The sequence below is a fragment of the Dysgonomonas termitidis genome (genome assembly GCF_042654545.1).
Taxonomy (GTDB): domain Bacteria; phylum Bacteroidota; class Bacteroidia; order Bacteroidales; family Dysgonomonadaceae; genus Dysgonomonas; species Dysgonomonas termitidis.
Window position 1 is genome coordinate 1 of the sequence record NZ_JBHSGN010000164.1, and the last position, 57671, is coordinate 57671.

Sequence of the window (57671 nt, forward strand, 5' to 3'; positions counted from 1 at the left end):
CTGTTTAATGGCGAGGCTTCATAGACGGGATAGGAATAAGGCTTCTGGTCGCTGGCATTAGAGGTTATGGCGTTTGTCTTTACGGTTTCGGGCGTCACATAAGCACCATTGTTACCGGAAACAACGGCAGGAAGCCATGCTTTATCTTCCCGCCCGAAAGCGTCGTATTCCTGCAAGCTAATGAGGTCTTTCCTTGCCGATACATCCGTTCCCGGTGTGATGGCTTTCTGTACTGTTTGCACAGGACGTCCCAGGCCATCGAAGTATTGTACCTGGTCGAGGTAAGTAGTCCCCGCTTCATCGGTATAGGTGCGGGTATGGATGTAGTTCCGGTCGGTAGAACCTACACCCATGCCGACAACCGGGACTATGCCTTGTATGGCGGTCGTTATATTCCCGTTCTGGCTGTAGCCTTCCGAGACTACATAATAGGTTCCCGGTGCAAGGTTCGTCATTTTCAGGAAGGACTGTGTCGTAGTCGAACATTTACCCTCCCCACTATAGTCGTCATTGTAGGCAATCCGGGTTCCCGAAGCGTCCAGAAGGTGTACATAGGTATCGGATAAAGCCGAGCCGCAATGCGAGATAACTACATCCATTACAACGGTGGTTGTGAACTTATAAAATACATCGTTGGAGGATTGCCCCGTATAACTGTTCGGGCAACTGGCTGTATTCTGCGTATGGGTATAGGTAAACGAGCCGCTTTTACTACCCAGGTCGTATTCAACCTTTTGGACCGTTCCCTGTATCGTGGTTGTGATATTCCCGTTCTGGCTGTAACCTTCCGAAACCACATAATAGGTCCCTGCCGCAAGGTTCGTCATTTTCAGGTAGGACTGTGTCGTGGTCGAACATTTACCTTCCCCGCTATAGTCGTCATTGGAAGCTAAAAGTCCCCCGGAAGAGTTCAGCAGGTAGACATAGGTGTCGCTGACAGCCGAGCCGCAATGCGAGATAACCACATCCATCGCTGTGGTGGTAGTGAATTTATAATATACATCACTGGTCGAACGTCCTGTGTAATTATTCGTATAGCTGCTTGTGTTCTTCGTATCGGTATAGGTGAACGAACCGCTTTTAGTGCCTAAATCCACAGGGCTGGACATCGTGTTTTGCCCGGACAATGTTCCAACACATAGTATGAGGAACAGGATGATATAAATATATTTTGTATTCATAGCTGTATCTGGTTACTGGTTCTGGTAATGGTAGTCGTATTTCTGGACAGTCTGCTTATTGCCCGAGGCGTCCTTGATATAGGTTTCTTCCAGCCGCCCGAAAGCATCATATTCATAGTAAGTAGTTACACCCGACGGGCCGGTAGCCGTAAGCATCCCTACCAAAGGTTTGTATGTGTAGGTGGTGACAAGGGCGTTAGCCAAAGCTCTTTGCAGGCTACCGTCTTTAAGTTTGGCCTCATTCGGTGTTAATTGCGCGGACAAGGCATCGGTATTGGCTACTGAAAATACCGTTTTTGCTGCAACCTCCACTTCTGTGAATGTGGCATTCTTGATTTCAGCTATCGGGTACTGGCCGCTGTAACTCCAGACCAATATTGTGATAACGCCGTCTTTTGTTATATGCTCAAGGATATTGCCTGATTTATCATATCTTGTGAAGGTATTTTCTGCTATAAAATCATTTCCATTGTACTTGTTCTCAATTGAGGCTATTTCTATATTCTTATTATCATTGAAAAAACTATAGTTATATCTGTTTGTTTCAGCATTAATATTATTCACTTTATTTATCTTTTCAACGGGCTTGTTAATGATATTCAGTTCTTTCATCTTTATATATACAGCATCCGATTTATCATAAGGGTATTTCATTTCTTGTTTTACTTCATTATTTCTACTATCAGTTTGTACTATGTCCGATGGTTGTAAATAGAATGAATTATTATATGAATAGTTCTGAACTACCGTTATTGAATTACCCGTTTTATCCGTTGTTTTAATACTTTTCTTTGCTAAGTATGAAGCTCCGGAAACCAGTTTGTATGCGGAATATTTAAAATCGACTCTTTGGTCATTTAAATTTCTACATTGCGAGTCATACTCCACATATTTTTTCTCTACATGATACGCGGTAATCTTCTTTATGGGCAGAGGTGTATAGTCATTATACTCTTCCCTGACTGAAATGAAAGAATTGTCCCGCTTTTCGTAATCTTTTCTACTTACCAGGAATCCGTATTGATAGTTATCTTCACTCTGGCGATAGGCTTCAAGATAACCTAAAACAGAATGAGCTATGCCAAAGAGGTATTCCGTATACTGTTTTACTTTATATTTATATTCGGAACGAAGGACCGGCTTTGAGTCCTCCATTTTATCAACAATTATATTCTCATATTGTACTACAGGATATGTAACATTTCTTACACTTTGCTCAGATATACCTTCATATACATTATAACAGGAATACATGGGACTAGCAACAACGTCAACGCCAAACAATGGGTCCATGCATTTTATATAAGTCCTGTCAATTTTAAAGTAAGGCCCCGGAGCATCCACCCCTGATGAATTTCCATTTGAATCGGCATATGAGAATTTTTCTTCACTCAATCTCTTCCCATCTGCATCATAATTTTCGATTTTTGCTATTCGGAGTCCTCCCAGCCATTGTTCCAAACTGCTTCCTATTCTTTCCAGCCCTGTATAATTAACAGTGAGAGATGTTCCAACCATGAAATTCACAGGCTTCAAACCGCTAACAGTTATAGTGTAGTTATAAGTGCCGGGTTCCAGTTCGAGTTCATATACACCCGTCATAATCATGTTGCTGTAACTATCTTTCGAGGCGGTACAGTTTCCTTCATTTTGGCATCTGATAAAATCATTTCCATTTCCATCCCAGGTTACTACAGGCTTTCCGTCTTTACGAACTTCTATCTTTGAAGTGTAAAGTCCTACCTCATGGAATGCATATTTATAATTAAATGCAACCCATTGTTTTCTGTCAATAATAAATGATTTGGTAGTGGTTCCGTAACTATCAAGAGCATTAGAAGAGGATAGCTTTTTCTCACCTATCAAATAGTCGGCATTTTCCCTTGCTTTGGCAATATTATTTTCATGGGAAAAAACCGTATATCCTTTTGTCGGGTAAATTATCTTTTTAAGGGTTCCTGTCATTGCTTTTTCTGTCGGTCTACGGTCTGCCGCTTTATAAGCAATAGACAGGTCATAACTGGAATAGCGGGGAAACTTCGTAGTATTGGTCATAATGCCGTTATAATATCCCCAGATATCAACAGCGTTTGAACCACGTGGAGGGAATGTGCCTTTATCATAATATTCAAATTGTCTGTAATCTATTGATGAGTTATCCTTTCCTGAATATTTTATCTTGTCAAGAAAATGTTTATTGTAAAATGAATACTCAAAGGAGTAACTGCTCACTTTATTATTGCTTTTATCAGAAAGCTCAATTGTGCCAAGCAATTGTGCAGTTGTAGATACGCCGTCTCTCCTGTTCATTCCTCCTGAGAATGTGATTCTCCCCTGTTTGGGAATGTCTATAGCTGTTAAATTACTACAGCCTGTAAGATCTACGGTTTTTCCTCCGGTATACTCAATTGTAGGTTCTTTCGTGTATAAGCAATCTGTATGTTTAAGTTTTAATATCGTTGTATATGAAGTGGTGGTATATGATACTTCCCGGGAAGTATTATAAGAGAAGCTGGCCAGCAATTCTCCGCTGGAAGAATAGATACTGCTAAGATACCATGAAACGGGAACTTCCCATCCATAATATTTTATTATATCAATTCCGGCTGTCGGCGAATCCCCGAAAACATACCTGGTGCCTGATTCATCGACAAGTTCCCAGCTACCCGTTGCTAACCTGTTTCCCAGGGGATGTTTCACAATTTTAATATTAGAATGAGGCAACATTCTGAATTCCCCGGTATTGTCTACAAAAAACTTACCTGTCTGCCCGTTAAAATTGAAGGTAAATATATCCGGTTCCGTGTCAAACCCGGCATTAGTAATTTTGTTTAAGAATGCATAATCGTTATCGCTGCTATGTGGCATCAAAGGGGCTTCCGGAAATACATGCCCCTTATTTTTAATGGAATAAGAATAGAATCCGCTTCCTGCTTCATCCCTATATCCCCTTTGTTCTCTATTGATTACGCCTCCTGCTGATAATGCCCATCCTGCACCGATCCAGCTTGTTATTTCGTCTACCTTAATACCGGATGCATGATAATCTAACTGTACATTCAAGGTTACATCTTCGTTCAACTTAATGCTATATAGGGAAATAGAAATATTTACTAATCCATTGTGGTGGCTTACCGGATAATCTCCAAATTTTTGGAGCGATGCGGCATTCGGTGATAAAAAATAGTGAGAATAGTCATTAACGTCCTGTGATTGTATAGTTAGAGCTAAAACCAGCATATATACCAATACAATATATCTTTTCATAGCATTATCTTTTTACTTTTTAATAATTACTTCATTCACAAACACCCCATTCGCCGTAATCCTGAGTACATAATTCTTCGGATGCAGGTTCGAACAGTCTACCGTCTCATAATAAGTGCCCGCCGTTTTGCTTTTAGCTGCTATCTTTTTTACCGGTAGTCCCTCAATAGAGTATAACTCAAACGATACCCTGGCATCCTCTTTGAGTTCATACTCGATGTTCAGCATCGATTCTACCGGATTAGGATATAGCTTACAGCTCATTATATCATCCAGTGTAACTGTTTTTACCGTTGGATCATCTGTCTGATTATTGTTTTCCGTCTCTTTCCATAATTCATCCAGTAAGGCTAAATTTTCGGGGTCGGTTTCCAGGTACAGATGGTCTTGCGGGGGGAAGAAGAAAGCTGTCGAGAAGATTTCGGTACTGTCATTCAGGTTGATATTACGAATTGTCTCAAATACCGGATAACGGTAGCCTTTGCTATACCAGCGGCAGGTCTCAAGGGATTTGCCTTTGCTGTCAGCCTCATTTACCGTGAAACTTCCTTCTGCGGGTATATCATAAATTGTCTGGACGGTCTTTACCCTCAACACAGGGCTGAGCGTATCCCCCGATGGCAGTATCATTCTCCCGTAGGCATCGGCTGTAGTGGTCATAGTTCCCTGTGTGCGGATATCCACCGTGCCCGAATACAGACCTTCCGACTTATAAACAGATGAAACAGTTTGACCATAATTCAATGGGAATTGCATCAGTGTCATTGGAGTAATATATGCCAGCTTGACAGAGGGGTTCTCATGGCCCTGCTGTAGCAGAGAATCATTGGAAAGACGGTAGTAATACATGGTATTATGCTCTGTACCTACTATCAGTTCATTATCCGATACTTTCTTCTTGTTGTAGCGGATATTACCCAGTATATAGACCGAGTCACCTTCCAGCGGTGGCAAGCCATAGGTGAGGGTATATTCATCGTTAACGGTTTTGAGTTTACTAAAGTCCCAAATCCGGTTCACTCCGGCTTTTCCCGGATCTACAAATTCGACCTGTTGTTTTATTAACACATCACCGGGACGGTAATAATTGTGCGAAGTGTTAAGTTGACCGAGGACAGGCAATGCCACCCACAGGGACAGCAAGAAGAAAATTTGAGCAGGCTTCATAGTTAAGATATTAATTATTAATCTTTAAATTACGATTACAAGCAATATTGTATAAAAAGAAATATATCTCTTTCCATCATAGTGATAAATGTCTTCTTCATATTTCACCAACAAAGCATAAAAATAACATAATTTAATTAATATTAAATATATGATAACAGGTTTTAAAACATAAAATTCATATAAAAAAAATGATATGTGCCGGCTACGCCTGGAACTACAAGGATTTAATAGATAAATATTACATCAAGCTCCAAGAGAAAGCTAAAGCGCGTAGAAATCTTCGTCGGTTGTTTCCAGAATCTGCCTTTCACCGCTCTCTTCCGAGTTGATGAAAGCGACAAGCTATAATTATCAGGATCACTGTCGAAATCTACCTTTGTCGGAGATATAAAGTATCCGCCAATGGCAATTTTAAGCCTATCAGGGTTCGGTGTGTATGTTTTAGAGACTTTCATACAAATAATAGGACTGCGCTGTATAATCCGTCAATACGGCCGAATTATAAGCTGATACGGTCCAGTATAAATAATCCTGCTCCTATCTGGCTGAACCGTATCAATACTGAGCGTCATACAAGTACCTAAAACAATAGGCGTGTAAACCATTGATTTACACGCCTATTCATATTTATTTTGTGACCACGGCAGGATTCAAACCTGCAACCTTCTGATCCGTAGTCAGATGCTCTATTCAGTTGAGCTACGTAGCCATTGCTTAATTGCGATGCAAAGGTAAAATAGTTTTATATATTCTCCAAATCTGAAAGGCAGTTTTTCGCAAAAAAATTACCTAAACCTTGATCAGCACTTGATATTCAACTCTATAAGAACATTCCTTATTTGTTCATATGTGGTAATACGCGTTGGCACAAGAGGCAAGCGTAACCTATTTTCAATATATCCCATCATATTCAGCATACATTTCACTCCTGCCGGGTTACCATCCACAAAAAGCAGATTGAATAATTCGTTAAAGCTATGATGTATCGTTAGAGCACTACTATAGTCACCCTCAAGAGCCAGACGTGTCATCCGGCTAAATTCTTTGGGAAAAGCATTCCCTATAACGGAAATAACCCCTATAGCCCCTAAGGTTATCAAAGGGAAGGTAACTCCGTCATCTCCCGATATGACATCAAAATTTTCGGGCTTACGCTTGATGATTTCATCCATCTGGCTCATATTACCCGAAGCCTCTTTCACCGCAACTATATTCGGAAAATCATTAGCGATACGCAATGTCGTATCAGCAGTCATATTTACCCCCGTCCGTCCCGGTACATTATATGATATAACAGGCAGGGACGAAGCCTCTGAAATCGCCTTATAATGCTGATAAATACCTTCCTGCGAAGGTTTATTATAGTATGGCACAACGGAAAGAATACCATCGATACCTGCATAGTCGTTCTTTTTTAGTTTCTCTACGATGGCACGTGTATTATTACCACCTTCACCCAGAATAACAGGAATCCGGCCATTCACACGGCTCACTACCAGTTCCACAATCTGTTTCTTTTCATCTTCGGTCAATGTAGGGGTTTCGGCTGTAGTTCCCAGCACAACGAGATAATCAGTACCATTTTGCAGTTGGTAATCTACAAGACGAAGCAGTGCATCGTAATCTACGCTTTCATCGTCTTTAAAAGGAGTTATCAAAGCAACCCCCATTCCTCTGAGATTTATTCTAGGCATAAAAATAGTTCAAGACATTTATCTTTTCTTCCAAAAAGACTTTCTGCATTTTGTTTGTGCAAAATTAAGAATTAATTTATTCCTCAACGTATATTGTTCAGGTAAAATTTTATCTGCTTATATGTTTCAAGAAGATTTGAATCCTCTTCTTTAAGGATAATAAGGTCGTAAACTTTAAAATCCTGCTCCCTGATGCCGATACAGAATTCAGCAGAATTATTGGCCAGCAGATACAGCAAAGACTTATCGTTCTTTGTCGTCAGGTCCAACAATGTATCATACGACAGTTTTCTGAATTCGTCAATAACCCGGGAAGACAATCCCAACCATTTAGAAATATCTTTCTGACCGATAACCCTTACATCCGGAGGATATGTCAGGCTATCCCCATTTTTCCCCAACTGAACCGTCCATAATATGATATCCTTGCCTTTATCTTTTAAATCCCGGCTGATCTGAAGCACTTCATTCCAGTCTTCACCGGTAAATAGTATAAGGATTTTTTTCATATCGTCCAGTTTATGAAAGATATGTGTACGTTCGTTGCTCTTAAGAGCAGCATGTATCTTCTTTTTAACCTTAAAGCCAAACATATGATTGAATATATGGTTGAAATATTATTTTTATTATTGCATAGTTTGTTGTATTTGTGTTTCAAATCCCCCCGTCTAATACGAACGGGGGGACCCTAAATATTAGTATGTATCAAAAGCCATGAATTTTAATCCATCTAAAATCCGGCCTGATTATTAAAGTTTTCTAGCACCGTCTTTGATTACGACATCGTAGACTTTAGGTTTGATTTTAAACTTTTGTTCATAAGCTTCGGTCGCACGCTTGATAAAGCTATCGTGAAGTTCGTTCTTCACAAGGTTGATTGTACAACCTCCAAAACCACCACCCATCACACGTGAACCTGTCACACCGCATTGGCGGGCTACATCGTTCAGGAAGTCAAGTTCGTCGCAGCTTACTTCATATTTACGGCTCAGTCCGATATGGGTTTCATACATCTTCTTACCCACTGTTTCGTAATCACCTTTCTTCAATGCTTCGCAGGCATCCTGCAAACGCTGTATTTCCTCAATTACGAATTCTGCACGCATATAGTCCTCCGCGCTCACTTCATTGGCCACCTCTTTCAGCATATCCAGTGTCGCATCGCGGAGCAGTTCCACTTCCGGATGATATTTGCGGATATAAGAAGCCGCATTCTCGCACGATTCACGGCGCTTGTTATAAGCTGAAGAAGCCAATTCGTGAGCTACACATGTATTCAATAATACCAGACGATATCCTACCGGATCGAATGGCACATATTCGTATTCCAGTGAACGGCAATCGAGACGGATAAGCGAACCTTCTTTACCAAAGCAAGATGCGAACTGATCCATAATACCGCATTTAACACCTACATAATTGTGTTCGGTAGCCTGACCTATCAATGCCAGTTCGAAACGGTCGAAACCTAAGTTATACATATCATTGATAGCGAAGCCAAAGCAGCTTTCCAAAGCAGCGGAAGAAGACATGCCTGCTCCCAGCGGCACATCACCCGCAAATACACAGTCGAATCCTTCAACTTTCTTTCCGCGTTTGATCATCTCGTTGCATACTCCGAATATGTATTTACCCCACTGCTTGATTGGAATATCGTCCAATCCGAATTCGTCCATTTCCGACAAGTCCATAGCATATGCCCTGATACGGTCCGGTGTACCGTTCGGCTTAATCACGCAATACATAGCTTTATCTATTGCTCCGGGTAGTACGAAACCACCATTGTAGTCTGTATGTTCTCCGATAAGGTTGATACGTCCGGGCGATGTATATGTTACACCATCAGTCCCGTAAAGTGATTTAAATTTTTCTTGGATTGGTTTCAATTCCATGGTTGTTTTTTATTTAGGTTTATAAAAAATAAGTTTCTATTTATTAGAGATACAAGATACGGGTAAACGAGTCACGAGTTGCCTGCACCATTCTTAATCATTCACTTTTCATTTATCATTTCCAGAAACGCGTCCTCTGTTATAATAGGCACACCCAGGCTTTCCGCCTTTTCCAACTTAGCCGGGCCCATATTATCACCACCGAGTATATAATTCGTTTTTGAAGAGATAGAACCGCTGTTCTTTCCTCCGTTTTGTTCTATCATGGCTTTATATTCGTCCCGTGAATGTTTTTCAAAGGTACCGCTGATAACAATTGACAGACCTTTCAGCTTTTCGGTTCGCTGAGAAACGATGTCTTCACTAAGTTCAAATTGTATGCCAAACTCCCTTAGTCTATTTACCACCTCCACATTACTGCTTTCACCAAAATATCTGACAATACTTTGCGCTATCCTGTCACCTATTTCGTCCACTTGCACCAGGTCTTCTGCCGGGGCTGCCATAAGCGCATCGATATCAGGAAATGCGAGAGCCAGCTTTTTAGCCACGGTTTCCCCTACATAACGGATACCCAAAGCATAAAGGACACGGGCATAAGGTACCGAGACCGATGCATGGATACTATCCACAAGGTTTTTGGCGCTTTTTTCCGCCCAGCGTTCGAGACGGGATACATCCTGCCATTTCAATGTGTACAGGTCTGCAATATTATGTATAAGACGCGCGTTGTACAGATGCTCTACCGTCTCCGATCCTCCGGCTATATTCATTGCCTTGCGGGTAAGGAAATGTTCTATACGCCCTTTGATCTGCGGCGGGCATGATATATCATTCGGACAATAATAAATAGCTTCCCCTTCGTCCTTCACCAATGGAGTACCGCATTCAGGACAGTTTTTGGTAAATTCTACCTTTTCATCGAATATTCCTCTTTTCGATATATCCACCCCTGTTATTTTGGGTATGATTTCACCGCCTTTTTCCACATATACCTGATCGTTAATATGTAAATCGAGCAGGTTTATATAATCTTCATTATAGAGGGAAGCACGCTTTACTGTCGTACCCGATAGCTTCACAGGCTTCAGATTGGCAACAGGAGTAACAGCCCCTGTCCTACCCACCTGATAAGAGACAGATTCCAAGGTAGTCACCGCCTTTTCGGCCTGAAACTTGAACGCTATCGCCCAACGTGGAAACTTCGAGGTATATCCGAGATTCCGTTGTTGCGTAAGCGAATTTACTTTCAATACAATTCCATCGGTAGCTACAGGAAGATTCTTGCGCTCAATATCCCAGTAATGAATATAGGCAAATATCTCGTCCAGCGTCTTACACTTCTTCGTTGCATCCGAAATTTTGAATCCCCATTCTTTGGCTTTCATCAGGTTTTCGTAGTGCCCATCAGTCGGCAGATTCTCTCCCAGCATAAAATAAAGGTAAGAATCGAGCTTACGGGTAGCCACTATTTTAGGGTCTTGTTGCTTCAATGTGCCCGAACCTGCATTACGCGGATTGGCAAAAAGCGCCTCTTCCTGCTCTGCCCTTTCCTTGTTCAGATCTTCGAATACAGACCAGGGCATAAGTATCTCGCCACGTATTTCAAATTCGGCAGGATAATCATTGCCACGCAAACGTAATGGAATACTGCGGATAGTACGCACATTGGCCGTCACATCATCCCCCTGTACTCCGTCACCGCGGGTTATCGCCTGTGTCAGTTCACCGTTTATATATGTCAGGGATATGGATGTACCGTCATATTTGAGTTCACAGACTATTTCAAATTCATCGTTCAATCCTTTTTGTACACGGTTGTAAAAATCCGTTACTTCGGCTTCGGTATAAGTGTTGCCGAGTGAAAGCATAGGATATTTATGTCTTACCTGCCTGAACGATTTATTAATATCGCTGCCTACACGCTGAGTCGGGGAATTAGCATCGAAATATTCGGGATGCAAAGCTTCCAACTCAGATAATTCCTTTAATTTTTTATCGAATTCGAAATCAGATATTGTGGGTGCAGACAAAACGTAATAATCATAATTATGTTTATTAAGCTCTTCCCTGAGAGCTTCTATCCGTTGTTTTATATGGTCCATTCTTAATGTTAAAAGTGTATATACAAATATAGTGAGAAATAGGTTTATCAAACAAATAATTAGTTATTTTTCAGAATTGATGGATATATGTTAGCAATAAACGGTTATCAGTTAGCAGTAAACAACGGATGCACATTTTTTCATTCAGGCAATTTCCACCTCTGTAATTCATAGCTATTTTCTAAAAACCTGACAAACCTGACATATTTTACACCTTTTTTCATCTGTCGGTTTTTTCCCCATTTTTCGATTTCACCATAACTTCCCGGAGGAAATAAAAACCTGACAAACCTGACACTTATTATATTTTTCCGTTTATCACCTTTCGTTCAATATTTCAATGAATTATAGACTAACAGCTATACTATTATAGATAAATCAATTCTATTTTAATCAACAATAAAGTTCTTACTTTTCATACTTTCTCTTCCTGTATATAAAAGTTCCTCCCATAAGCAAAGTCATAAACAGGATAGGAAACCCGATATTCAATACCATGTATCTATCCCTGTTATCAAAAGCTTCTTTCTTATTTAACAGATAAAGCCTCTGCCGTTTGGTGCGCAACGCCATCAATCCATCCTCATCAGTCAGCCAGTTAACGGCATTCACAATAAAATCACGATTACCATATTGCTGCTGCGATATACGGTCATATCCCATTGGCAATACCCGGGAGTTTTGCCCCTGTCCCTGTACTTCGTTACTGATAATATCGGAAGACGAAACGATTATCATCTTAGTCTCCTTACTCCGGCCTATAGTTTTATCCCCTCCCTCTATGCTATCGGGGATCAACCGGTTTGTAAACGCCGAAGCAAATGTACCTTCGAGGCTTACCGCTACAGGCACAAACGGCTGATTAAAATAATCTGGTATATCCTGTACACGTTCCACATCAAAATCGATTATTTCAGGTACCTGCATCAAATGGGCATTAGCCGAACTTGTCAGCAATATGGTCTTTTTCACAGCAGGCGAATTATTTACCACATCTACCGAACTGGCAAAACCGGCCTTTACGTCCCTTACATTCTTAGTTACAGGATGATCTGGAGAAGGAATCAGCAGGGGTTGAAAAAAACTGGGCAAGAGTGTCCCTGCCTGTATTTTTTCGTCCGTCATCAGATATGTGGATACACATTGCCTGTCCTGTATCAGGTCCGGGTTTATACGCACCCCGTAGGTAAATAACAGGTCGTCAAGGTTCACATTGTTCTTCATTGTAGCCGATTGCCCTGTCGTGGCTAAATCCTTATGCGAATAGTACACGCCGTCTACCAGCCACAACACTTTTCCTCCATTCATTATATACTGGTCGATAATATACTTTTCGGCCTCGGTATATTCCGATAGAGGGCCGGCAATGATAACCGCTGCAAACCCATCCAGTATTCCGGTATTGTTACCTATTTCGCCACGATCGACGGAGTAATATTTGGACAGTAATTCTTCGGCATCATATACATATGTTCTGGGCAATTCATCATGTCCTTCAATGAATGCTATGGTTTTAGGATTCTCCCGGTTTAGCAGCCGTATAGCATCTGTAAATTCGAATTCAAGACTTTCAACGGATGCATTTAAGTTTTCTTCAGCCGTATTGCCTGCCATATTTTTAAGCAACGAGACTATTAACGTATCCCTCCCGTTTGTAATCTGCGCGTAAGGATAGATCATCTTCCGGCTGGCTTTCCCCTCACGGTCTACTTCGTTCAGCATAACACCGGTCATTCCTTTTGTGGAAAAGGATTCGAATGTATCCTCCATTGACTTGCCGCTTTCATATGGATTTATATATCTGATATGAATATTATCATCCGCAAAGCGGTTAAAATCCGAGAGCAGATCTGATGTAGCATCTTTCAATCGCTGAAAGCCATAATTTAAGTCCCCTGTCAAATAAACATCAACCTTTAATAAACTCCCGTCTCCCACCCGCTCAAGTATATCTTTGGAATAATCACTCAATGTATAACGTTTATCCGCGGTGAAGTCCAATCTGGAATTTGGAGCAAAGAAAAATACTATATTTAAGATCAGTACCGCCGACGCCAAAGCAATCAGCAGTCGCGGTTTATTCTGTTTCAAATATAAAACAGCCAACAAAACGAATACTACCAGATAATTAATCACAACCGCTAAATCCTTGATTTCTATTGCCCCGCGCTGCATCAGATTATAATGCCCCGACAATCCGAAAGAAGCTACCGACGCCTGTATTTTCCCCGAAAGGAAGAAGCCCGATAGCATATCGAACCCATAAAAGGAAAATAAACAAAGGAAAACAGATACGATGAGCGCAACCACCTGATTCTTCGTAATCACCGACCCGAACAAACCGATGGAAATAAATACCGAAGCTATTAATACCAGAGAGATATATGAAGCCATTATGCTATCCAAATCGATATTCCCCACAGGATTCGCCAGCTGATATAAAGAGCAGGCATAAACGGCAGTAGGCAGGAGAGTAACCAATACAAAAACAACAGCAGCCAGAAACTTACTGAAATATATTTCCGAAGCCTTCACCGGTCTCGCCTTCAAAATATCGAGTGTCTTGTTTTTCTTTTCCTCGGAGAACAAGCGCATAGTCAGCGCCGGAATCAACACTGCAAATAACACGGGGGCCAGACCGAAGAAACGGTTCAGATCGACATATCCGCCATCGATCAGATTATACCTACCCGAAAAAGCCCAGAGCATCACTCCCGCTGTTAAAAGAAAGGCCAAAGCATAAAAAGCACCTGCAGCGGAGCAAAAAACAGACTTAAGTTCTCTCAATACTAAAGCTTTCATATATCTTTGTAAGAATACATTCTTTTACTTATCTATGACTAAACGGAGGATAAAGATAGTTATTTTATTTGTTCTGATAATCACTATTCTTATTGGCGGATGGCAGATGTACAAAAGATTGAAATACAACAAGCAATCTTTCGATACTGACTTGTACAGCTATGTATCGCCCCAGGCTACGGAAGTAATAAATATAAACAGGGGCTATAATCTGGAAAAGCTGTTTAGTTATGCACCATCCTTGACCGGATTGATAGATATACTGGGAAACAATATCCATTACCCGGTCATAATCTCAAAATATGCCAACGGAAATATGCTCTTAGCGGTAAAGACCAGCCATGAAGAAGAATATGCGATAAGGGAGCATATAGAAAAAGTGGTGTCCCTACCCTTTTCCCCTAAAATAATAAGATATAAAGATGCAGAAATATATATACACGCACTAGCCGATAATCAATTTCTTGTATATTCTTTTTATAAAGGGCTGTTTTTTATAAGCCATCATTACATGCCTGTTGAAAATATTCTGAATTCTGATCCCGAAAACACATTCTTCTCCGGAGAAGAGCATAAAGAGATCATAGAAAAAGTAAGGCTTAGCGCGCCTGTCAGTATGTATATGACATTGCCCGGTAATATGCTGGCTATAGATTACAGTGTACATGACGATACCATATATATGGAAGGATACATACTTAACCATGGTAAGCATGGCTCTTTTACTCCAAACCCGAACCTGATCCCTTTTATGATAAACCTGCCGGATAGCATATGCGTAGAAGACTATATAATATCGGATGAAAATAAACCGGCAGCCATTAAAATTAAATTAAACAAAATATATTAAGTTTGTGTTTTAATTCTAATTGTAGTATTTAACAAACTAAAACATATAAAAATTAATATGGCAGTATTAAAAGAATTGAAGAATTTCATGATGCGCGGCAACGTAGTCGATATGGCAGTCGGTGTCATTGTCGGTGGAGCTTTCGGAAAAATAGTATCATCTCTGGTAAGTGATATTATAATGCCCCCAATAGGGATTATCTTAGGCGGAGTAAATTTTACAGATCTAAAATTCGTGCTTAAAGATGCGGTAGGTGATATTCCGGCAGTGAGCATCAACTATGGTACTTTTATACAGACTATCTTGGACTTTGTAATAATTGCAACAGCTATTTTCTTTGCCATCAAAGGAATAAATGCTTTACAAACAAAAAAAGCGGAAGAACCGGCTGCACCTCCGGCTCCGACTAAAGAAGAGACACTGTTGACAGAAATAAGGGATTTACTGAAAGAACAGAATAATAAATAATTTTAACAGATCAAACTAACAAACTATTATGGTAAAAAAATGTCTCATATTATTCCTCGGCTATACGCTACTATTTACAGGATGCGGAAGTGTTCCGGTAACGGGCCGGAAGCAACTGAACCTGGTTTCGAACAGCGAAGTGCTGACTCTTAGCCTGCAACAATACGGCGAATTCATAAAATCGGCTCCTATATCTACAGACAAGGCCAATACGGCTCTTGTACAGAAAGTAGGCCGCAATATAGCCAACGCTGTAGAAACTTATCTGAATAATAACGGCTATGCCGATCAGGTAAAAGATTACTCATGGGAATTCAACCTGGTAAAGAGTGCTGATGTAAATGCATTCTGTATGCCCGGCGGAAAAATAGTAGTATATGAAGGCATATTGCCTTATACTCAGAACGAAACAGGACTGGCAGTAGTTTTAGGACATGAGGTTGCACATGCCGTTGCAAAACATGCGAACGAACGCATGAGCAACCAGATGGCTACACAGTATGGTACTGCTGCTGTCGGAGCAGCCCTTGGTGGCACATCCGCGGTTACACAACAGGTAGCGGCGGCGGCATTAGGATTGGGGGCACAATATGGAATTCTGTTGCCGTATTCGCGCAAGCAGGAACTTGAGGCTGACCAGCTGGGACTTATATTCATGGCTATGGCCGGATACGACCCCAGTGCCGCATCTGCATTCTGGCAACGTATGGCACAAAAAGGAAGCAGCACGCCAGAGTTTATGAGTACCCACCCTTCGGACGATACCCGTATCAAACAGATACAAAAAGACCTCCCTGCAGCTTTGAAATATTATAAAGGAGGGACAGGCAAAACGGGTGCGGCTAAAACATCGGAGAAATGGAGTTTCTGATAATATACTTCTAATGAAAATAAAAAGCCGGAGATAGTAAATTCTCCGGCTTTTTGTTTTTCCTGTTGGGAAAGAATGCTTATTTCTTTATTCCAAGTATTTTATCGATGGCAGCAACTATATCATTAATATCCATAGTATTGGTATCGACAGCCACACTTCCTTCATTATAAGGCTTATACTTGTCTGCATTTGTAACGGAAAACAATCCCACAACAGGAGTTTGTGCCGCGCTCGCCAAATGCATAATGCCACTATCGGCTCCAATGAAGACTTCCGTATTATTGATAAAAGCAGTTATTTCACGAATGTCTTTGCTATAATACGATGGAGCTTTAAAGTCTATCTGCGAAACATTCTCGACAGGTAAAATTTCCAGAATATTATATTTTTCACCATATTCGGCTTTAAGTCTCTCATAAGTATTGAACCACCAATCCTTTGAGTAACATTTATCTCCTGTAGCATAAGTATAAACAGATATTGTCTTTTTCTCCTTGTCAACCAGACTATCCATTATTTTTTTCCCTGTAGCAATTTCGGAAAGGCTCAGTTTTATGTCCAAAACCGGAATCGGTTTATCAATATCTGTCCCGTTAAATCCTAACCGGATAAGGTTGCCCCGAAAATTATAGACCGGAAATTTCGCTATATGCTCATAATCTTCATACTTCGCCAGAAGATCCTTATCCAGATCATTGAAAAATTTAAAGCGGGCATTCGTAAATTGCGTGGAAAGCCTTCCGGATGAAGAATTATTATCTACATTTATTACAATATCATAATTATGTTTCTTCAATGAAAACCAGACTTTCAAGTATTTAAACAATTCCCTGAAAGGTTTCTTGGGCAACTTAATTATTCGATCAACATTTTTATAGTTCTCGAATAAAATAAAGGAGATATTTCCTCTGACAAACAAATCTATTTTACAATTGGGGAATGTGCCGGAGATTTCCTGTACCAAAGGTGTTATCAACAGTTGGTTTCCCAAACGGCTGTTCGGCCTTGAGATCAAAACTCTTCTGATATCAGAATCAGATATACCGTGGGCGTACTTATTAAACGCGGAACGGCCAATATTTCTGGTCAATCCCCGCATGATGGCCCTTCTTTTGCCATTTACACTGCTCTTAAAACTCATATGTTATTTTACTCAAACTCTATGGCAGCAAATATATGAATAAACACAACAATGTAATTCATTTTTTATCAGAAAAAAAATGACCGGAAGTAATATTTTTTACAAAGGTATTTCCTGCACGTAAACAAGGGCGACCAGAATAATCGCGCATACCCGGATATTGCGCATCGTTACCGCTATCAGGCATTTATAAAAGTCAGGGGCAAGTCCCTTTAAAACCTGCCCCTGACTTGTTATTTAAGTTATCAATCAAGAATTAATACCTCATTTTTCAGGAGTATCTGATCATTCGCCCCCGGTACATAATGCGTCAATAAAATAAAAAAAGGTTCTTAATATTTATTTTCCACATTAAAATATCCGAATACCGCCTTATTATCCTTTCCATTATTTCCGGTAAGCAGGCCTATACGCAATCCGCGTCCCCACTGAGGAAGCCCGGTTATGTCTACCCGCTGGTTACCGGACGGGAATATATGCCACTCCGTTCCGTCCGCCGACCAATAGAAACGGTATAGCCTGGCATTTATGGCTTCGGCTTTTAGCATTACAGATTGATTATCGCCGAACGCGGTCGAATACAATTCTGTTTTCTGCCCTTTCTCCAGTTTGAATAGTTTTACTTCTTTGCCTTCAACACCCCATGCATAGAGATTTTCAAATCCCGCATATATGGTCAATCCTTTAAAGTTGGAACCTGTAGTATTCACCATAGTGGCCATAGTGTAATTACCTGTCTGTACATTTATTCCGCGAAAACCAAGGCCATTTTTGGTATTTGTTATAGTCAGAGAACCATTATTCTTCTCCGTTAATGGTTTGGATAAATACATATCCCATTGCCAGTATTTATCTTTTCCCTCATCTGCAACAGTAAAGTCGTCATAGAAATCTATATTCCTCTTCTGCACTGTACCTTTGAATGGTACCGGAGCCTGAGCCGTAGGAGTATCGCCATATCTGAAATAGGGCCATCCTGTGGTATCGTTCCATACCAACTCGTCTAAAAGCGCCTGACGGCCTACATATTCGAAATCATAAGCGTTGTATGCGTGATAGAGGTAAAAATATCTGTTATCGGGAGTCTGCACAAGCGTACCATGCCCCGAACACCGCCAGTCTTTACCTCCTTGCAGTATCGGGTCAGGCTCATATTGTTCCCATTCGCCCCTGAGGCTTTTTGCACGCGCAACATGTATCCGGTAATCGCAACGGTTGTCGCAACATCCACCGATAGAGTAGAAATGATAATAATAGCCGTTACGTTTCACAATACATTGCCCTTCGTCGCCGCGCCCGATCCAGCCTTTAGTGTGATCGGTCAGTGTAAAATGCTCTCCTTTAAGAGACAAACCGTCAGACGACAACCCGGAAGCCAGTATCTCTATCGGACGCTCATCGAGCCCGTAAGCTTTCCATGTTATATAAAGCTTACCGTCATCATCTTTAAATATATAGGCATCTATCGCTTCCTTACCCCATTCTATAAGCGGGCCATGATCGGTAAATCCTTTTGTAATGTCTTTTGTGGAAGCTACACCTATACACGATATATTATCGCTTTTTTTGCGAGCCGTGTAATAGACAAAATATGTGCCATTGTTGTAATACAATTCCGGAGCCCAGCAGTCACCTTTAATCCAGGCCGGAGGATCATTAAATACCGCGCCTATACGTTCCCAATTGATAAGGTCTTTGGAGTGAAATAAAGGATAACCGGGAACAAACTCGGAAGTTGTCCCTGCCGCATAGTAACTGTCACCTACACGGATAACAGTCGGGTCCGGCAAATCGCCGGCAATAACCGGATTACGGTATGTCTGCTCTATATTCTGGGCAAAAAGAGAGACAGAAATAAAGAATAATAAAAAAGTCAGTTTGTACATAAATCGTTATATTATATAAGTGTTTATTCAGACCAGGACATTTATCCCGTATTAAGACTCCTGCTTCTTACCCGTTCCGTTTGCCGCCTTCTTCCATGGCTTCAAAACCGATATGACAATAAAACCAAGCAATATAGTTGTCTGTACCGTACCCCATATACGTGTCATCTCCAGATTGTGGAAATAGCCGGTACCGGACAGTATGTCCCGGCCCGGCGTCTGTGCAAGTTCTACATTCCCGTTTATCCAGGGACCCAATACAAATGTACCGAACAAGACCTGAACGATAGTCAGTATCCATTTCACAGTCAGCCAGCGGTGTTTGAAAAAGCCCCACTTTGTCCATATACCGTAAACGATACCTATCAGTATATTTCCCATCGCGCCGGGAATAATCAGGTAATCGTCTATAATTTGCAGCATGCGCGAAAACATATACAGTTCATCATCCGTTCCAGGCTTGCCTGTCAAAGCAAGAACCGACATTGCCAGCGCTCCGCCGATCCACATAATAGCCAGGAGAAGATGTAATATTTTCAGGTATTTTATACCTTTGGGGCCTAGTGCTTTCATGATTATACCTTTATTTACCCAAAGATATCAAAATCCCATTCCCAAACCAAACATAAAACGGAAATCATCACCCGAACCGAACCATGAATATTTAGTGGTTATTTTATTGATAATGGTCATCCATGCACCGCCACCATAAGATGCATGCCATTTTTTCGAAGACTCGTGCGGATACCACACCCGCCCGAAATCGAATCCGGCAAACAACCCGTATTTGAGAGGAGTGAACGGGTTCTTTATTTTCCCCATATCCAAACGTAAATCGGAATACTGATAATAGGATTGCCGCCCTATAAACCGGCTGTCACGATATCCCCGCAATTCGGTAGAAGCCGATTGGTAAAACTCGTATTTATCGTTAAATATAGCTTTTCCCTTCATCTTTGTAGCCCAGGTAATCCGGTCTGTAAGTTTCACATTAAGAGACACATCAAACTCTGCATATGGAAAATTCCGTCCGGGATGGAGTATATTCATTTTCCATCCGGCAGTAAGCACTCCCGTAAAAGCGGGAACAATATTGGAAATTTCCTTATCTATTTCATACGACACACTCAAATCTGCAAAATAACGGGTATCGAATATTGAATAATCGTTATTGTAGTATTCATTGATATACCTGCCGTCGACCCGCTTGATTTTAAACATTTCGATTGAGGATGCTAATACGAGCTGATGATCTTTCGCCAATGTATAATGAAAAGATGGCGCTAATGAATACTGCCCCACCTTCACGCGGTTATATACCCTCTTTTCATCTTTAAATCCATCCGTATTGTTCCCAAATCCGAAGAAGTTGGAGAAGTTTGCAGGAGAACCTACAAAAGCATCTAAATAAATACTTTTGCGATCGTCGTACATCGGGAAAATACCTTTATACATAAATCCTTTCAAATAATTATAGCCTATACGGTGCTGGTATGAAAAAGGGGAGCGTTTCAGTCCATAACGGGTATATGTCACAAAACTGCCAAGGCTCAGCCCCCAGTCAGAGTCATACACTCCCCACGGGCTGAATGAAACACTTTTATAACGGGTTTTCTCGTAATCATAATCGTGGATATTAGCATTATCGGTAATTATTACCTTTGCTTTCTTTATGGAGTCTAATGCCTGTTTCTGAGAATTATAACCGAATATTTTTATTTTACTGCCGGGCTGCATATCGAATCTGTTGTCTCCTTTCCCTCCCAGCAGATACAATGGTATTTTATTTTTTCCGTTGCCCCTCACCTCAAAGCTGTCATCTCCACCCATACCATACATCCATATTTCTTTCGAGTTTTTCTTCGTATACCTGTGACTGAATACGAGTTTGTTCGTATTCCGGTTATATACGTCTATCTGTATGCTGTCACGATGGAATTTATCTATTATGAACCTATCGTCATTGTCCGTTCCGGTTATTACCGGATTGAACTGTAATTCTTTATAATATTCCAAAGCTATTTCTACAAGATTATCCCTCCGCTTTTTCAGTTTTTGCTCTATCTCATCTATTTCGCCGCATTGTATCTCTTTAGGCAGACGGGCAAACGCATCATCGATTACACGGTCGGTCAGTTTGCGCTTCAGATATTGCGCCTGCCGGAGCCAATCGGCACGTTTACTTTGGCCGGCTAAGGCTACATCGAGGGTAAATCCCAGCTTATTGAACTTTTTCAGATTGGCAATATGATCCTTGTAATCGGATATAAATCCGAGAGACAATACACTCAGCATTTGTCCTGTCAGCAAACCATCCACTTTCATAAAAGCATGGCTGCGGTCTATTACAATAGGTTTATACAGAACCTTGTCATCCTTGATACTCATCTGCCAGTTCCAGTTCTCTGGCGTCTTGTTCCAGTCGCCGATCAGCATATCAAATAACCGTTCACGTATATAAAGATCCCTGTCTACAACATGAGATTTGTCACCCTGCATATTTTTCAACAGATCAGCCGTACTGATTATATCTTTCCGTGTGGCCAGGTCGGGAACATTCATTATACTTACAAGCTTATCCTGAATCTCCGTACCATCTACTATAGTATCCGACGTAGCATTCTGAGCTATATAGTAAAGGCGGGGATTGTTCGAATTCAGATCCAGAACTTTAGCCATATAGTCGGAAGCAATGAAGGTATAGGGGTTTACGATAGTATAGGCGTCTCCTATAAAGCTATTGATATATGTATCCTTAAAGTCGTTTTTATTATACATTTCCTGAAAAAACTCCGACTGAAGAAAGCTGGAAGAACCGCTTAAAGGCTTCACCAGATAGTTTCGTCCATTCTTATCTACCATATAAAGGCCATGAAATTCTTCTGCCTGACCGGTGACCTCAAGCCTTCCAAAAAGAGATTTTAATGTCGATGAGCCTACCGAAACGGGAATAGTATACAACTCCCTGTAATGTTTACCCCAAACGAAGTCATAGATAGTACTTCTATTTTTCATTTGCTGCGAATAAATAGATTTACGGATCGTATCGCCCGAATATAAAGGTATCGTATCATTATTCGTTCCGCCAGTCTGTGCCAATAGAATTGCAGGCAGCAATAACTGACATATCGAAAAAATAAACAGTATAGTTACATATTTTCTGGTGTACCTTGACAAATTATCCACGATTAAGTACTCTTTTTACACATTATAATTAAATAACCGGCAGCCAAAGTTACGATTATTACAGATTACCTTCTCAGCTACCCTCTTAAAAAAAATGGAGTAACTATCATCTCGCAAATTTTAGACTTCTGATGCAATAATAGTTCTTTATTTTTCAATAAACTAATAAACATAACGTATCAAGAGAACAAAAAGGCGTTATCGCTTGTTCTATTGTTTTAAGTTAATATATCATATTTTTACAAAAGACATATAAACAGATAAAATTATCATATACTATAATCGATCAAACTAATTCGACCCAGGACAGAAATCATATGTTAATGAAAACAAGCCTTAGTTTTATTTATTGATTACTAGCAATTTATTTATATATATTTTTTAACATTTAAGGCTTACTTTTTAGTTGTTTATGCAATCATATGCAAAAAAACATATATCTTTGTAATATCAAAGACTAGAAGAATTATAAAACATTTACAAAAAAGAAGAGTAATGAAGACTAGCAAACAAACACTGGAACACGACTTGGTACTAATGCAAAACAACATGTTAAATTATGCATTGACTCTCACGACGAACCGAGATGAAGCTAAAGATCTTACTCAAGAAACTACACTGAAAGCCTTGAGTAATATAGACAAGTATTACGACAATATAAACTTTAAAGGATGGGTTTTCACTATAATGCACAACCTGTTTATAAATAACTATCGCCGGATTGTACGCATGCAAACAGTTCTGGATAACTCCGACAACTTATATCAATTAAATATGCCTCAGGAATCCGGCTTCGACTCACCGGAAGGTTCTTTCACATATCATGAAATAATGAAAGTGCTGGATACTTTCAATGATGATTATAAAATACCGTTTTCTATGTACTTTACAGGTTTCAAGTATAATGAAATAGCCAAATCTCTGAATTTACCTTTAGGTACGGTAAAAAGCCGGATATTTTTTGCACGCAAAAGATTACAGGAGATCCTGAAAGATTATAAATAATTTCGTAAACAAATAAGTATTGAGGCCTTCCGGATTTACTACCGGAAGGCTTTTTTTGTTATTCTCATAAAGATACAGTTATACATTGACACTCTCTTCTTTCAGCACACAACGCTCTCGCATCAATGCTATGAGAACCGGAATGCAATCAATCTTATAATATGACAGAAAAAAAAATCAGAATAAAATATGGAATCTGCGCTTATCCATATCTATATATAAGCTTATGTTTATATTACGATATACACCGATAAAGCATAAAATAAAACATTTATCGTATATTTGAAGAATCATCAGATACAAACCTATGTCTATGAAAAAGAGAGAAACCGACATCATATACTATTCGAACAAAAGACAGGACTATATTTTCGGTACTATCTTTTTATTTATTACCTGTGCTTTTATAATCTTTTCATACCTCTTTATATCAGACGGGATCAGGGCTGTTCATACCAACCCGGCCGGGGAGGGAATAATAGGCTCCATATCCGGCCTCGTACTTATTTCCTTATTATTTATAATGGCGACAATGCTGTTTGGGATAAGGGCCTATGTCAATCTTTTCAAGAAAATAGAAATAGCCCGCCTGGCCGATGAAGGCCTGTTCTTTTCCGAAATGAAGGGACAGATGCAAATACACAAAAACTATGTAGCATACGCTAATATAGGCCGCGCATACATGAGAAAAAGCAGATTAACTGGCTCAACCGTCGTTATAGAAAGTAACGATGAAATACCCGCGCCATTAGGATATATAAACAGTTTATTATCGCTTGCAAACAAAGAAGCCCTGATAGAAAACCTTAATAACAGACTGTCTAAAAAAACAGAACAAGCTCAACCCGAATAACCCCTACCCTATGGATATACTTACCCACGCCTTGTCCGGTGCAGCCGTGGCAACCAGCGCTTCAACTTTTGTAAAAACTACCCCCCTCCGAAAAGTGAAAATAATACTGACGGGTACTCTCGGCGGCATGCTCCCAGATATAGATGCTATCAGTATGTGGCCGCGCTTCGATGCTACATTTGGTAAATTATTCGGGCTCGCAGATACAGGTAAAATTATTTACAGCAATAAATTCTGGTATTCGCATCACGCATTCTTTCATTCTTTAACGGCCAGTATCCTTTTAGGGATATTACTTATCCTCAGCATGTTCCTCATACGAAAACTATCAAAAAAATCTGATTTGCATATTATTGACTTTACCAGGAGCCACATAATCTATTTCGTTGTGTTTGTTCTGGGCATCTGGGCACATCTGGCCGGAGACCTGCCTACTCCCGCCTCGGCATGGGGAGGCATAGCACTTTGGTGGCCGTCGGAAAACTATACCGGAGGATATGGGAAAATATGGTGGTGGAACAATTACGATATATTCCTGCTTATCACATGCTGTACCATTGCCAATCTTACTATTCCTATGTTCAGAACTTTAAGGGACAATGCAAAGGCCATTACCACCACGATCTTATCTTTTACTATCATATTTATACTTATACAGATCAACACCCGGCAATATGGCTATGCCTACACAAAAAGTACAGCTACAACTTACGCAGAAATGGAACAAAACTCCAAAAAAGAACAGCAACGCATTTTAGGCAAACGACTGTATAAAATAATGGATAGATTTGACCGGACTTTAAGGATTTACTTCTGATTTATCCTCTTTAAAAACACCATACAATGTTAACAGATATTAAATACAAAAATAGGCCGGCCAAATGAACAACTGATTTACAGCGCAATATTAATCCCCGTAAATTTTAACACTGTTAAATCGAAATATACAGCGAACATTTTATCCTGATAGTGGTTTTATGTTTGTGTAGTTTTGTAAAGTTTGTGTTAAGGTTGGGAAAGTCAGCGATGTGATGTTGCGGACTTTTTCGTTTTATATAGATCAATATAATCTTCCTCTCACATTCAGTTTTTCAACAAATTCATCTACTACATGCTCCGGAGTAGCCCATGATGTAATAAAGCGTACAGCCGTTTGTTCTTCGTCCACAATACTCCATACCAAGCATCCGTAATTATCCTGCACATGCTTTAATAATTCGTTTGGTAATATTGGAAATATCTGGTTCGTATCCGAATCAATAAGTAAGGAAAATCCTTTCGCTTTGAATGCCGCGGCCATTTTTGCCGCCATACGGTTGGCATGGCCGGCCAGGTCAAAGATCAAATTATCCCGCAATAGCTGGTCGAACTGTATTCCCATTGCCCGGCCTTTTGCTGTAAGTGCCCCCCGTTGCTTCAGATGAAATTTGAAATCTTTCTTCAATTCAGGATTTGTTATTACGACAGCCTCACCAAGCAATGCCCCGCATTTGGTTCCACCTATATAAAATACATCGGTCAATGCCGCTATGTCCGCCAGGTCCATATCGTTAGAGGGCGCGGTCAAAGCCATCGGCAACCTGGCTCCGTCCATAAATAATATAAGATCGTTAGCCTTGCAAAACGTGAATAAATCAGTCAGTTCCCGTTTTGTATATACTGTCCCCAGCTCTGTGGAATTCGATATATATACGACCCTCGTGCGCACCACATGGTGCCCTCTTATCTTATTCAGGAACGGCTTTATATCTTCCGGGCGCAATTTGCCGTTACTAACCGGAGCCGCTTCCACCTTATGCCCCGCAGCTTCTATAGCCCCGGCTTCATTTACATAAATATGGCCTGTTGTGGCAGCCACCACCGATTCGAATGGGCGAAGTATAGAAGCCAGCACCGTCAGGTTAGCTAAAGTACCTCCCGAGATCATATGGACATCGGCTTCACTATTGGTTAATTCTCTGATCTTCCTTTCGGCATTACGGCTATATTCATCATCACCATATCCGGGTTGCTGAGAATAATTGCTGCTTAACAAAGCCTCTAGTATGGAGGGATGGCACCCTTCTGCATAATCGTTTGCAAAACTGTATATCATGTCTATTTGTAGTTATTAAGGTCGCAGACCTGTTTGTTGATCTATTCCGTCATTAAATACGTTCTTTTACTTAACTGACTACAAATGTAATATCTTAACAGGAAAAAACGGAACGTAAGACATGAAATAAATCATACGTTCAACAAGTGTAATTAAACATTAATACCTTTTTGAGAACCGGCCCTAACAAGCTGCTTTTTATACTTCCGTCCTTTCAGTATGGCATTCAATGCCTCATCCAGATGCTCGAAGGTAAACCGGTAATGCAGGGCGGTAAGATGTTGCGGTATTGCCCGCTGCCCGTCAACTACCATCGTGGCAGCCTCACTCATAACAAGCTTCATTACAAATGCAGGCATGCGAAATATACGCGGACGATACAGTGTTGCAGACAATATATTTGAAAACCGCTTATTTGTTACCGGATTGGGAGCAGTAAGGTTGAATATTCCCCGGGCTTCAGGCATATCCATCAGGTAAACAATCGCATTTACCATATCCTGTATATGTATCCACGATATATACTGGTTACCCTTGCCGAGTGTACATCCCAGGCCCAGGCGGAAAGGGAGGGTCAGAATAGATAACATCCCACCCTCTTTTGAAAGGACGACCCCCGTACGCGATATGCAGACTCTCGTCTTGTCGCTTTGGGCTGCCAATGCCAGGTCCTCCCACTTTTTACACAACTGATGAGTAAATTCATCGTTAAAGCCCGATTGCTCTGTCAGTACACTATTATCCTGCGCACCATAATACCCGACAGCAGAACCGGAAATAAATACTTTAGGGGGTATATCACTGGCTTTTATCAACTCTGTCAACCGGCGGGTAATATTCCACCGGCTATTACACAAACGCTCTTTCTGCTTTTTGGTCCAGCGCTTTCCGATAATAGGCTCTCCCGCGAGATTTATGACAGCTTCATAACCGTCGAGAGACTTCATAGCCTGTAATGAAGTACAAAACTTTGCCTGTTTATCAAGTTTTTTCTCAGCTTTAAGAGGATTACGGCTCAGTACCATAACGTCATGTCCTTGTCTGATGAGTGTCTTAACCAAAGCCGTACCAATCAGCCCTGTGCCTCCGGTAATAAAAATATGCATAGGCGTTTTTTAAAGTAATGAGTTACTTATCTACTATAAAACAGCGATATACATCTTAATGTTTAACGGAGCCCGTTAATGTTTTCTTTCTTTATGCCGGCTCCGATTATTAGTTTCTACTTCCCGTAGACAAAATCTTTCAGTTCGTTCAGTTCATAGGCAATCTGATCTTCCCACTCTTTTTGCTTAACCGGATCACTTGCCGAATTAGTTTCCTGCGTATATTTACTCCTGCGGTCGAGGAACTCCGACATCACCTTCCAGTTTAGTTCATCGGCAACCTTAGTACCCGAAATCAACAGTTTGCGATTTTCTTTTAATGCTTTTCTCAGTTCACGGGCATATATTTCACTCAGGTTGAAAAGTGTCTGCTGGTAAAGCAAATATTGCTGCACATTGCCGGTAGTATCAATCTGTGAAGTCGATTTAACCATATAGTTGCGAACATTCTTATTGAAATTCTTACTTATGAAGTTGAAACGGCTCACATCATAATCGATAGCAAAATCAGCCGAAGTTGCCCCACTTTCCAGATTCCTGGTTTTGATACCGAAATCGTCGACAATCAGTTTTTGCCTGTCATTCCAATATACCCTGTCGTCATCCTTTTTTTGTGAGTAAGCAGCTGCGAAAACGAGAAGAGAGAAAATCAGGGTAAGCAGTCTTTTTGGTTTTAATAGTTCCATAGCGGCATCATTTTATCGTTTAAGTGATAAATGTATGGAAAATGCATCCATTACAAATGGAAAAAGGCGATGATTATCAGCCTGTATAACAAAATAAAACTTATTTTTACATACATTTAATCAAACAGTCCCTTAATCTTTTCGCACAATTTTATCTATATGTAGCTGACAGCCTTTAGCTGTTAGCTGATAGTTCTTTGAAAAATTGATTTAAGATTTAAAGATTCAGGGTTTAATAATTTAAAAATTTAAATACCGTAAAAAGTTGCCAAGTACATGACCCAAGGGGGACCTACAGAGAGGGAAAAAAGTAACAGATAAAAAATAGTGGGAAATGTGTCAAGTTTGTCAGGTTTTATCCATAAGCTATTGGCTGACAGCTATCAGCTAATAGCTAAAAAGGTGTTACTTTTTAATAGTTACGAGTTACTTCGCCCTACGGGCAGTTACAAGTTACGAGTAGACAAGATACGACCTGTCGACTGTTAACTGAAAAAAGTGTTACTTTTGTTACCTTTTTTAATTGAAAGCTGAATTGAAGCGAAACGTAAATCGGCGGAGCCAAAGTTGAAAATTGACAATGACTGTTATAAGAGCAGGAGGATTTTATTGTTAACTGATGACTGTTAACTGTTAACTGATTTCCCGTTACCTTTTAACTGGGTTTAGTTAACAGATATAAAATAGACAATATAAAAACAGTAAATAAAGTGTCAGATATGTCAGATTTTAACACCAAATAGTTAATTAATGTAAAATGACGAAAATATAATTATAACTATCAATTTTCGCCCATTTACCCTAAAAAGATTTGGGATCGGGGTTCGGCTATGTAAAAAAATAAGTACCTTGCATCCCACAAAAAACCGTAAACATATATTCTCAAACGAAACAATATAGATCATGCTGAAAAAGGATACCCTCGATTTCCTCGCCGCACTAAAGGAAAACAACTATCGCGAATGGTTTACCGAAAATAAGAAATGGTATGACCGGGCACGTGCCGACTACGAGAAGCTGGTCGGGCAAACAATACAGGCGATAGCCACATTCGACCCTGAAACAGGATTACTGGAGCCGAAGAAATGTATCTTCCGGATCTACCGGGATGTACGCTTCTCTTCTGATAAGTCGCCGTATAAAACACACTTCGGCGCAGTATTCCGTCCCCGTGGTCTGGATAAATCATCGGGCTATTACCTGCATATCGACCCGGAAGAAAGTTTCATTTCGTGCGGACATTATATGCTGACGCCCGACCAATTGAAAAAAGTGAGACGGGGCATATATGAGGACTTCGAACTGTTTCAGGAAATACTCAACGAGAAGCGTTTCAAAAAGGAAATAGGAGATCTCTTCCGTGACGAAGACGCCTTGCAACGTGTTCCTAATGGATTCGACAAAAATCATCCCGCGGCAGAATACCTGAAGTTGAAACATTTCTATGCGTACAAGCCGATCCCTGCTGAAAAGCTGTTCAGTGACGATCTGGTACCGTATATCAGAGAGATGTATAAATTGATGCAACCATTGAGTGAGTTTCTGAATGATCTGATAATGGAGGATTGATAAGAATCCTCCCTCCTTTTCCTTTAATTTGCAAATATTTCTCTCCGGCATTTGGAAAAAATAGCGATAGCCGATATCTTTACGGTTTCAATAAAGAATATATATGGAAATCGCAATAATTATTGCACTGATACTATTGAATGGTATCTTCTCAATGTCGGAAATAGCCGTCGTATCCGCCCGTAAGTCCAGTCTCAATAACGAAGCCAAACGAGGCAACAAGGCTGCTCAGGCCGCTGTGAATCTGGCAAATCACCCAGACCGTTTTTTGTCGACTGTACAGGTTGGGATCACATTAATAGGAATCCTGACCGGTCTTTATTCGGGAGATGTACTAGCCGATGATTTTGCCAAGATACTGAACAGCACAGGTATTCCGAATCAGTATGTGCTGACCATCGCAAAAGTTAGTATTGTCATTGTAGTTACCTATTTTACGATTGTCTTCGGTGAATTGGTTCCTAAAAGGATTGGCTTAAGCGCGTCTGAAAAGATAGCCAAGTTTATAGCTCGCCCGATGCATTATCTTTCCATCGTTGTATCTCCTTTCGTTTGGATTCTTTCCAAGAGCACTTCTCTCATTTTTAACCTGTTGGGCATCAAAAATTCTGATACCAAGGTAACGGAGGAAGAGATAAAGTCGATGATACAGGAAGGAACCGAAGGAGGTGAAGTACAGGAAGTGGAACAAGATATAGTGGAGCGCGTCTTCACCCTGGGCGACAGGGATCTGGAATCTATTATGACCTACCGGGGCGAAATAGTATGGATAGATACTGATATGACCAATCAGGAAATAATCGGGATTATACAGAATAACCCATTCGACAAATATCCTGTGGGTAATAAGGATTTAGATCATATAGAAGGTATTGTGCACTTGAAGGATATGTTCGGGAAAATAGAAGACCCCGGCTTTGATATCATGCAGGTGGTTCGTCCCGTTCATTACTTTTACGAAAATATGGAAGTCTACAGTGCTTTGGAAGAGATGAAGATGAAGCATATACAGTACGCCCTTGTTTGTGATGAATTCGGTATTGTACGCGGGATCGTCACCCTCAAAGATATTCTGGAAGCATTGGTAGGCACAATACTCGACCCGCATGAAGAGCCCGACATAGTGCAACGGCAGGACGGTAGCTGCCTTGTGGACGGGCAATGTTCATTCTATGATTTCCTTACTTATTTCAAGAAAGGCGATCTGTATTCCAGATATGAATACAACACGCTTAGCGGCCTGATACTCGATCTGCTGGAGCATATACCGAAAACAGGAGAACTGCTAACGTGGAAAGGATTTTCTTTCGAAATTGTGGATATGGATGGTGCACGCATCGACAAAGTACTGGTGAAAAGGCCATAGCAACTGTCTAAAATTAACAGGTAAGCATCAAACGGCCTTCTGCCGTTGAAGGGAACACATTGTCGAAATATTGTCGGTATTAGTTTAAACAAAACTGACTCAGAATGATCCCATATCCATATTATCAATGTGATACCGCCTTCAACCCGACTACCGATGCTATCAATGTGACGATGAAAAATATCCGCATCATATTGGCAGGCTCTTTAAACACAATTATCCCCAAAAGCACAGTTCCGGCTGCGCCTATACCTGTAAATATGGCATATGCAGTCCCCATCGGGATCGTCTGGGTGGCTTTCACCAACAAGCCCATTCCCAATATCAGACATACGCCAAATGCAAGATACCAGTATGTGGATTGCGGCGCGGATACGATTTTTGCTTTTGATATGCAAAATGTGAAACCTACTTCGAAAGCGCTAGCCAATAATAAATAAACCCAACTCATGATAATTTTATTTTAAAAGTATTGCAGTATATATTGAACAGATGTTCAATACAGGTGCAAAAAATATATATTCCTTATTTTAATAATGCGACATAATGGAGCAATGCATTTTCCAGATTCCGTATAATACCTTGTCCGTCCGGCGAAAAAATACCCTGAAACCAGACACCATCCGTGAGTGTAAATAACTGATTCGCTGAAATGTTAATATCTACGTTTTGCCGTATCTCACTTCTCTCTATACTATTACCCAGAGCAAATTCCCATCCTGTGCGCTCTTTTTCAGTGGTTACCCTGTAATTATTCCTGAAGATGGCATCCCGTTGCATTACCTGATAGAACAGAAAATGATAATTAAGCACCGAAATATCTTTTATACTTCCGGTTTCTTCTATGATATCTGATATCGTTTTATTAATCTTGCTAAATCGATCGCACATAAAACGAATAAATTCAGTGACTGTATAATCCTTGGTCTTGCGGATATCAAAATCAAATATCTGAACAAAAAATTTCTCGGTTACCTGTATAAACAGTTCTTCCTTGTTTTTGAAATAATGATAAAGAAGCCCTCGCGATAAACCGGTCGCAGCCTGAATATCGGTAATGGAAGTAGCATCGAAACCCTTTAGCAGTAAAAGTCCGAATGTTTTTTTCAATATAAGTTCTTCTGTATTCATATCATATAATTGAATAATCGTTCAACAAAGATATGCTGTTTTGAATGCACCGCCAAACTTTTATGAATAATATTGAATCCGCTTTACATATCCCACATTTATTAAAAGCTTATCTATATCCTCCTGTTCTCGAATATTAAAGCGTTCATTGAAAGCTGAGTACGTATATAGAGCTTAGGTTAAAAAAATCATCTGAAATAGGTTGTAGTAAAACGGAGTTTTAATCGATTAAAATATGGTTAATTTCACAATACTTATTATGTTTATTTGGTAATATCATATAATATAGATATTTTTATACAGTATTTGTTAATTAACTTTTTATGGCTAAAATTATTATTAATTCCTACGCTGATTTTGAACAGTACGTAGGGAAAGAATTGGGGACTTCCGACTGGCTGAAAATATCTCAGGACCGTATTAATAAATTTGCGGAAGCTACACTCGATTACCAATGGATCCATGTAGATGAAGAAAGAGCGAAGACAGAGAGTCCTTTCAAAAGCACTATTGCACACGGGTATCTGATGGTATCTATTCTGCCTTATCTTTGGGATCAGATAATAGAGGTGAACAACATAAAGATGCTGATAAATTATGGTATCGAAAAATTGAAATTCAACCAGGCTGTCATTGTCGATAATGAAGTTCGCTTACGGGTTACATTGGCATCCCTTGTTAATCTGAGAGGAATAGCCAAAGCTGAATTAAAGGTTGTTTTAGAGATAAAAGACTGTCCGAAAAATGCATTGGAAGAAACAGTCATATTCCTGTACCACTTCAATAGTTAACTCTAAAATTTTATAGACGATATAAAAAAGGGATACCTGAGTGATTTTTCAGATATCCTTTTTTATATATAATAACGTAAGCACTGCCTATTTTTCTTATATCATTGTGTTGTAATTGATACAGGCCTTAACAATAGCTTTCCATCGTATACTTTGTATCGGCACATCTTTCGGATGATATTTTTGATTGTATCCGCTAAGGCAGACATAGTCATCAGCTATCTCAGATTTCTTCAAATATTTAATGGTGAGAAATTCTTCTCCATCGATAATGAGATATATGATATACATTTCGCCCCAATTTATATCATTTGTGTGATTTGCTGTTTTATAACATACGATATCGCCTGGTTTAATCAGTGGATACATACTGTCGGATTTTACAAATCCTGCACCATCGCATGAACTTAGATTGGGTATGGACAAATACCCCTGACATTTGTGTGATCCCTTATGGGAAAATATCGGTATAAATTCCAAAGGAGACTCGGCTTTGAGCAGATTCTTATCTGAGACAGTAGACGGGTCTATGTTCATTACTGCGGCATATTGTTCCCGTACCGACTCCAGATTGTCATACAACCAGAATATTGACGATTTTATCATCTCCCCTTCACCTGAAATAAGCCATTCGAGATTTATTTCAGGATATGCAGTATATATCTTAGCTATTGTGTCACCTGTGACACCGCTTTTCTTGTCCAGAGTACCGTTAGAGACGCCCGTCTGATTATAAAATTTATTTTTACTAATCCCCTGTTTGTCTATAAACTGTATAATTCTGTCCTTTTGAGTTAAGTTTTCGTTCATTGAGTGTAATCAATAATGTATTATAACTATATCCGTTGAGATATAGTCTGCAATATAGTCTGTAAGATTTCTAACAAAAATAACTTTAATTATTGAAATATCAAAAAAGTTAATTTTGGTGTGTATAGAATAAAGATAAAGTAAAAAATGGTTAATGTAGAATTATTTCATTATATTTATTTTTAATTATGAAATATTTCTCTAATTTTGCGGAAATTTTAATATGAAATCACAAAAAATACAACTATGCCGCTTAGTTACTATACACATAAAGATTTGTATTTTAAGAGTTTAACCCATCCTTAGGAATGTTACTATATGAAAGAACTACATATCAAGATACAAACAAAAATAATTTTATCTACATATGAACACTTACACAAGAACAATAAGATTCACTTTGTTAGGGTTTGTTACGCTCGCTCTTCACTCATTTGGACTTCATGCACAGGTTACAATTGGCCTGGGAACAGCCCCTGCCAAGGCAGGATTATTACAACTGAAAGAACAGGAACCTGATGCGAATAATGTAACATGTAAAACAGGAGGCTTTATCTTACCTCGAGTGGCATTAGTGAACCTGAGAACCTTAGAACCATTTGTCAATCCTGCAGAGTCCGGATATGATAGCGAAAAATCAAAAAATATAGGTCTATTAGTATATAATATGACTAAAACAACACCCTTTGTTCCGGGGTTATATTTATGGGACGGGGAAAAGTGGGATATACTGAGAACAGCTTCTGACTCTATTCCCACAAGAGATAATCCAGGCAGTGTCCCTGTAGAACCGAATGCACCATCCAGCATGACAGATCCTGCGGCACTGAAATTATCCAACTCATTCATTGTGGGCTACAACAAAACGATAGATATCCCTGTAATAAAGGCATATGCGGTGTGGAATCAACTATTGAACCTGAATGAGGTAGGATTGCAAGGAACTGTTAGTGTCGAATTGTTATGGGAAGATAAAAAGGATTTAATTAAAGAAGTGACCCTTGCTTCGGGAGACAAAGGGACAGCTTCGATGCTGAGAATTACAACCAATAACAATAGCCTGCAGGGGAACGCACTTGTGGCCGTGAAAATAAATAATGTGATACGTTGGAGCTGGCATATATGGATCACCAATTATGATCCTGAAGTCCTTGCCGGAGAAAAAGTATTTAACAATGCTACATTTATGGACCGTAACCTGGGTGCGATAAATACGATACCGGGTAATATCGGTGCGTTGGGATTACTTTACCAATGGGGAAGAAAAGATCCGTTCCCAGGATCTTCGGCCGTAGACGATAATATAGAGATAACACTTTATAATCTGACCGGGGCAAATGTCTCTATTGAGAAGAGCAAAGTGAATAATAATCTCAATATGCCTAATTCGATTATCAATCCGCATACATTCTATTTTAGCACCGAAGGTAATCAGGACTGGTATAGTAATTCCGGTACAACCAATAACCATTTGTGGAATAATACCGACGATACAAAAGGCACCTATGACCCGTGCCCTAAAGGATGGCGTGTACCTCGGAGCGGATCTGGCAGTAATTCTGCCTGGAACGGCTTAGGCGGTGGTGGACCTGCCTTCGATAAAGGCAAAGGAGAAGAATGGGCTACGGCTGGATATTATCCGGCTGCCGGATATCGCGAACCAACTACCGGAAATTTGACAATGGTGGGGCTGGAAGGGTATAACTGGTCTGCCACAGCCTTCTACAGTACAATATACCGGCTGTTTTTCAAATCTTATTATGTCCAGGTAGACGCAACGGACAACAGGGGTAAAGGAAGTTCGGTACGATGTGTAAAAGAATAATTCGATATAGATAAGATTTATCTACTCTGTGTAGTTTTTTTAATTTGTCTTAAGGTTGGGATGGCATATGCGTGAGCATGTGCCTTTCTGTTTCATAAGAATAATTTTTAGTTGAAAATAATGAGTCCCGCGAATCTCTCGACTCACAGGACCCAACCTTAACACAAACTTTACAAAACTACATATATATTTTTTTGTTCATTCTTATTTATCCATCCGGTATTGTGTAGGAGACAGCCCCGTATGCTTCTTAAAAAACCTACTTAAAGAAGTTTGATTAGAAAAATTAGTCTTTACGGTTATCTCCTGTATATTCAATGCCGGATTCTTCAATAGCGACTTTATCTCCATTATACTATATTCTACAATCCAATCTTTTGCTGACCGGCCACTAACATCCTTTACTACCGATGTCAGGTATTTAGGTGTAATATGGAGCTTTTCGGCATAAAAAGCAATCTCTCTGTTTTCTCTGAAATATTGCATTATCAGGAGAAAGAAATCGTATGCAAGCTTTTCTTTCCGGCTATCAAGATCCCTTATGGCATTTTTAGATAATAGATTGCTCCTATAATTATTATAAAGATCAAGATAGAAAAGCCTCAACAGGTTGACTATATATTCCCTCTGGAACAGATTATCGGCCGACTTCACCCAACTATATACGAGATCGTAATATCCGGAAAACCGGCACACTTCATCTTTCGACAGCTTGTAGTGATACTTTCTTCTCATATGGATAAAGAATAGAGGTGAAAGACGCGCTACTCCGCTAAGGACATCATTTATTAATAGATGCGACACCGTAAAATAGTTGATAGAAAAATCAGCGCTTTTGCTTTTCAGCGAAATGATTTGTCCGGGAAGAATTACCATTAACTCACCTTTCAACAAACGATGCTCCTGCATATATACATCTATTATCGCAGAGCCTTCTATACAAAGCCCCAAGATTCCGACAGGAAGATACGTCTGGGTATATGTAACCGGAAGAGCATTTTCCCCCACACAAATATTAAAATCATACCCAAAAGAATATACAGAATTTTCCTTGTCCTCTGACAGAGATTTTTTTTCTCCGTACATTTTCGCCTTGTCTTCCATCTCAGTCTTGTCTCTCCTCAATATCGGGTGCAAATATATAACATCATTCCTTACAATTTTCATCTAGTGGAAATATGGTATAACATTTAGGAAGTATGGTATCCATTTTATTCGGATTTTCGATAAAAGATATCCTTATTGGCTCGAAAACCGGCCAATCACACTCTGATTACATCCATTTTTTGTCTCTATCCTTAGTGTAAGTTTATCCTGCAAATTTAGCAAAACAAGAGATATAACATATAAATAATAAGATATATTATAAAAATAATATAGATTTTATTTAATACAGAAACCAAATAAAGAGAATTTATACATCTATATCCTTTATATTATACCCGGAGACTGAAGCTATTCAAAACAAAAGCTTATCAGACAAGTCATCTGATAAGCTTCTTTATATAATAGCCCTCAATATTTTTACTTCAGATAAGTATCGAACCAGCGGAAAAACTCCCGTTGGAATAGTATCCCGTTTTGAGGCTGGGCAATCCAATGGTTTTCATTCGGATAAATAAGCATACGTGCCGGAATCCCCCTCAGCTTAGCGGCATTGAATGCCATCATGCCCTGCGAGGCGAGGATGCGGTAATCCAGTTCTCCATGCGAAATCATTATCGGAGTATCCCATTTCTCCACAAATTTGTGAGGAGAGTTAGCATACGAACGCTGTGCGATAGAATTACTCCTGTCCCAGAAAGAGCCGCCCAGATCCCAGTTGGCGAACCACATCTCTTCTGTTTCGAGGTATTGCGCCTCTACATTGAAGATACCGGCATGAGCAAGAAATGCTTTGAAGCGCTTGTTGTGGTTTCCGGCCAACCAATAAACGGAAAATCCGCCATAACTTGCGCCTGTACAACCAAGTTTATCCGCATTTACAAAAGGCTCCTTAGCCATAGCATCTATAGCCGAAAGATAATCTTTCATATTCTGTCCGCCGTAATCTTTGCTGATCTGTTCCAGCCATTCCTGACCAAAACCCGGAAGACCTCTGCGATTAGGGGCAACGACAATATACCCGTTTGCAGCCATCATCTGCAAATTCCAACGGTACGACCAAAACTGGCTCACAGTACTTTGAGGACCACCCTGGCAGTATAAAAGAGCCGGATATTTTTTATTTGGGTCGAAGTTTGGCGGATAGACGATCCATGTCAGCATTTTCTTCCCGTCAGTAGTAGCAATCCAACGCTCTTCCACTTTACCCATTTTTAACTGCCCGAGTATTTCTTTATTTTCAAAGCTCAATTCGGTGGCTTCCCCGTTAGTTGTATTTACAGAATATATTTCATTTGGCGCCGATAACGAATGGCGTATTGCGATAAGTTTATCTCCGGCTATGCCGAATGATTCATAATCGTAATCACCCTTTGTTATCTGATTTATTTCCTTGGTATGCACAAAGGCCTTGAACAGATGCGTCTTAGCCTCTACACATGAAACGAAATAAATACTCTCATTATCGTTCCAGGCCAGATAATCGGTGTTATAATCAAACTTTTCGGTTACATAAATTTTATCGTTAGTGGTCAGATTCATTACAAACATCCGGTTTTTGTCCGATTCGTATCCGTCACGCTCCATACTTTGCCATGCAATATATTTGCCATCAGGAGAGAAAACAGGATTGATGTCATATCCCATCATACCTTCTGTAAGATTTTTCGTCTCTTTTGTATCTATATTATACAGGTATATATCGGAGTTGGTAGACAAGGCATATTCCATCCCTTTTTTCTTCCGGCAGGTGTATGCAATGGATTTACCGTCGGGACTCCAGGCGAGTTGCTCTATTCCGCCGAACGGGAGCATAGGGCATTCGTAAGGTTCATCGCCTAAAATATCTATACCGTCTGTCATTTTTGTACCGTCATAACCGGCTATGAAGCTGTGGGGGATTTCCTCCACCCATTCCGACCAGTGTTTATACATCAAATCATCTATGATGCGGCCCGATGCTTTAGGCAGATCGGGGTATTTATCGGCAGTACGTTCTCCGTACTTTATATTTTTAATGTACAGGATTTTCTTCTCATCAGGCGAATAAGAAAATCCGTTGACACCGCCTTCTATGTCGCTTATCTGCACTCGTTCACTGCCATCAGGATTCATTTCCCAAATTTGCGAAGAGCCGCTTTCGCTACTTAGGAATGCGATCTTGGCACCACCTTTCACCCATACAGCATTGTTTTCGCTTTTGGCAGTTTGGGTTATCTGCTTTTTGTCCGAGCCATCAATATTCATGGTGAATAACTCCCGGTTGGTCTTATTCTGCTCGATGCTCACATAAGTGACTCCATAGAGTACTTTTGATTTATCAGGCGAAACTTGTACGTCGGATACGCGTCCGAAGCTGTAAAGGACTTCGGGGGTCATGATACCGTTTTCTACTTTTACGGTGGCTTTGCCGATCAGGGGGGCATCTTTCTCCGTGTCTTCTATTTTTGCGGAAAATTTACCGCCACACGAAACGACTGATGCGCCGAGTAATAATGCCATAATTGATTTATTCATATAGTTAAATTATATTTTATAGGTTCAAAGATATTTGTTTTTTGCAATACATACAACAAATGTGTCGACGCTCCAATTCAATTAGCAAATCTTTTTTTCGTTATCCCTAACCACACACAAGGTGCATCAACCAGCAACTTATTTTCTAAAAAACTTGACAAACCTGACACATTTTACATTTTTTCCCTGTACCCTTTACGTAAATCTTTGCGCCCTCCGCAGTAAAAAGTTGATTACACTCAAAAAGCGCAGATATACCCTGATTTATTACAACAAACAGTGAACAACCCGTATTTTGTCCTTTGGTAACTATCTTCCAAAAATCTGACAAACTTTACATATTTTCATATAGATATAAAACTTTACAAACCTGACAACTTTTCAGTTAACAGTTAGCAGTCATCAGTTAACAACTCGTATCTTGTATCTTGTTTACTCGTAACTTGTAACTGCCCTAGGGCGAAGTAACTTGTAACTGTTAAAAAGTTACAAAAGTTACACTTTTATCAATTATTTTCTCTCCTCAAAGCCAAGGTTTCTCTCCTCAAAGCTAAGGTGGGGGATTGAGGGGGCTGATTCATTCTTTCAAAGAGCTATGAGCTAGAAGCTAAATATATAGATAAAGTTATTTCACATACATTATATAAATCATTATAAATTTAATTCCATATCTTTGCACTAAGTTCTGGTGTTACAAATCCGCGTGCCGGACGAGTAATTAAAAGGGAATCAGGTGCAAATCCTGAACAGACCCGCTGCTGTAAGCTCTATTCAGTTAACAGTTAACAGTCATCAGTTAACAATGTTTCTGAAAAAAGTTTTTGAACAATACTCAAACCACTGATTGACAGTCATCAGTCATCAGCTATCAGTTAATAATTTTTGTTAACTGTTTACTGCTAACTGTTTACTGAAAATGGGAAGGCCGTTCAAAAATGGAGTAAGTCAGAAAACCTGCCGGAACATTATTAGTTGAAAGCTCGAGGTTTAGGCTTAAATACTATTTACAGACAACACACATACCTGTTCGTCTATTTTAGTCCTATACTAAAGGCATCTGATTCTAACTCTTATAAAATGAATCTTAAAGATGTTTGATCCTGTTACGTTCGTATCCCTCGGTCCCGGAGACCCGGAACTGATAACCTTGAAAGGTTTGAAAACACTGCAAGAAGCAGATTTGATATTTTGTCCGTCAACCGCCCTTCCCGGAGGAAAAAGCTCCTCACGGGCAAAAGATGTCCTATTGCAATTGAGCATCGGCGAATCAAAGCTGAACACATTCAATGTACCTATGAACAAAGACCGTTCTCTGGCCATTGAGAGCTACAAGGCTGTGGCGGAAGAAATATCGGACAGGTATAAATCCGGACATAAAATAGCTGTTACAGCCGAAGGTGATGCCGGATTCTACTCTACCATCTATTACATAAGCGAATATCTTACACAGGAGAATATACCGGTCAGCCGCATCGCGGGCGTACCTGCGTTTATAGCCTGTGGCACTCTGGCCAACATTCATATTGTGAAACAAGAGGAAGAACTCGAAGTTATTCCGGGTATCATAACATCAGCAGATGGTCTGGAAGAAAAGATCAAAACCGGCAAAACCGTTGTACTGATGAAAGCTTCCCAGTGCGAACAAGTAATAAAGGAAGCATTAGAAAATATTCAGGACATCACTTTCCACTATTTTGAAAATGCAGGAATCTCCGGCAAAGAAGTCTATACTCAGAACAGGGAAGAAATACTCAATCGTAAATTCCCTTACTTTTCACTAATAATAATCCGCAAATAAACAAATATGAAATTCCTTGCCCGTTCAATAATCCTGCTTGCTTTTGGCTGCTTCATAGCATGTAACCCGAATAAGAAAGACAGCAACAATATTTCCAGCATGCATGATACATTAAATATCAAATATGCAAAAGGCTTTACCGTATCCGAACATGGAAATTACAAACTGGTGGATATACATGATCCTTCCGGCGAAAGCGATACCAAGTATCAATATGCTTTATTGAAAAGAGGGGAAGATAAAACGGGCATACCTGCCGGATACCAGATTATAGAAGTCCCCGTAAAAAGCGTGGTGTGTATGACCACCCTGCAAATTTCCAATTTTATCAAATTAGACGCTGTAGACAAAATAGCGGGGATAACCAGTACCCGTTTCCTGTTTAATCCTCAGCTAAATGAACAATTGAAAACCGGGAAAACAAGCAAAATCGGTATCGAAGGGGAGTTTGACAACGAAGTGGTTATGGCTATCGATCCCGACATTATCCTTGTTTCGCCCTTCAAGCGCGGAGGTTATGATGCTATCCGCAATCTGGATATTCCTCTGATCAGCTTTTTAGGATATAAAGAATCGTCTCCTCTGGGACAGGCCGAATGGATAAAATTTACAGGGCTTTTATTGGGAATGGAAGAACAGGCAGGTAAACAATTCGATGAAATAGAAAAAAAATATAATAAACTGAAATCATTGGCCGGACCAGTGGCGCATAAGCCGGCAGTGCTTAGCGGGGAACTGCATTCGGGCAATTGGTATGTCGTAGGAGGGAACAGCTATCTGGCGCAACTCTTCCGCGATGCGGGAGCATCCTATTTTATGAAAAACGATGACGAATCGGGCGGATTTTATGTGGATTTCGAAACTGTATATTCTCAGGGCGCGAATGCCGAATACTGGCGTATGGTAAACAGCCACAACGGAACGTTCGGCTATGAAGCGCTGAAACAAAGCGACGCACGTTACACAGATTTCAAAGCATACAAAGATAAAAAACTTATCTATTGCAATCTCAGGGAAAAACCCTTCTATGAAAATACGCCTGTAGAGCCGGAAGTCGTACTGGCCGACCTGATAAAGATATTCCACCCCGAGCTGTTACCGGAACACACACCTGTATATTATGAACTATTGAAATAATGAAACATCATATAGTTTTACTCGCACTTATTTTTGCATCTATCCTGCTGTTTTTCATACTCAATCTTGTATTGGGAACTATCTCCATACCCGTAGGCTCTATCTGGAACATATTATCCGGAACAGGAGATGAACCGCTGATATGGCAGAATATAATCTGGAAATCCCGTTTTCCCCAGACACTGACAGCCTTGGTTGCGGGAGCAGGTTTATCTATAAGCGGGTTGCAGATGCAGACCGTATTCCGTAATCCCCTGGCCGGTCCCTCCGAACTGGGTATCAGTTCGGGCGCAAGCCTCGGTGTAGCTTTCATTATCCTTCTGTCGGGAAGCATTGCAGGAACGGCGTTGAGTACTTTAGGCTTTTTCGGGGAAGTGGCTGTATCTGTGGCGGCTATTGCCGGGGCAATGACTGTGATGGCAATCATAATAGCCATTTCGCAACGGGTAAGGGGAAATGTCATACTCCTTATTATCGGAGTCATGATAGGCTATATAGCGACCGCCATTATCGGCGTCCTTAAATTTTTCAGCAACGATGAAGATGTCAGGGCATATGTAATATGGGGACTGGGCAGTTTCGCGAAAGTATCGGGTAATCAGGTCTATACTTTCGTCTTTATAATGGCCGTACTTATCCCGCTTTCATTCCTGCTTATCAAGACCCTGAACCTTATGCTGCTCGGCGATGGCTATGCCCGTAATTTAGGGCTGAATATAAAACGTGCCCGCCTGTACGTGATTTGCTGTTCGTGCGTTATCACGGCTATTATCACAGCTTATTGCGGACCTATCGTCTTTCTGGGACTGGCCGTACCTCATCTGTGCCGTACAATATTTGTCTCATCCGACCACCGGATACTGATGCCTGCCGTCACACTCACAGGGGCATCCCTTGCCCTGCTGTGCAACCTTATAGCACGCATGCCGGGATTTGAAGGGGCATTACCTATCAACTCGGTGACGGCACTCATAGGTGCGCCGATAGTTATATCGGTATTATTCGGAAAACGTAAGAATGAGATAACGGAATAGGAAGATGAAACAAAAGACAATCGATATACAGCATCTTTCGATAGGATATTCTTCAAAAAAGAATATCATCACTGTCGCCGAAAGTATAACTTCATCCATTTTCAGCGGGGAACTTACCTGCTTGCTCGGAGCCAACGGGATAGGCAAGTCTACCTTGCTGCGGACACTTTCGGCTTTCCAGCCCAAATTGTCGGGCAGTATCTATATACGCGGAAAGGAAATAAAAGAATATAGCGAAAAGGAATTTGCTACCCTCGCCAGTGTAGTCCTGACCGAAAAATTTGATATAAAAAACATGAGCGCCCGCGAACTTATCGGCTTGGGACGCAGCCCATATACAGGATTCTGGGGAAAACTGAATAAAGAAGATAAAGAGATCGTAGATAAGGCCATCGCGATGGTGAAAATAGAAAATCTGGCGCACAGGATGGTTCATACACTAAGTGACGGGGAACGGCAGAAAGTGATGATCGCGAAAGCGCTGGCGCAGGAAACACCGATAATCCTTCTGGATGAGCCTACTGCTTTTCTCGATTTCCCGAGCAAAGTAGAAATCATGCAATTGCTGCACCAACTATCCCGCAAGACGAATAAAACTATTTTTCTTTCCACTCACGATTTGGAACTGGCGCTCCAGATAGCTGATAAAATATGGCTGATGGACAAGCAGAGCGGAATAAAGATAGGGACACCCGAAGATCTGTCCCTGGATGGCAGCCTGAGTAGTTTCTTTGCCAGAAAAGGGATTATTTTCGACCAGGACACCGGACTGTTTAGAATAGAAAATGAATCCGACAGACAGATAAAACTACTTGGGCACGGACAAAAATATACAATGGTCAGAAAAGCGCTGCAACGGAATGGAATACTGGCTTCGCGGCAGTTTAACACCGATTCTTACATTGATATTACAGATAACGGGATAAAAATTTGTATGCCGGAGCAACCGGACTTATTAATTTCCAGCATTGAAGAATTACTGGACAATATACATCGGCTATGATACTTATATTCGGAGGAACAACAGAAGGACGCAAAGCCCTATCGGTGTGCGATGGAGCGGCCAAACCATATTATTATTCCACGAAAGGCGATTTGCAGAAAGTGGAGAGTGTGTATGCTATTCTTCTCTCCGGAGGCCTCGATGAAGAGTCTATGATTACATGCTGTAAGGAGAATAACATTAAGCTTATTATAGACGCAGCGCATCCCTTTGCCGGGAACCTGCACGGGAATATAGCTTCCGCGTCCGCAAAATTGGAAATACCCGTAGTCAGGTATGAACGCAGTTATCCGGAACATACGGACGATTTGCTCTGGTTCGATTCTTACAACGATGCAATCCATTATCTCGAAAATAATAAGATAGATAACCTGCTTGCGCTGACAGGAGTAAATACGATAGCAAAACTTAAACCGTACTGGAAACGGCACAACTGCTGGTTCAGAATTCTGGACAGGGAAGAATCCCGCACTATTGCACAGGCAAACAATTTTCCATATGACAAAATATTATATTACAGACAGGGAGAGGATGAAACTCCCTTATTCGAAAGAATAAAGCCACAGGCGATTATAACAAAAGAAAGTGGCGACTCCGGTGGATTTAACGAAAAAGCAGATGCCGCCCGCAAACTGAATATACCCTTTTTAGTCCTCAAACGGCCCCCTCTATCCCCTTCTTTCATTTCCGTTTATGGCGAAAACGGACTACGCAAAGAAATTGAAAAATATGCACCCGGGTTCTTCGATTTAAGGACAGGATATACTACAGGAACATGTGCCACTGCTGCTGCTAAAGCGGCACTCACAACCCTGCTCACCAATGAGATACAGGAAGAAATCGGCCTGACACTGCCAAACGGCGAATGGATACGCATTCCTGTTGCTACCACACGGTTTTCAGAAAATACAGTCAGTTGTTCAGTCATAAAAGACTCCGGAGATGACCCGGACATTACCAACGGATGCGAAATAGTATCTACGGTACAACTCTGCGATACTCATAAAGGCGTCCGTTTTTTACAGGGAAAAGGCGTGGGTACAGTAACACTTCCCGGACTGGATATAGAAATTGGTGAACCGGCCATCAACAAGACGCCCCGTATGATGATAAAGCGGGAAATCTTCAAAGTCTTGCGCCATAATCAGGACAAATTACCGGACGGGAATTTAAAGACAGGTGTAGATGTCACTATTTCCGTTACCAACGGAGAAGAAATTGCACTAAAAACATTCAATCCCAAACTGGGTATTACAGGCGGAATATCTATTATCGGCACTTCGGGAATAGTGAAACCCTTTTCTTCGGAAGCATTCATCAACTCCATCCGCCGCGAAATGCAGGTAGCCAAAGCCCTGGGATGCGAGCGGGTAGTGATTAACTCGGGAGCAAAGAGCGAACGTTTCGTGAAACAAAGATATCCTGATCTGCCTGCACAGGCATTTATCCATTACGGGAATTTCATCGGCGAAACGATAAAGATAGCGTCTGACCTTGGTTTCAAAAGCCTGACGCTGGGTATTATGCTCGGGAAGGCCGTGAAACTTGCCGAAGGCTCACTGGATACACACAGTAAAAAAACGGTGATGAACAAAGAGTTCCTTACCGGATTGGCTTACGAAAGTAATTGCTCCGAAAGAACAATTGCAGCGATACAGGAAATGACTCTAGCCCGGCAGTTATGGGATATTATTATTACCCAAGAGGAAGTTTTTTTTACACTTCTTATCAAACAATGTTATGATACATGCGTTCCGCTTTTGCCAAACGGAAAGCTGATAATTATGCTCATAGACGAAGATGGGAATATTATCCTCTGAACAGATGTTTGAACTGGTGAGAATATAATTTCGACAATCCTTCCCTGTTTCCGATCGCGTCACCTACTACAATCATGGTAGTCAGTGTCAGGTTATTTTCTTTGACAATCTTAACCAAATCCTTTAGTTGCCCACGGTATATTTTTTCATCTTTCCATGTGAGCTTATAACAGGCTGCTACCGGGGTTTCGGGCGGGTAATGTTCCATCAGTTCCTTTTGTACCTGCTCCACGACAGTTGCACTCAGGAAGATACACATCGTGCTTTGTGAGCGCGCCAGTAAATGAAGCTTTTCTTTTTCGGGCATCGGAGTCCTCCCCTCCCCTCTTGTCAGTATGATAGTCTGCACCTTTTCGGGTATCGTAAACTGTGATTCCAAAGCAGCTGCAGCAGCCAGAAATGACGATATGCCCGGAGTGATATGATAAGACATATTATATTTATCGAAAAAAGCCATCTGCTCCTGAATAGCCCCGTAAATACACGGGTCACCCGTGTGCAAACGTACTACCAGTTTGCCCTTGTCGTAAAACTCTTTCATCAAATCAAATTGCTCTTCCAGATCCATCGAAGCGGAACTACGCACAACCGCTCCTTGTTTTGCACAATAAGTAAGCTCCACCGGAACAAGGCTTCCTGCATATAAAATCAGATCGGCAGCTTCCAGAAAATAACGGCCTTTCACCGAAATCAAATCCGGGTCGCCCGGCCCCGCGCCTACTATCTCGATATGTCCTTGCCGGACTGCCATACGTCCGACGGCAATAGCAAAAGTAAAATCATTGCCCTGACTCAATACTCCTTTCTGTTTTTCCAATATAAGAGGTCCTCCGTCAGAACTTTTAATGGCTGTGGACTCGGAAACTCCGGCAACTGTTGTTACTTCTTTCACCTTATCCGATGGATTAGGTACTTCAATGTCTTTCAGTTCCTCCGCGTTATATATATGTACCGGAATATCTCCGAGATACGATTGTAACTCACGAAGCAGAGGCTCATCCTTTTTAATATCTATAGTCGAAATACTGCTTATGGAAGCAATAGCAATATGCTTTTGCAACAGAGTACCGGCAATATATCCGTTTATACCCTCAGGATTACAGTCTTTGCGGCATCCGATACCCAGATGCAATACTTTCGGATGATAGCTGATAACAGGTATGCCCGCATCAGGATAAAGGTATGGAGAAACTGTTATCAACATCTCATATTCCTGTAAATCAATGTCTTCATACTTGTAATATATCTTCACATGCCCGGCAACTGTACGCTCCATAAATTCAGTTCCTTCGTCCACAATATCGAGCAATAGCGCGGTGGGCTTTCTGTTTACATAAGCCGTAAGCGGTTCATTGAAATTATCTGCGTTGGAAGTCGTTACCCAATTATATTTTTCACCGATTGTATCCAGCGCCCAAAGGTTAGTATTATCGCTTTGGGTAGTGATAACCGCTTCCGCGCCTGTAATATTGGCGATCCTCTTTGTCAGTTCGTTAGCACCTCCCACATGTCCCGAAAGCACGGACACCGCATAGCGCCCGGTACTGTCCACATTTACAATGGCAGGGTCGGTATGCTTGTCTTTGATATAAGGGGCGATGCTACGGACGCAAATACCCATAGCCCCTATAAATATGATTGCCTCCGATTGGCCGAATAAGTCTTTTACACAGTCGTTTATAGAAGAAATCCGATCCGTTCCTTTTAAGCCGGCTTTTGTGTATATATTAGTTTCACCTAATTCTTTCCTGATGGTTTCAGCTAAAGGAAGGCTAGTTTCAGATGTTAGTATTATAGCGTATTTCATATGTTTTCAGTTACGAGTTACTTCGCCCTATGGGCAGTTACAAGTTACAAGATGCTTGCGCAATTATTAATTTCATTCTTAATTTTTAATTTCATATACCCTCTCTGTAAGTCCCCCTTGGGGAAACAACGTTCGGCGGAGCCAATTTAGGGAGCTTGTGCTTTCATCACTTCAATAGCATTAAAATCATCCACAGCAACAGTGATGCTTTCCTTTATTACCAAATCATTATCCTTTGCCGCTGCCAGAAACATTTCTTTGCTTTCGGCTGATACAGAATTGAATACTATTGTTCCTCCCGGGACTAATACCGAAAATACTTTCGACATTATATCCTTCATGCGTCCGCCATGCCCGCCGATAAAAACAGCATCGGGACGGGGAAAGTCAGAAATATCCGTTTCCACAAAATCACCTATGATGGTATTTATGCCCGGCGTACCGAATTTCCGGGAGTTATTTTCCATAAGTTCTTGTCCTTCTTCCCGTTTTTCGAAAGAGAAAACCCCTAAATGAGGAAACTGCATCTTTGCTTCAATAGATACCGAACCTGTACAGAAACCGATATCCCAGAATACCGACTTGTTTCTCAAATCCAGTAAACTTAAAGAAAGCAGGCGCACCGGCATTTTTGTTATCATCTTAGCCCTGCCATTCAGCAAATCGAACTCGCTTTCAGGGATGCCGAAAGGACGTGGACGTTCATATGTCTTTTGCAAAATAAGATTATTGGGAAACGAGAATGTTTTTCCCGTAACATCGGATAATTCCAATGCAGTTACATTCTCCTTTTCTTTATTCCCCAACAATTCACCTATATACATCTTGTAATTATCATACCCATAATACAGCATTCGTTCGGCGATAGCCGCAGGTGTATGTTCCTTATTGTCGGTAAGCACCCCTATCTTATTATATCCGCAGATTAACGCCTCATCGAAACGAAGCCACGGGCGTCCGGTAAGCGAAACGATATGCATATCGTGATATGGCATCAACAGGCGGTGAGCCAGTAATTGCAAGGAATTGAAGTATGGATACAACAGTATTTCAGCCTCCGGTAACTCCCGCCGAATGGTGTTGGCAAAACCATAAAAAAGAGGATCTCCCGAAGCAAACACCACGATTTCATCATAAGTCCGGTATTGCCCGAAAATCTTGTTCAGGGGAACAGTTATCTCTATCCACGAATAATCTTCCGGAAGGAAAGGCCTCACTATTTCGTGATGGCGTATTCCACCCGAAAAAACAGTATGCGAGTTAATCACATCTGTTATTTCAGGAGAGAAATGTTGAGACTGGTTATCGTCAATACCTATAACATAGAATTTCATTCGTCATATTTTCTAATTAATGTATTATCTATTACCCTATTTGCAAGTCCCCCTCCGGAGGATTAGGGGATCTAGTTAAACATCCCTGCCCGGTTTCAATTGCTCCGCATCATCGAAGGTAAGAATGGAATTAACCAGTGTCGCCGCCAGATTACTTCCACCTTTACGTCCTTCAACGATCAGTTTAGGCACATCTTTAAAGGGTTTGGTCATATGCTTGGATTCCCTGACATTTACGAAGCCGACCGGAGCAGCGATAATACCTGCCGGATGCGTTTTCTTCTTGCGTATGAGTTCGCACAATTCCATCAATGCCGTAGGGGCATTACCAAACACATACAAGGCATCGGGATGTTCTTCCGCCGCCAGACGGATACCTGCCTGAGTGCGGGTAATCTCCTTATCTTTTGCCAGTTGCGCAACACGCTCATCATGCAGATAACATTTCACCTCAACGCCAAGACGCTCCAATGCTCCTTTGCGGATGCCCGAGGCAACCATAGTCACATCCGTAACAATCGTTTTTACCTTTCCCGATATAAATTGATTATGGAGTTTCTCAACAGCCCCTTCATCCGTATATAGTATATTCTCCATATCGAAATCGGCAGTCGTATGTATCGCATGCAGCAAAGCCCATTTCTTATCCAAAGGAATATCCTTCTTTTTCAGTTCGCTTTCTATGGTTCTGAAACTGCGGATCATTATATCTTGCCCGATACCGACATCATCTGTTTTAGACTCCCGATAATATCCTCTCGGTGTTACAATGTTCTGATTGTCGAAAATATAAGACTGGGAATTCCCGATAATAATTATGGTAAACATATCTATTTCCTCGGGGTCGAGCTCTCCCAAAGTGGTTACGACCACCTCCTGTTCCTCCCGTCCCGCCTGACGTACATAGCCGACCGGGGTTTCGGGTGATCGTTCCTGGAGAAAAATTTCTATCAACCTGTATAGTTGCCAGTAACGGCCATTGCTCCTCGGATTATAAACTGCCGTTACAAAATCGGCGGAGGCCGCGGCTATAATGCGCTTTTCTATCCTGTCCCATGGTGTCATCAGATCAGATAAGGAAATAATACAGAAATCGTGTCCGACTGGTGCCCCTAATAATGCCGCCGCTTTCTGGAAAGCACTGATACCCGGCAAGACATCGACGGCTATATCGCTTTGCTTTTCCTTTTTCATTTCGTACACCAGAGGAGCCATTCCGTAAATTCCGGAATCGCCCGAACTGATAACACAAACGGTACGCCCTTCTTCGGCATGGCGGAAAGCTTCTTCTGCCCGTTCCCGTTCTTTCTTCATTCCCGTGTCGATACAAAGCGTCCCGGGACGGAGAATATCTTCTACAAACCGGAAATAATATTTATAACCTACAACTACGTCCGATATCTTCAGCGCATCCAGTACGGCAGGAGTAATATCCTCCTGCGAACCCGGGCCTATCCCCGCAACAATAATTCTTCCTACTGACATATATTCGTATTGTTTTTTTTCTTTGAACAAATATACTTTTTTAATCTCTTTATTTTCCTCTTTATATACCTGAATCCTAACCACACTCCCGTCAGGGAAACCAATGTTCCACCAATCATAGTTGTCCACATCACTATGTTCCAAAGGACAGGGCGTTCTGCCAGAAATTTAAATTTAAAACTATGTAAAGCCTGATAAGACCAGCGTCTTACTTTGGTATTATTATTAAAATAACGTGTATTCCCATTCTTCGGGTTAATGTAATATGTACTGTTGTCGGCATCTTCGACCTGTACTTTATATACAGGGAGAGGCAGGTGATCTGTCAATCCTACATAATAGTTGTCGTATTCGTCCATTAAGGATATAACCGCCGGTTCTTTATGAAGCAATGAGATACGGCTCTTAATAGCTGCTTCGTCCAGCTGCATGGCAAGCACAGATGTACCGGAAGCATCGATTGTATGCAAACGGTCATCTATTACAGCCTTGTATATTGGCTTTTGGCCGAAAGAACTCCATTCTATGGATTTTATCTGGCCGTGATATTTCTCATAAAGACGCCTGTAATCCAAGGTATAAGTATCGGACTCTATTTTTTGTTTTGAATACAGCCTTTTCTCAGCCGATGGATCATGTACTTTTACCATCCATCCGGGCACTTTGGCCAGAGACATCATGCCGCTGAAAACGAAGGTAAAAACAAATATACCGAACATGAAGCCCAATATATGATGCCATTTATATGCAAACTTCCGATAAGGGCTCTTCATCTTTTTCTTCCGGCGATATTCTTTTATATACGAACGGATGCCCAGTATCAGCCCGGCAATACACATAACGGAACCTATTCCCGAAAGCCATATGACAACATCCATCCATTGCTGCGAATTCTGACGGAGCGATGTAAAATATACCCAATGGGGTATCGCGCCCAGCCATGCCCAGAAGCGGCTGTCTTTGTCTGTAAACTGCAAGGCGTCTCCCGATACGGACGAAACATATAACTGCGACTTCCCTTCATCTCCGAAGTAGAATTTATAGATAGGAAAATCTTTTCGTAAGGGCCCGAAAGGAATCCATTGCTCCAATTCCCGCAAAGTATCTACCCTGACAATTTCCGCCTGACACCAACGTTGGGCATAGGCCTTTATCTCCGGATAATCCGGCGGGGTTTTCAATTCCATGTCCGGACTTGCGGGAATCCGGTAAATACTATCGGATGTTTTTACTTCAAAAAAAGAAGTTCCGGCATAGGATTTCAGCGAAAGTGCGGATATTTCCTCACCCTTCGGGATATTATTAGCCAGTACGGAATCAAGGGCCGGCATATCTCCCTGCAATGGATACATATGCTTGTTTTTATCCCGCTCGGTCGCTTTTGGAAATGTATGGTATATCATTACAAATCCGGACAGGAACCAAACGAGGAACAGGATACTGAGGAGTGTCCCCAGTATCCTGTGAATAGAATATAGTATATTTTTCAGCATATTCTACAGGCTGTATGCCAGAGTAAACAGGTAGTTGCGAGGCATGCTCGGCACCATCTGTGTACCCAATGACTGATTATAATATTTCTCATCAAATACATTATTGACATTCGCCCTTAGCTGTATTCCATTTTTCAGCTTATATGAAACACCCAGGTCGGTCAGCCAATATGCGGGATATACGACACCTTTGTCGACTGTCCTGTATACATTATCCGTGTATGAAACTGTCAGATTGAAACCCAGATTGCTGAACACCCCCTTAGATATCCGGTAGTTTCCCGCCGCAAAAAATGTATTTTTGGGGATTCCAGCCAAACGCATTCCTTTTTGCACCTCTTCTTCCATGTATTCATTCTTCTTTATATCACGGATTGCAGCATCGGTATAACCATAACCGAAAGACAGGGCTGTATTATCTACAGGGGTAAGGGTCAGTTCCAACTCAAGGCCTTTCGATTCCGATGATCCTACAACGCCTACTACACTTTTTGTTACTCCGTCTTCGACCACTCCTGTCTTCAACGTTTTCTTCTCATTGTTTTTGCGGATATAGAATGCGCTTGCTGTCGCCTGTAAGATGTTATTGAGAGAATATCGTACACCGATTTCCCCCTGATATCCCGTCTGAGGCTTGAATACCTGATCTCCGTCTTTGGGTTCGAACCTGTTACCTTCGGCATTGATATAGATAATGTTAGAACTTACTATATCCCGGTACGGCATAAAGAAATTGGCAAAAGATCCATATACAGAAAGATTTGTAGCAGGTAAATAAACCGCGCCAAGCCTGTATGTAAAAGCGGAAGTTGTAGTTTTGTCGAATTCAGGTTGATCTGAATATTTCCGTTCTTTAGATATTGGATTTATTGTGGCTGTGGCTGTTTTAAACAAAAAATGATCGAAACGGCCGGAAACCATCACTTTAAACTGATTCGAGAGTTCCAGTAAGTTCTGAAGATAAACACCATTTGTAATATTACGTGTCGCGGTTCCTGCACTAAAATGAGGGTCCATATATCCCATACTGTGAGGATTATAAACAGGGACTTTAGAGTTCAGGCCGGGCCCGTCAATTAAATCAGAAAGTTGATAAGTCTTGTTTGTTTGAGGATTTGTACCTCCATAACCACGATAAGTATTGCGATGAAAATAAACGAAATTGTATCCTCCCAAATAATTATATTTCATACCGTTGTCAAACTCAATTTTCCCCGATGCCTCAAGCTGTTCGTTTATCACATGCACTGTATAAGCAAAACGTAATGGATATGTGAGCTGTACCGTATCAAGTTGAATATAGACTGTAGAGTCACGTAATCCGTCTTTACTCTTTCTTATATAATGATGATCGTATATAGGCTTATCCTCTCCACTTTCACGATATGTCAAAGTTTCGGTACTGAAGTAGTCTATATTATCGTAATTATAGGCCAGTCTGTTTTCAATCTTCAATGATTCCGATACCTTATTACTATAGCGGACAGAGATATTCGAGCCGTTATTTATCATGAAATCAGATTCATTGTTGTACCTCCACCGCCTGTTCAGACCGGGAAGCATATCCCCTTTCGACAAATATTTACTACCATCAGCATTATAAATATCATTCGCCATAAACTGGGGCAGGCCAATCTCCGTTCCATACCAGTCACGGTTAAAACCGGCCCGTATATCCAGTTCCTGCTTAGCATCCAATTGTCCGCCCAAAGCGAAATAGCCGGAGAAACGTTTGTCGTTGGTATATCTGTAACCTTCGTTATCCGACCAGTTAACGACAGCCCTGTAATTGAACGGCCCGAAAAATTTTCCTCCAAAATCAATCATAGCCCTCTTATTATCCCATGACCCATAACTCATCAGGGCATTCAATGTATTCTTTGATGTCGGTGCTTTTCTGATTACGTTCAGAACACCACCGACTGTAGAATGGCCGTACAGAACAGAAGCCGGACCTTTGAGCAATTCGATAGACTCTACCGAAGACAAATCGGGTAAGGGAGCAGAATTAGTAATAGAAGTACGCTCGTCCCTCACTCCATCTATCATAATCGGTGTATAGTCGAATCCCCGAACTTCAAATTGCTGATATGCACCATAGGTAGTACGCATACGGGTGTTAGGCAAGAACTTTACAGCATCCTGCATATTCACGATACCTCTCATATCCAGGGTATTTGCCAATACTGTAGTTACAGAAAGCGGCAAATATTGGAGAGGTACGTTGAGTTTGCCTACTTCGTTCTTTTTCAGATTAGTACCCACAACTTCTACTTCCCGAATAGAGAAGATCGTGTCTGTCATAGTTTTATTTTGGGCAAATACATTGCCTATCATCATGGTACCGATGATTATATATAGATATTTTTTCATTTGTTTTTTGTCTTTTATTAATGCATTACTTCCCCCGTAACTTCATAGATGGCTTTTTTCTTCATTATCCCGATTTTACGGTGACCGGTTTTAAATTTGAGATGGGAAATATACAAGTCCTGTATCGCTGGATTTTCCCCCAAGCCTTTCAACTGTAGTTCCACAGTGAATCCTTCTTCTTCCAAATCATTCTTCCAGTCTTCGGCAATATCATTTTTTGCATGTTCACCAGCCACAAACATAAGAGGAGTCAGCACAACTTTCTTGAGCCCCGAAGCTTTCAGCTGCGCCAGCATGTCTTCGAAAGCGGGATACCCTTCTATCGTACCTACAAAATGATTTTTATGACCCTTGGCTTTCAGCATGTAATCAAGCATTGCATATTGAGCCGTAGTTGCATCGTATGTTCCGTGTCCTACCCAGACATAAGCTATCTTACCGTCAGTATCGTCTGTCAGTATTTCTGTCACCTTTTCATAATCCTCAGGGGTATAAAGCAAGGGATTACCTACGCGTATATCTTTAAATAAGGGTTCTATTTCGGCCACATTCTTGTCCAGTGACTCCATTTCCACTCCGTCGATAATCGTAGATGCCTGTATCAAAATATGAGTATATCCATCTGAATGTAATTGTTTCAAAGCCTCTAACGGATTCTGTTTGTTTATACCCCGTTCGCCTAAGCGTTTGATAATTATGCGCGAGGTATAAGCTTCACGCAGTTCCACTTCAGGAAATTCTTTCCTCACTTTATCATTCAGTGCATCTATGGTCAGTTCACGGGTATCGGCATGTGTAGTTCCAAAATGCACCATCAGAATAGCAGCCTTATCTCCCGGCTTCATCGTCTTGAAGAAATCGGAGTGTTCATAATTTCCGCCTCCGTGGGCAAGAACCGGTAATACTGCAATATATAATAGTATAGTTGCTAAAATATTTTTCATATATCCAGATTATTTACTGAACTTTAGAGACAAACTCACATAAAAGACCCGTCCGGGGGACAGTGTAGCGTAATTTGCCCCGAAAGGCTTGTCGTCCACGAAATCAAAAATATTTTCGATACCGAAGCCCGGTTCTACAACAAAACCGTTGAAATTCTTCAAACGATGGCGGGTCGCCACGTTCCATTGATTATATGCGCGCGCGGGATCTTTATCTCCCATATAACGGCTGCTTTGTATCCGTCCGTTAAAGTTTATGTTCGAATCTACAATCCACCATTTTTTATTCCAGTTTACATTTCCTGTACCGATATGCTTGCTGGAACGCACCAACGGCTTACCTGTATCGTAATCCTTGGAATTTACATAACTATAACCCAGCCCTATACTGAGTCCCGCACCAAGGTATGAATTCACGGAGGTTTCGAATCCGTTTACACGGGCTCTGGATGAATTGGTGTATTCCTGTTTTTTCTTTATCCCTTCATTCTTTTCATCTTGGGTTATCGTTTCGGTAACATCCCTTGTCTGGATAATATTCTTTATCCGATTGATATATCCTGTAACAGAGACTGTCAGAAAATCGTTGTGATATTCGGTATTCAATGAGTAATAATTGGATGATTCCGGCTTCAGACCGGAATTACCAAGACTTAGTGTAGAACGCGTTATGGTTCTTGTATATAATTCTTTCATATCCGGAGCGCGGAATCCGGCCGAATAAGACGCCCTGAAATTGAAATGATCGAGTGAATACATTCCCGACAACTTCGGCGTAAACCTATTTCCAAATGCTTCATTATAAACATAGCGGAAGCCGGGCACGAATTGCAGCCTGCTATCCAGCAGCTTTATCTCATCCTGCGCATATACCGAATATGTATATACATCTCTCGAACCATCTTTTGTATCCGACTGACTTTCAATATAATCCAACTGATATTGCGTTCCTACCGAAAGGCGATTGTATTTACCTAAGCTGAATATGCCTTTCAGGTTAGCGTCATAATATTTCTGTCTTCTTTCCTTCGATTCATCCCCGTTTTTATAATTACCATCATCCTTGATATATTCACGGTAATATTCAAAATTGTCGGTATATAAATCCAGTGTGATTACAGCCAGATCTTTAAGGAGATACCTTGCTCCCGCACTTATATTATAATCTTCATATTTCATATCATACGCATATGACGATACAGGCCTTTTCAGCTTCTTGTCATAGAGGCTTCCTTCTGCGTATATGCTTAGGGATTTATTCGGCCTCACAGTGAATTTCTGGCTCACCACATCAGAATAATTTGTATTCACGGCCATTTTATCTGTATCTATCAGCTTATCACCCGATGTCTCCTGCGTGTTTAACTGCCAGCCATCGCTCTGGTTACGCTGAAAGGATGTTGAAGATGAAAACCATTTGTAATTTACATCAGCGTTTATAGCCTGTGAAAATTGTCCATATCCGGCATAACGGGTATCGGATGTGATAAATACTGACTCTTTAGGATTTTCAGTAATAATATTAATAACTCCTCCCATTGCTTCCGATCCGTATAATGCCGATGCCGCACCTTTAAGCACCTCTATACGCTTTACATTCTTCATGTTTATCCGCGACAGGTCTGTATTACCCGACACATCTCCTGCAAGCTTTTTCCCATCTACCAATACAAGTATATAACGATTACTTAATCCGTTCATCTGCATATAAGAACCCATAGCCGTGGTCATGAAAGAAAATGACGGGCTGACAGCCATCATGGCATTATCGAATGTGGGAATATTGATATTCTCCAGTTCCTTTTTGGTAATCATATCCATTGCTACAGGGGTATTCTTTAGTCTGTTGTGCGTACCTGTACCTGTAATTACTACTTCATTTAACTTTAGAGGTGATTTCCTTAAGATAAATAAGATATCACCCCGGGATGAAGCAACATCAATCTTATCTCCATTGTAGTCGAGAGCAGATGCTCTTAAAGTGTGTTTTCCTTCGGGTACTCTCTGCAAACTAAACTCTCCGTTCTCGTCCGTCGAAGTTCCCAGTGTGGTGTATTCGATCCATACAC

General features: G+C 40.9%; 43 protein-coding genes, 1 tRNA gene and 1 riboswitch (1 of these 45 running past the window's edge). Of the genes, 15 read left to right on the top strand and 29 right to left on the bottom strand.

Annotation, left to right across the window (positions count from 1 at the left end; genetic code table 11):
* The 10 genes from ACFO6W_RS24890 to gldG form a co-directional block, all read right to left on the bottom strand.
* Positions 1-1181 (bottom strand): DUF6443 domain-containing protein (locus tag ACFO6W_RS24890; RefSeq protein ID WP_380001621.1); only part of this gene is annotated, 1181 nt, incomplete at its 3' end.
* Positions 1182-1193: 12 nt separating this feature from the next.
* On the bottom strand, positions 1194-4448 hold the full coding sequence (locus ACFO6W_RS24895; protein WP_380001623.1) for a hypothetical protein: 3255 nt from the start codon (positions 4446-4448) through the stop codon (positions 1194-1196).
* A 12-nt stretch (positions 4449-4460) separates the two neighbouring features.
* The gene (locus ACFO6W_RS24900) at positions 4461-5615 is read right to left on the bottom strand and encodes a T9SS type A sorting domain-containing protein (RefSeq protein WP_380001625.1); all 1155 of its coding nucleotides are present in this window, start codon (positions 5613-5615) and stop codon (positions 4461-4463) included.
* A gap of 227 nt (positions 5616-5842) precedes the next feature.
* Positions 5843-6073, bottom strand: coding sequence for a hypothetical protein (locus ACFO6W_RS24905; protein WP_380001627.1), 231 nt, complete (start codon positions 6071-6073; stop codon positions 5843-5845).
* 180 nt (positions 6074-6253) lie between these two features.
* Positions 6254-6327, bottom strand: a tRNA-Arg gene (locus ACFO6W_RS24910).
* Positions 6328-6418: 91 nt separating this feature from the next.
* Positions 6419-7312 carry a 4-hydroxy-tetrahydrodipicolinate synthase gene (gene dapA / locus ACFO6W_RS24915; protein ID WP_380001629.1) on the bottom strand — a complete coding sequence of 298 codons (894 nt, stop codon included), beginning with the start codon at positions 7310-7312 and terminating at the stop codon, positions 6419-6421.
* 83 nt (positions 7313-7395) lie between these two features.
* Entirely contained in the window at positions 7396-7905 is a 510-nt protein-coding gene (locus tag ACFO6W_RS24920; RefSeq protein WP_380001631.1) for a DUF6913 domain-containing protein, read from the bottom strand.
* A gap of 156 nt (positions 7906-8061) precedes the next feature.
* A complete protein-coding gene (galK, locus tag ACFO6W_RS24925) occupies positions 8062-9204 on the bottom strand; it encodes a galactokinase (RefSeq protein ID WP_380001633.1) in 1143 nt (380 codons plus the stop codon).
* A 101-nt stretch (positions 9205-9305) separates the two neighbouring features.
* On the bottom strand, positions 9306-11309 hold the full coding sequence (gene ligA / locus ACFO6W_RS24930) for an NAD-dependent DNA ligase LigA (RefSeq protein WP_380001635.1): 2004 nt from the start codon (positions 11307-11309) through the stop codon (positions 9306-9308).
* Positions 11310-11717: 408 nt separating this feature from the next.
* The gene (gene gldG, locus ACFO6W_RS24935) at positions 11718-14111 is read right to left on the bottom strand and encodes a gliding motility-associated ABC transporter substrate-binding protein GldG (RefSeq protein WP_380001637.1); all 2394 of its coding nucleotides are present in this window, start codon (positions 14109-14111) and stop codon (positions 11718-11720) included.
* 34 nt (positions 14112-14145) lie between these two features.
* Between gldG and ACFO6W_RS24940 the strand changes: the two genes are divergently transcribed.
* Genes ACFO6W_RS24940 through ACFO6W_RS24950 form a run of 3 tightly spaced genes read left to right on the top strand, consistent with a single transcriptional unit; the run spans position 14146 to position 16300 of the window.
* Positions 14146-14961: a hypothetical protein gene (locus tag ACFO6W_RS24940; protein WP_380001639.1), complete on the top strand. Its 816-nt coding sequence runs from the start codon at positions 14146-14148 to the stop codon at positions 14959-14961.
* A gap of 57 nt (positions 14962-15018) precedes the next feature.
* Complete coding sequence (gene mscL / locus ACFO6W_RS24945) at positions 15019-15429, top strand: large-conductance mechanosensitive channel protein MscL (protein WP_291112526.1); 411 nt, start codon at positions 15019-15021, stop codon at positions 15427-15429.
* Between the two features lie 28 nt (positions 15430-15457).
* Complete coding sequence (locus ACFO6W_RS24950) at positions 15458-16300, top strand: M48 family metallopeptidase (protein WP_380001641.1); 843 nt, start codon at positions 15458-15460, stop codon at positions 16298-16300.
* A gap of 79 nt (positions 16301-16379) precedes the next feature.
* Here the strand turns inward: ACFO6W_RS24950 and ACFO6W_RS24955 are convergent, their stop codons facing one another.
* The 4 genes from ACFO6W_RS24955 to ACFO6W_RS24970 all read right to left on the bottom strand — a co-directional run bounded on the left by ACFO6W_RS24955 (position 16380) and on the right by ACFO6W_RS24970 (position 22516).
* Entirely contained in the window at positions 16380-17444 is a 1065-nt protein-coding gene (locus ACFO6W_RS24955; protein WP_380001643.1) for a glycosyltransferase family 9 protein, read from the bottom strand.
* Positions 17445-17776: 332 nt separating this feature from the next.
* A complete protein-coding gene (locus tag ACFO6W_RS24960; RefSeq protein WP_380001645.1) occupies positions 17777-19330 on the bottom strand; it encodes a family 43 glycosylhydrolase in 1554 nt (517 codons plus the stop codon).
* Positions 19331-19381: 51 nt separating this feature from the next.
* On the bottom strand, positions 19382-19903 hold the full coding sequence (locus ACFO6W_RS24965) for a DUF2269 family protein (protein WP_380001647.1): 522 nt from the start codon (positions 19901-19903) through the stop codon (positions 19382-19384).
* A gap of 27 nt (positions 19904-19930) precedes the next feature.
* Entirely contained in the window at positions 19931-22516 is a 2586-nt protein-coding gene (locus ACFO6W_RS24970; RefSeq protein ID WP_380001649.1) for a hypothetical protein, read from the bottom strand.
* A 495-nt stretch (positions 22517-23011) separates the two neighbouring features.
* On the opposite strand from ACFO6W_RS24970, the gene ACFO6W_RS24975 reads away from it, so the two are divergent.
* From ACFO6W_RS24975 to ACFO6W_RS24985, 3 genes are all read left to right on the top strand, one after another.
* Positions 23012-23521 (top strand): RNA polymerase sigma factor, encoded by a 510-nt coding sequence (locus tag ACFO6W_RS24975; RefSeq protein WP_380001651.1) that lies wholly within the window; start codon positions 23012-23014, stop codon positions 23519-23521.
* Between the two features lie 313 nt (positions 23522-23834).
* The gene (locus tag ACFO6W_RS24980; RefSeq protein WP_380001653.1) at positions 23835-24374 is read left to right on the top strand and encodes a hypothetical protein; all 540 of its coding nucleotides are present in this window, start codon (positions 23835-23837) and stop codon (positions 24372-24374) included.
* 10 nt (positions 24375-24384) lie between these two features.
* The gene (locus tag ACFO6W_RS24985) at positions 24385-25191 is read left to right on the top strand and encodes a metal-dependent hydrolase (RefSeq protein WP_380001655.1); all 807 of its coding nucleotides are present in this window, start codon (positions 24385-24387) and stop codon (positions 25189-25191) included.
* A gap of 243 nt (positions 25192-25434) precedes the next feature.
* Here ACFO6W_RS24985 and ACFO6W_RS24990 read toward each other — a convergent pair whose 3' ends face one another.
* From ACFO6W_RS24990 to ACFO6W_RS25000, 3 genes are all read right to left on the bottom strand, one after another.
* Positions 25435-26469, bottom strand: coding sequence for a threonine aldolase family protein (locus tag ACFO6W_RS24990; protein ID WP_380001657.1), 1035 nt, complete (start codon positions 26467-26469; stop codon positions 25435-25437).
* Between the two features lie 152 nt (positions 26470-26621).
* Positions 26622-27575 (bottom strand): TIGR01777 family oxidoreductase, encoded by a 954-nt coding sequence (locus tag ACFO6W_RS24995; protein WP_380001659.1) that lies wholly within the window; start codon positions 27573-27575, stop codon positions 26622-26624.
* 116 nt (positions 27576-27691) lie between these two features.
* Positions 27692-28261, bottom strand: a complete 570-nt coding sequence (locus ACFO6W_RS25000) for a hypothetical protein (protein WP_380001661.1) — start codon at positions 28259-28261, stop codon at positions 27692-27694.
* 903 nt (positions 28262-29164) lie between these two features.
* Between ACFO6W_RS25000 and ACFO6W_RS25005 the strand changes: the two genes are divergently transcribed.
* Together ACFO6W_RS25005 and ACFO6W_RS25010 are read left to right on the top strand one after the other, a co-directional pair.
* Positions 29165-29830: a DUF2461 domain-containing protein gene (locus tag ACFO6W_RS25005; protein ID WP_380001663.1), complete on the top strand. Its 666-nt coding sequence runs from the start codon at positions 29165-29167 to the stop codon at positions 29828-29830.
* 103 nt (positions 29831-29933) lie between these two features.
* Complete coding sequence (locus ACFO6W_RS25010) at positions 29934-31196, top strand: hemolysin family protein (protein ID WP_380001665.1); 1263 nt, start codon at positions 29934-29936, stop codon at positions 31194-31196.
* Between the two features lie 124 nt (positions 31197-31320).
* Here the strand turns inward: ACFO6W_RS25010 and ACFO6W_RS25015 are convergent, their stop codons facing one another.
* Both ACFO6W_RS25015 and ACFO6W_RS25020 read right to left on the bottom strand, forming a co-directional pair.
* Positions 31321-31647: a DMT family transporter gene (locus tag ACFO6W_RS25015; protein ID WP_380001667.1), complete on the bottom strand. Its 327-nt coding sequence runs from the start codon at positions 31645-31647 to the stop codon at positions 31321-31323.
* Positions 31648-31721: 74 nt separating this feature from the next.
* Positions 31722-32327 carry a TetR/AcrR family transcriptional regulator gene (locus ACFO6W_RS25020; protein WP_380001669.1) on the bottom strand — a complete coding sequence of 202 codons (606 nt, stop codon included), beginning with the start codon at positions 32325-32327 and terminating at the stop codon, positions 31722-31724.
* Positions 32328-32650: 323 nt separating this feature from the next.
* Between ACFO6W_RS25020 and ACFO6W_RS25025 the strand changes: the two genes are divergently transcribed.
* A complete protein-coding gene (locus tag ACFO6W_RS25025) occupies positions 32651-33118 on the top strand; it encodes a MaoC family dehydratase (protein WP_380001671.1) in 468 nt (155 codons plus the stop codon).
* A 96-nt stretch (positions 33119-33214) separates the two neighbouring features.
* Here the strand turns inward: ACFO6W_RS25025 and ACFO6W_RS25030 are convergent, their stop codons facing one another.
* On the bottom strand, positions 33215-33928 hold the full coding sequence (locus ACFO6W_RS25030; RefSeq protein WP_380001673.1) for a S24 family peptidase: 714 nt from the start codon (positions 33926-33928) through the stop codon (positions 33215-33217).
* Positions 33929-34295: 367 nt separating this feature from the next.
* Here ACFO6W_RS25030 and ACFO6W_RS25035 point away from each other — a divergent pair, with 367 nt between their 5' ends.
* A complete protein-coding gene (locus tag ACFO6W_RS25035) occupies positions 34296-35753 on the top strand; it encodes a fibrobacter succinogenes major paralogous domain-containing protein (RefSeq protein ID WP_380001675.1) in 1458 nt (485 codons plus the stop codon).
* 204 nt (positions 35754-35957) lie between these two features.
* Here the strand turns inward: ACFO6W_RS25035 and ACFO6W_RS25040 are convergent, their stop codons facing one another.
* Together ACFO6W_RS25040 and dpp5 are read right to left on the bottom strand one after the other, a co-directional pair.
* On the bottom strand, positions 35958-36920 hold the full coding sequence (locus tag ACFO6W_RS25040; RefSeq protein WP_380001677.1) for an AraC family transcriptional regulator: 963 nt from the start codon (positions 36918-36920) through the stop codon (positions 35958-35960).
* A 357-nt stretch (positions 36921-37277) separates the two neighbouring features.
* Positions 37278-39374: a dipeptidyl-peptidase Dpp5 gene (dpp5, locus tag ACFO6W_RS25045; protein ID WP_380001679.1), complete on the bottom strand. Its 2097-nt coding sequence runs from the start codon at positions 39372-39374 to the stop codon at positions 37278-37280.
* 669 nt (positions 39375-40043) lie between these two features.
* A riboswitch (cobalamin riboswitch) is annotated at positions 40044-40350 on the top strand.
* Between the two features lie 114 nt (positions 40351-40464).
* Between dpp5 and ACFO6W_RS25050 the strand changes: the two genes are divergently transcribed.
* The 5 genes from ACFO6W_RS25050 to cbiD are packed head-to-tail and all read left to right on the top strand — an operon-like array spanning position 40465 to position 46166.
* On the top strand, positions 40465-41172 hold the full coding sequence (locus tag ACFO6W_RS25050) for a precorrin-2 C(20)-methyltransferase (RefSeq protein ID WP_380001681.1): 708 nt from the start codon (positions 40465-40467) through the stop codon (positions 41170-41172).
* 6 nt (positions 41173-41178) lie between these two features.
* Entirely contained in the window at positions 41179-42309 is a 1131-nt protein-coding gene (locus tag ACFO6W_RS25055) for an ABC transporter substrate-binding protein (RefSeq protein WP_380001683.1), read from the top strand.
* Positions 42309-43343, top strand: a complete 1035-nt coding sequence (locus tag ACFO6W_RS25060) for an iron chelate uptake ABC transporter family permease subunit (RefSeq protein WP_380001685.1) — start codon at positions 42309-42311, stop codon at positions 43341-43343. The genes ACFO6W_RS25055 and ACFO6W_RS25060 overlap by 1 nt, the downstream gene beginning before the upstream one ends.
* 4 nt (positions 43344-43347) lie before the next feature.
* Entirely contained in the window at positions 43348-44346 is a 999-nt protein-coding gene (locus ACFO6W_RS25065; protein WP_380001687.1) for an ABC transporter ATP-binding protein, read from the top strand.
* Positions 44343-46166, top strand: coding sequence for a cobalt-precorrin-5B (C(1))-methyltransferase CbiD (gene cbiD, locus ACFO6W_RS25070; protein ID WP_380001689.1), 1824 nt, complete (start codon positions 44343-44345; stop codon positions 46164-46166). Before ACFO6W_RS25065 ends, cbiD begins: the two co-directional genes overlap by 4 nt.
* On the opposite strand, the gene cobM is transcribed toward cbiD, so the two are convergent.
* From cobM to ACFO6W_RS25105, 7 genes are all read right to left on the bottom strand, one after another.
* Positions 46156-47973, bottom strand: coding sequence for a precorrin-4 C(11)-methyltransferase (gene cobM / locus ACFO6W_RS25075; protein ID WP_380001691.1), 1818 nt, complete (start codon positions 47971-47973; stop codon positions 46156-46158). The genes cbiD and cobM overlap by 11 nt on opposite strands.
* A 146-nt stretch (positions 47974-48119) precedes the next feature.
* Positions 48120-49307, bottom strand: a complete 1188-nt coding sequence (gene cbiE / locus ACFO6W_RS25080) for a precorrin-6y C5,15-methyltransferase (decarboxylating) subunit CbiE (RefSeq protein ID WP_380001693.1) — start codon at positions 49305-49307, stop codon at positions 48120-48122.
* A 75-nt stretch (positions 49308-49382) separates the two neighbouring features.
* Positions 49383-50792, bottom strand: coding sequence for a precorrin-3B C(17)-methyltransferase (gene cobJ / locus ACFO6W_RS25085; RefSeq protein ID WP_296938455.1), 1410 nt, complete (start codon positions 50790-50792; stop codon positions 49383-49385).
* Positions 50783-52285, bottom strand: coding sequence for a PepSY domain-containing protein (locus ACFO6W_RS25090; protein ID WP_380001695.1), 1503 nt, complete (start codon positions 52283-52285; stop codon positions 50783-50785). Before ACFO6W_RS25090 ends, cobJ begins: the two co-directional genes overlap by 10 nt.
* A gap of 3 nt (positions 52286-52288) precedes the next feature.
* Positions 52289-54658, bottom strand: coding sequence for a TonB-dependent receptor (locus ACFO6W_RS25095; protein ID WP_380001697.1), 2370 nt, complete (start codon positions 54656-54658; stop codon positions 52289-52291).
* A gap of 17 nt (positions 54659-54675) precedes the next feature.
* Positions 54676-55602, bottom strand: coding sequence for a sirohydrochlorin cobaltochelatase (locus tag ACFO6W_RS25100; RefSeq protein WP_380001699.1), 927 nt, complete (start codon positions 55600-55602; stop codon positions 54676-54678).
* A gap of 9 nt (positions 55603-55611) precedes the next feature.
* Positions 55612-57671, bottom strand: partial view of a TonB-dependent receptor gene (locus tag ACFO6W_RS25105; RefSeq protein ID WP_380001701.1) — the 3' portion only. It continues 118 nt past the right edge of the window; the window shows 2060 of its 2178 coding nt (coding positions 119-2178); its start codon lies off the right edge, out of view; its stop codon occupies positions 55612-55614.

What these genes read in the sequence shown, in the direction of transcription:
- ACFO6W_RS25025 (WP_380001671.1), top strand. Translation starts at nt 32,651, where the DNA reads ATGGCTAAAATTATTATTAATTCCTACGCTGATTTTGAACAGTACGTA.
- mscL (WP_291112526.1), top strand. Translation starts at nt 15,019, where the DNA reads ATGGCAGTATTAAAAGAATTGAAGAATTTCATGATGCGCGGCAACGTA.
- galK (WP_380001633.1), bottom strand. Translation starts at nt 9,204, where the DNA reads ATGGAATTGAAACCAATCCAAGAAAAATTTAAATCACTTTACGGGACT.
- ACFO6W_RS25040 (WP_380001677.1), bottom strand. Translation starts at nt 36,920, where the DNA reads ATGAAAATTGTAAGGAATGATGTTATATATTTGCACCCGATATTGAGG.
- ACFO6W_RS24985 (WP_380001655.1), top strand. Translation starts at nt 24,385, where the DNA reads ATGGATATACTTACCCACGCCTTGTCCGGTGCAGCCGTGGCAACCAGC.
- ACFO6W_RS25015 (WP_380001667.1), bottom strand. Translation starts at nt 31,647, where the DNA reads ATGAGTTGGGTTTATTTATTATTGGCTAGCGCTTTCGAAGTAGGTTTC.
- ACFO6W_RS24895 (WP_380001623.1), bottom strand. Translation starts at nt 4,448, where the DNA reads ATGAAAAGATATATTGTATTGGTATATATGCTGGTTTTAGCTCTAACT.
- ACFO6W_RS24955 (WP_380001643.1), bottom strand. Translation starts at nt 17,444, where the DNA reads ATGAGTTTTAAGAGCAGTGTAAATGGCAAAAGAAGGGCCATCATGCGG.
- dapA (WP_380001629.1), bottom strand. Translation starts at nt 7,312, where the DNA reads ATGCCTAGAATAAATCTCAGAGGAATGGGGGTTGCTTTGATAACTCCT.
- ACFO6W_RS24905 (WP_380001627.1), bottom strand. Translation starts at nt 6,073, where the DNA reads ATGAAAGTCTCTAAAACATACACACCGAACCCTGATAGGCTTAAAATT.
- ACFO6W_RS24960 (WP_380001645.1), bottom strand. Translation starts at nt 19,330, where the DNA reads ATGTACAAACTGACTTTTTTATTATTCTTTATTTCTGTCTCTCTTTTT.
- cobM (WP_380001691.1), bottom strand. Translation starts at nt 47,973, where the DNA reads ATGAAATACGCTATAATACTAACATCTGAAACTAGCCTTCCTTTAGCT.
- cbiD (WP_380001689.1), top strand. Translation starts at nt 44,343, where the DNA reads ATGATACTTATATTCGGAGGAACAACAGAAGGACGCAAAGCCCTATCG.
- ACFO6W_RS25010 (WP_380001665.1), top strand. Translation starts at nt 29,934, where the DNA reads ATGGAAATCGCAATAATTATTGCACTGATACTATTGAATGGTATCTTC.
- ACFO6W_RS25005 (WP_380001663.1), top strand. Translation starts at nt 29,165, where the DNA reads ATGCTGAAAAAGGATACCCTCGATTTCCTCGCCGCACTAAAGGAAAAC.
- ACFO6W_RS25035 (WP_380001675.1), top strand. Translation starts at nt 34,296, where the DNA reads ATGAACACTTACACAAGAACAATAAGATTCACTTTGTTAGGGTTTGTT.
- ACFO6W_RS24990 (WP_380001657.1), bottom strand. Translation starts at nt 26,469, where the DNA reads ATGATATACAGTTTTGCAAACGATTATGCAGAAGGGTGCCATCCCTCC.
- ACFO6W_RS24940 (WP_380001639.1), top strand. Translation starts at nt 14,146, where the DNA reads ATGACTAAACGGAGGATAAAGATAGTTATTTTATTTGTTCTGATAATC.
- ACFO6W_RS25020 (WP_380001669.1), bottom strand. Translation starts at nt 32,327, where the DNA reads ATGAATACAGAAGAACTTATATTGAAAAAAACATTCGGACTTTTACTG.
- ACFO6W_RS24920 (WP_380001631.1), bottom strand. Translation starts at nt 7,905, where the DNA reads ATGTTTGGCTTTAAGGTTAAAAAGAAGATACATGCTGCTCTTAAGAGC.
- ACFO6W_RS25055 (WP_380001683.1), top strand. Translation starts at nt 41,179, where the DNA reads ATGAAATTCCTTGCCCGTTCAATAATCCTGCTTGCTTTTGGCTGCTTC.
- ACFO6W_RS25100 (WP_380001699.1), bottom strand. Translation starts at nt 55,602, where the DNA reads ATGAAAAATATTTTAGCAACTATACTATTATATATTGCAGTATTACCG.
- ACFO6W_RS24995 (WP_380001659.1), bottom strand. Translation starts at nt 27,575, where the DNA reads ATGCATATTTTTATTACCGGAGGCACAGGGCTGATTGGTACGGCTTTG.
- ACFO6W_RS24950 (WP_380001641.1), top strand. Translation starts at nt 15,458, where the DNA reads ATGGTAAAAAAATGTCTCATATTATTCCTCGGCTATACGCTACTATTT.
- ACFO6W_RS24975 (WP_380001651.1), top strand. Translation starts at nt 23,012, where the DNA reads ATGAAGACTAGCAAACAAACACTGGAACACGACTTGGTACTAATGCAA.
- ACFO6W_RS25050 (WP_380001681.1), top strand. Translation starts at nt 40,465, where the DNA reads ATGTTTGATCCTGTTACGTTCGTATCCCTCGGTCCCGGAGACCCGGAA.
- ACFO6W_RS25060 (WP_380001685.1), top strand. Translation starts at nt 42,309, where the DNA reads ATGAAACATCATATAGTTTTACTCGCACTTATTTTTGCATCTATCCTG.
- ACFO6W_RS24965 (WP_380001647.1), bottom strand. Translation starts at nt 19,903, where the DNA reads ATGAAAGCACTAGGCCCCAAAGGTATAAAATACCTGAAAATATTACAT.
- ACFO6W_RS25030 (WP_380001673.1), bottom strand. Translation starts at nt 33,928, where the DNA reads ATGAACGAAAACTTAACTCAAAAGGACAGAATTATACAGTTTATAGAC.
- ACFO6W_RS24900 (WP_380001625.1), bottom strand. Translation starts at nt 5,615, where the DNA reads ATGAAGCCTGCTCAAATTTTCTTCTTGCTGTCCCTGTGGGTGGCATTG.
- ACFO6W_RS25065 (WP_380001687.1), top strand. Translation starts at nt 43,348, where the DNA reads ATGAAACAAAAGACAATCGATATACAGCATCTTTCGATAGGATATTCT.
- ligA (WP_380001635.1), bottom strand. Translation starts at nt 11,309, where the DNA reads ATGGACCATATAAAACAACGGATAGAAGCTCTCAGGGAAGAGCTTAAT.
- ACFO6W_RS24980 (WP_380001653.1), top strand. Translation starts at nt 23,835, where the DNA reads ATGAAAAAGAGAGAAACCGACATCATATACTATTCGAACAAAAGACAG.
- dpp5 (WP_380001679.1), bottom strand. Translation starts at nt 39,374, where the DNA reads ATGAATAAATCAATTATGGCATTATTACTCGGCGCATCAGTCGTTTCG.
- cbiE (WP_380001693.1), bottom strand. Translation starts at nt 49,307, where the DNA reads ATGAAATTCTATGTTATAGGTATTGACGATAACCAGTCTCAACATTTC.
- gldG (WP_380001637.1), bottom strand. Translation starts at nt 14,111, where the DNA reads ATGAAAGCTTTAGTATTGAGAGAACTTAAGTCTGTTTTTTGCTCCGCT.
- ACFO6W_RS25095 (WP_380001697.1), bottom strand. Translation starts at nt 54,658, where the DNA reads ATGAAAAAATATCTATATATAATCATCGGTACCATGATGATAGGCAAT.
- ACFO6W_RS25000 (WP_380001661.1), bottom strand. Translation starts at nt 28,261, where the DNA reads ATGGAACTATTAAAACCAAAAAGACTGCTTACCCTGATTTTCTCTCTT.
- cobJ (WP_296938455.1), bottom strand. Translation starts at nt 50,792, where the DNA reads ATGTCAGTAGGAAGAATTATTGTTGCGGGGATAGGCCCGGGTTCGCAG.
- ACFO6W_RS25090 (WP_380001695.1), bottom strand. Translation starts at nt 52,285, where the DNA reads ATGCTGAAAAATATACTATATTCTATTCACAGGATACTGGGGACACTC.